Origin of the sequence: Peribacillus simplex, assembly GCF_030123325.1 — a bacterium.
Taxonomy (GTDB): domain Bacteria; phylum Bacillota; class Bacilli; order Bacillales; family DSM-1321; genus Peribacillus; species Peribacillus simplex_D.
In genome coordinates, this window is sequence record NZ_CP126106.1 from 2101465 (window position 1) to 2159135 (window position 57671).

At 36.7% G+C, this 57671-nt stretch carries 57 protein-coding genes, 3 pseudogenes and 2 riboswitches (1 of these 62 running past the window's edge); of the genes and pseudogenes, 38 read left to right on the forward strand and 22 right to left on the reverse strand.

Annotation, left to right across the window (positions count from 1 at the left end):
- The 3 genes from QNH43_RS10055 to QNH43_RS10065 all read left to right on the forward strand — a co-directional run.
- Positions 1–1294, forward strand: the 3' portion of a protein-coding gene (locus QNH43_RS10055; RefSeq protein WP_283915929.1) for a sucrose-6-phosphate hydrolase. Its footprint begins 179 nt before the window's first position; 1294 of the gene's 1473 nt are visible here — the last part of the coding sequence; the start codon falls outside the window, past its left edge; the stop codon is at positions 1292–1294.
- A gap of 16 nt (positions 1295–1310) precedes the next feature.
- Positions 1311–2285, forward strand: a complete 975-nt coding sequence (locus tag QNH43_RS10060; protein ID WP_057277268.1) for a carbohydrate kinase family protein — start codon at positions 1311–1313, stop codon at positions 2283–2285.
- A gap of 218 nt (positions 2286–2503) precedes the next feature.
- Complete coding sequence (locus tag QNH43_RS10065; protein ID WP_251437939.1) at positions 2504–3001, forward strand: PTS sugar transporter subunit IIA; 498 nt, start codon at positions 2504–2506, stop codon at positions 2999–3001.
- Between the two features lie 282 nt (positions 3002–3283).
- Here QNH43_RS10065 and QNH43_RS10070 read toward each other — a convergent pair whose 3' ends face one another.
- On the reverse strand, positions 3284–4405 hold the full coding sequence (locus QNH43_RS10070; protein ID WP_283917707.1) for an NADH-dependent flavin oxidoreductase: 1122 nt from the start codon (positions 4403–4405) through the stop codon (positions 3284–3286).
- Positions 4406–4645: 240 nt separating this feature from the next.
- Between QNH43_RS10070 and QNH43_RS10075 the strand changes: the two genes are divergently transcribed.
- The 4 genes and pseudogenes from QNH43_RS10075 (at position 4646) to QNH43_RS10090 (ending at position 8883) form a co-directional block, all read left to right on the forward strand.
- Complete coding sequence (locus tag QNH43_RS10075) at positions 4646–5068, forward strand: MerR family transcriptional regulator (protein ID WP_283917708.1); 423 nt, start codon at positions 4646–4648, stop codon at positions 5066–5068.
- Between the two features lie 191 nt (positions 5069–5259).
- Positions 5260–6535, forward strand: a pseudogene (locus QNH43_RS10080) (IS110 family transposase).
- Positions 6536–7093: 558 nt separating this feature from the next.
- Positions 7094–7996, forward strand: coding sequence for a DMT family transporter (locus tag QNH43_RS10085; RefSeq protein ID WP_283917709.1), 903 nt, complete (start codon positions 7094–7096; stop codon positions 7994–7996).
- Between the two features lie 275 nt (positions 7997–8271).
- Positions 8272–8883 (forward strand): hypothetical protein, encoded by a 612-nt coding sequence (locus QNH43_RS10090; RefSeq protein WP_283917710.1) that lies wholly within the window; start codon positions 8272–8274, stop codon positions 8881–8883.
- A gap of 140 nt (positions 8884–9023) precedes the next feature.
- Here the strand turns inward: QNH43_RS10090 and QNH43_RS10095 are convergent, their stop codons facing one another.
- Entirely contained in the window at positions 9024–10247 is a 1224-nt protein-coding gene (locus QNH43_RS10095; RefSeq protein WP_283917711.1) for an IS110 family RNA-guided transposase, read from the reverse strand.
- 410 nt (positions 10248–10657) lie between these two features.
- Between QNH43_RS10095 and QNH43_RS10100 the strand changes: the two genes are divergently transcribed.
- Positions 10658–11278 carry a class I SAM-dependent methyltransferase gene (locus QNH43_RS10100; protein ID WP_283917712.1) on the forward strand — a complete coding sequence of 207 codons (621 nt, stop codon included), beginning with the start codon at positions 10658–10660 and terminating at the stop codon, positions 11276–11278.
- A gap of 261 nt (positions 11279–11539) precedes the next feature.
- The gene (locus QNH43_RS10105) at positions 11540–11959 is read left to right on the forward strand and encodes a hypothetical protein (RefSeq protein WP_283917713.1); all 420 of its coding nucleotides are present in this window, start codon (positions 11540–11542) and stop codon (positions 11957–11959) included.
- Positions 11960–12214: 255 nt separating this feature from the next.
- On the opposite strand, the gene QNH43_RS10110 is transcribed toward QNH43_RS10105, so the two are convergent.
- Complete coding sequence (locus QNH43_RS10110) at positions 12215–13081, reverse strand: PhzF family phenazine biosynthesis protein (protein WP_283917714.1); 867 nt, start codon at positions 13079–13081, stop codon at positions 12215–12217.
- Positions 13082–13256: 175 nt separating this feature from the next.
- On the opposite strand from QNH43_RS10110, the gene QNH43_RS10115 reads away from it, so the two are divergent.
- Positions 13257–14534: an IS110 family RNA-guided transposase gene (locus QNH43_RS10115; protein WP_283917715.1), complete on the forward strand. Its 1278-nt coding sequence runs from the start codon at positions 13257–13259 to the stop codon at positions 14532–14534.
- A gap of 484 nt (positions 14535–15018) precedes the next feature.
- On the opposite strand, the gene QNH43_RS10120 is transcribed toward QNH43_RS10115, so the two are convergent.
- The 3 genes from QNH43_RS10120 to QNH43_RS10130 are packed head-to-tail and all read right to left on the reverse strand — an operon-like array spanning position 15019 to position 16162.
- Entirely contained in the window at positions 15019–15495 is a 477-nt protein-coding gene (locus QNH43_RS10120) for a small multi-drug export protein (RefSeq protein WP_096341184.1), read from the reverse strand.
- Between the two features lie 19 nt (positions 15496–15514).
- Complete coding sequence (locus tag QNH43_RS10125; protein WP_283917716.1) at positions 15515–15952, reverse strand: hypothetical protein; 438 nt, start codon at positions 15950–15952, stop codon at positions 15515–15517.
- A gap of 15 nt (positions 15953–15967) precedes the next feature.
- On the reverse strand, positions 15968–16162 hold the full coding sequence (locus tag QNH43_RS10130) for a helix-turn-helix transcriptional regulator (protein ID WP_096341182.1): 195 nt from the start codon (positions 16160–16162) through the stop codon (positions 15968–15970).
- Between the two features lie 390 nt (positions 16163–16552).
- Here QNH43_RS10130 and QNH43_RS10135 point away from each other — a divergent pair, with 390 nt between their 5' ends.
- The 7 genes from QNH43_RS10135 (at position 16553) to QNH43_RS10165 (ending at position 20226) form a co-directional block, all read left to right on the forward strand.
- On the forward strand, positions 16553–17218 hold the full coding sequence (locus tag QNH43_RS10135) for a TetR/AcrR family transcriptional regulator (RefSeq protein ID WP_283917717.1): 666 nt from the start codon (positions 16553–16555) through the stop codon (positions 17216–17218).
- On the forward strand, positions 17211–17954 hold the full coding sequence (locus QNH43_RS10140; protein ID WP_283917718.1) for an ABC transporter ATP-binding protein: 744 nt from the start codon (positions 17211–17213) through the stop codon (positions 17952–17954). Before QNH43_RS10135 ends, QNH43_RS10140 begins: the two co-directional genes overlap by 8 nt.
- Complete coding sequence (locus QNH43_RS10145) at positions 17938–18648, forward strand: ABC transporter permease (protein WP_283917719.1); 711 nt, start codon at positions 17938–17940, stop codon at positions 18646–18648. The genes QNH43_RS10140 and QNH43_RS10145 overlap by 17 nt, the downstream gene beginning before the upstream one ends.
- Positions 18649–18870, forward strand: coding sequence for a hypothetical protein (locus tag QNH43_RS10150; protein ID WP_283917720.1), 222 nt, complete (start codon positions 18649–18651; stop codon positions 18868–18870). It abuts the gene before it with no gap.
- Positions 18871–18892: 22 nt separating this feature from the next.
- Positions 18893–19018 carry a hypothetical protein gene (locus QNH43_RS10155; protein WP_283917721.1) on the forward strand — a complete coding sequence of 42 codons (126 nt, stop codon included), beginning with the start codon at positions 18893–18895 and terminating at the stop codon, positions 19016–19018.
- A 519-nt stretch (positions 19019–19537) separates the two neighbouring features.
- Positions 19538–19723: a hypothetical protein gene (locus QNH43_RS10160; protein ID WP_063236568.1), complete on the forward strand. Its 186-nt coding sequence runs from the start codon at positions 19538–19540 to the stop codon at positions 19721–19723.
- Positions 19720–20226 (forward strand): hypothetical protein, encoded by a 507-nt coding sequence (locus QNH43_RS10165; RefSeq protein ID WP_283917722.1) that lies wholly within the window; start codon positions 19720–19722, stop codon positions 20224–20226. The genes QNH43_RS10160 and QNH43_RS10165 overlap by 4 nt, the downstream gene beginning before the upstream one ends.
- A 299-nt stretch (positions 20227–20525) precedes the next feature.
- On the opposite strand, the gene QNH43_RS10170 is transcribed toward QNH43_RS10165, so the two are convergent.
- Positions 20526–21758: an IS110 family RNA-guided transposase gene (locus QNH43_RS10170; RefSeq protein ID WP_283917723.1), complete on the reverse strand. Its 1233-nt coding sequence runs from the start codon at positions 21756–21758 to the stop codon at positions 20526–20528.
- A 637-nt stretch (positions 21759–22395) separates the two neighbouring features.
- Between QNH43_RS10170 and QNH43_RS10175 the strand changes: the two genes are divergently transcribed.
- From QNH43_RS10175 to QNH43_RS10185, 3 genes are all read left to right on the forward strand, one after another.
- Entirely contained in the window at positions 22396–22905 is a 510-nt protein-coding gene (locus QNH43_RS10175) for a DinB family protein (protein WP_283917724.1), read from the forward strand.
- A gap of 513 nt (positions 22906–23418) precedes the next feature.
- Positions 23419–23580, forward strand: coding sequence for a hypothetical protein (locus tag QNH43_RS10180; RefSeq protein ID WP_275730236.1), 162 nt, complete (start codon positions 23419–23421; stop codon positions 23578–23580).
- 486 nt (positions 23581–24066) lie between these two features.
- The gene (locus QNH43_RS10185; RefSeq protein ID WP_283917725.1) at positions 24067–24237 is read left to right on the forward strand and encodes a hypothetical protein; all 171 of its coding nucleotides are present in this window, start codon (positions 24067–24069) and stop codon (positions 24235–24237) included.
- A 491-nt stretch (positions 24238–24728) separates the two neighbouring features.
- Here the strand turns inward: QNH43_RS10185 and QNH43_RS10190 are convergent, their stop codons facing one another.
- The 3 genes from QNH43_RS10190 to QNH43_RS10200 all read right to left on the reverse strand — a co-directional run bounded on the left by QNH43_RS10190 (position 24729) and on the right by QNH43_RS10200 (position 27734).
- Complete coding sequence (locus QNH43_RS10190; protein WP_283915879.1) at positions 24729–26003, reverse strand: IS110 family RNA-guided transposase; 1275 nt, start codon at positions 26001–26003, stop codon at positions 24729–24731.
- A 265-nt stretch (positions 26004–26268) separates the two neighbouring features.
- Positions 26269–27306, reverse strand: coding sequence for a beta-carotene 15,15'-monooxygenase (locus QNH43_RS10195; protein ID WP_283917726.1), 1038 nt, complete (start codon positions 27304–27306; stop codon positions 26269–26271).
- A complete protein-coding gene (locus tag QNH43_RS10200) occupies positions 27306–27734 on the reverse strand; it encodes a MarR family winged helix-turn-helix transcriptional regulator (RefSeq protein WP_283917727.1) in 429 nt (142 codons plus the stop codon). Before QNH43_RS10200 ends, QNH43_RS10195 begins: the two co-directional genes overlap by 1 nt.
- 496 nt (positions 27735–28230) lie before the next feature.
- Between QNH43_RS10200 and QNH43_RS10205 the strand changes: the two genes are divergently transcribed.
- On the forward strand, positions 28231–28368 hold the full coding sequence (locus QNH43_RS10205; RefSeq protein ID WP_187049253.1) for a hypothetical protein: 138 nt from the start codon (positions 28231–28233) through the stop codon (positions 28366–28368).
- A gap of 171 nt (positions 28369–28539) precedes the next feature.
- On the opposite strand, the gene QNH43_RS10210 is transcribed toward QNH43_RS10205, so the two are convergent.
- Positions 28540–29775 (reverse strand): IS110 family RNA-guided transposase, encoded by a 1236-nt coding sequence (locus QNH43_RS10210; protein ID WP_283917728.1) that lies wholly within the window; start codon positions 29773–29775, stop codon positions 28540–28542.
- 351 nt (positions 29776–30126) lie between these two features.
- Here QNH43_RS10210 and QNH43_RS10215 point away from each other — a divergent pair, with 351 nt between their 5' ends.
- Both QNH43_RS10215 and QNH43_RS10220 read left to right on the forward strand, forming a co-directional pair.
- A complete protein-coding gene (locus tag QNH43_RS10215) occupies positions 30127–30468 on the forward strand; it encodes a PadR family transcriptional regulator (protein ID WP_061466360.1) in 342 nt (113 codons plus the stop codon).
- Positions 30465–31238: a permease prefix domain 1-containing protein gene (locus QNH43_RS10220; protein WP_283917729.1), complete on the forward strand. Its 774-nt coding sequence runs from the start codon at positions 30465–30467 to the stop codon at positions 31236–31238. Before QNH43_RS10215 ends, QNH43_RS10220 begins: the two co-directional genes overlap by 4 nt.
- 418 nt (positions 31239–31656) lie before the next feature.
- Here QNH43_RS10220 and QNH43_RS10225 read toward each other — a convergent pair whose 3' ends face one another.
- The 3 genes from QNH43_RS10225 to QNH43_RS10235 form a co-directional block, all read right to left on the reverse strand.
- Positions 31657–32931 (reverse strand): IS110 family RNA-guided transposase, encoded by a 1275-nt coding sequence (locus QNH43_RS10225; RefSeq protein WP_283915879.1) that lies wholly within the window; start codon positions 32929–32931, stop codon positions 31657–31659.
- Positions 32932–33188: 257 nt separating this feature from the next.
- Positions 33189–33467, reverse strand: a complete 279-nt coding sequence (locus tag QNH43_RS10230; protein ID WP_283917730.1) for a hypothetical protein — start codon at positions 33465–33467, stop codon at positions 33189–33191.
- 5 nt (positions 33468–33472) lie between these two features.
- Positions 33473–34420, reverse strand: a complete 948-nt coding sequence (locus QNH43_RS10235) for an IS110 family RNA-guided transposase (RefSeq protein ID WP_283917731.1) — start codon at positions 34418–34420, stop codon at positions 33473–33475.
- 607 nt (positions 34421–35027) lie between these two features.
- Between QNH43_RS10235 and QNH43_RS10240 the strand changes: the two genes are divergently transcribed.
- The 5 genes from QNH43_RS10240 to QNH43_RS10260 all read left to right on the forward strand — a co-directional run bounded on the left by QNH43_RS10240 (position 35028) and on the right by QNH43_RS10260 (position 39258).
- Positions 35028–35657: a YesK family protein gene (locus QNH43_RS10240; protein ID WP_283918331.1), complete on the forward strand. Its 630-nt coding sequence runs from the start codon at positions 35028–35030 to the stop codon at positions 35655–35657.
- Positions 35658–35976: 319 nt separating this feature from the next.
- A complete protein-coding gene (locus QNH43_RS10245; protein ID WP_283917732.1) occupies positions 35977–36204 on the forward strand; it encodes a hypothetical protein in 228 nt (75 codons plus the stop codon).
- A gap of 87 nt (positions 36205–36291) precedes the next feature.
- The gene (locus QNH43_RS10250; protein ID WP_283917733.1) at positions 36292–37536 is read left to right on the forward strand and encodes a serine hydrolase domain-containing protein; all 1245 of its coding nucleotides are present in this window, start codon (positions 36292–36294) and stop codon (positions 37534–37536) included.
- A gap of 705 nt (positions 37537–38241) precedes the next feature.
- Positions 38242–38703, forward strand: a complete 462-nt coding sequence (locus QNH43_RS10255) for a GNAT family N-acetyltransferase (protein WP_283917734.1) — start codon at positions 38242–38244, stop codon at positions 38701–38703.
- A gap of 96 nt (positions 38704–38799) precedes the next feature.
- Positions 38800–39258 carry a GNAT family N-acetyltransferase gene (locus QNH43_RS10260; protein ID WP_283917735.1) on the forward strand — a complete coding sequence of 153 codons (459 nt, stop codon included), beginning with the start codon at positions 38800–38802 and terminating at the stop codon, positions 39256–39258.
- A 152-nt stretch (positions 39259–39410) separates the two neighbouring features.
- Here the strand turns inward: QNH43_RS10260 and QNH43_RS10265 are convergent, their stop codons facing one another.
- Positions 39411–39533, reverse strand: coding sequence for a bacitracin ABC transporter ATP-binding protein (locus QNH43_RS10265; RefSeq protein ID WP_283917736.1), 123 nt, complete (start codon positions 39531–39533; stop codon positions 39411–39413).
- Between the two features lie 147 nt (positions 39534–39680).
- A riboswitch (cyclic di-AMP (ydaO/yuaA leader) is annotated at positions 39681–39823 on the forward strand.
- A 160-nt stretch (positions 39824–39983) separates the two neighbouring features.
- Here QNH43_RS10265 and QNH43_RS10270 point away from each other — a divergent pair.
- Together QNH43_RS10270 and QNH43_RS10275 are read left to right on the forward strand one after the other, a co-directional pair.
- Positions 39984–41810, forward strand: coding sequence for an APC family permease (locus QNH43_RS10270; protein ID WP_283917737.1), 1827 nt, complete (start codon positions 39984–39986; stop codon positions 41808–41810).
- A 340-nt stretch (positions 41811–42150) separates the two neighbouring features.
- Positions 42151–42501: a DoxX family protein gene (locus tag QNH43_RS10275; RefSeq protein ID WP_283917738.1), complete on the forward strand. Its 351-nt coding sequence runs from the start codon at positions 42151–42153 to the stop codon at positions 42499–42501.
- A gap of 264 nt (positions 42502–42765) precedes the next feature.
- On the opposite strand, the gene QNH43_RS10280 is transcribed toward QNH43_RS10275, so the two are convergent.
- From QNH43_RS10280 to QNH43_RS10290, 3 genes are all read right to left on the reverse strand, one after another.
- Positions 42766–42969 carry an alpha/beta-type small acid-soluble spore protein gene (locus QNH43_RS10280; RefSeq protein WP_230163494.1) on the reverse strand — a complete coding sequence of 68 codons (204 nt, stop codon included), beginning with the start codon at positions 42967–42969 and terminating at the stop codon, positions 42766–42768.
- 269 nt (positions 42970–43238) lie between these two features.
- On the reverse strand, positions 43239–43430 hold the full coding sequence (locus tag QNH43_RS10285) for a hypothetical protein (RefSeq protein WP_283917739.1): 192 nt from the start codon (positions 43428–43430) through the stop codon (positions 43239–43241).
- A 92-nt stretch (positions 43431–43522) separates the two neighbouring features.
- Positions 43523–44470, reverse strand: a complete 948-nt coding sequence (locus QNH43_RS10290; RefSeq protein ID WP_283917740.1) for an IS110 family RNA-guided transposase — start codon at positions 44468–44470, stop codon at positions 43523–43525.
- 589 nt (positions 44471–45059) lie between these two features.
- Between QNH43_RS10290 and QNH43_RS10295 the strand changes: the two genes are divergently transcribed.
- The 3 genes from QNH43_RS10295 (at position 45060) to QNH43_RS10305 (ending at position 46493) form a co-directional block, all read left to right on the forward strand.
- A complete protein-coding gene (locus QNH43_RS10295) occupies positions 45060–45515 on the forward strand; it encodes a hypothetical protein (RefSeq protein ID WP_260288960.1) in 456 nt (151 codons plus the stop codon).
- 121 nt (positions 45516–45636) lie between these two features.
- Positions 45637–45972 (forward strand): ribonuclease E inhibitor RraB, encoded by a 336-nt coding sequence (locus QNH43_RS10300; protein ID WP_283917741.1) that lies wholly within the window; start codon positions 45637–45639, stop codon positions 45970–45972.
- 68 nt (positions 45973–46040) lie between these two features.
- On the forward strand, positions 46041–46493 hold the full coding sequence (locus QNH43_RS10305) for a tetratricopeptide repeat protein (RefSeq protein ID WP_283917742.1): 453 nt from the start codon (positions 46041–46043) through the stop codon (positions 46491–46493).
- Between the two features lie 202 nt (positions 46494–46695).
- Here the strand turns inward: QNH43_RS10305 and QNH43_RS10310 are convergent, their stop codons facing one another.
- Together QNH43_RS10310 and QNH43_RS10315 are read right to left on the reverse strand one after the other, a co-directional pair.
- On the reverse strand, positions 46696–47931 hold the full coding sequence (locus tag QNH43_RS10310; RefSeq protein ID WP_283917728.1) for an IS110 family RNA-guided transposase: 1236 nt from the start codon (positions 47929–47931) through the stop codon (positions 46696–46698).
- A 418-nt stretch (positions 47932–48349) separates the two neighbouring features.
- Positions 48350–49267, reverse strand: a complete 918-nt coding sequence (locus tag QNH43_RS10315; protein ID WP_283917743.1) for a class I SAM-dependent methyltransferase — start codon at positions 49265–49267, stop codon at positions 48350–48352.
- Positions 49268–49920: 653 nt separating this feature from the next.
- On the opposite strand from QNH43_RS10315, the gene QNH43_RS10320 reads away from it, so the two are divergent.
- Complete coding sequence (locus tag QNH43_RS10320) at positions 49921–50445, forward strand: TetR/AcrR family transcriptional regulator (protein WP_283917744.1); 525 nt, start codon at positions 49921–49923, stop codon at positions 50443–50445.
- 91 nt (positions 50446–50536) lie between these two features.
- Positions 50537–50959, forward strand: a complete 423-nt coding sequence (locus tag QNH43_RS10325; RefSeq protein ID WP_283917745.1) for a DUF3995 domain-containing protein — start codon at positions 50537–50539, stop codon at positions 50957–50959.
- A gap of 84 nt (positions 50960–51043) precedes the next feature.
- Here QNH43_RS10325 and QNH43_RS10330 read toward each other — a convergent pair.
- Both QNH43_RS10330 and QNH43_RS10335 read right to left on the reverse strand, forming a co-directional pair.
- A pseudogene (locus QNH43_RS10330) lies at positions 51044–52006 on the reverse strand (IS4 family transposase); the annotation flags it as partial.
- Between the two features lie 652 nt (positions 52007–52658).
- Positions 52659–52910, reverse strand: a complete 252-nt coding sequence (locus QNH43_RS10335) for a DUF2533 family protein (RefSeq protein ID WP_283917746.1) — start codon at positions 52908–52910, stop codon at positions 52659–52661.
- A gap of 428 nt (positions 52911–53338) precedes the next feature.
- On the opposite strand from QNH43_RS10335, the pseudogene QNH43_RS10340 reads away from it, so the two are divergent.
- The 3 genes and pseudogenes from QNH43_RS10340 (at position 53339) to QNH43_RS10350 (ending at position 57309) form a co-directional block, all read left to right on the forward strand.
- A pseudogene (locus tag QNH43_RS10340) lies at positions 53339–54634 on the forward strand (IS110 family transposase).
- 471 nt (positions 54635–55105) lie between these two features.
- Positions 55106–55264 (forward strand): VOC family protein, encoded by a 159-nt coding sequence (locus QNH43_RS10345; RefSeq protein ID WP_434060166.1) that lies wholly within the window; start codon positions 55106–55108, stop codon positions 55262–55264.
- A gap of 165 nt (positions 55265–55429) precedes the next feature.
- A riboswitch (cyclic di-AMP (ydaO/yuaA leader) is annotated at positions 55430–55572 on the forward strand.
- 303 nt (positions 55573–55875) lie between these two features.
- Complete coding sequence (locus QNH43_RS10350; protein ID WP_283917747.1) at positions 55876–57309, forward strand: alanine/glycine:cation symporter family protein; 1434 nt, start codon at positions 55876–55878, stop codon at positions 57307–57309.
- The last annotated feature ends 362 nt before the right edge of the window (positions 57310–57671 follow it).

Here is a 57671-nt window from a genome sequence, read left to right on the forward strand (position 1 = left end):
ATTCTACCAATGGTTTCCACTTGGTCCTGTACATGGGTTGAAGTATTGGTATCATACGAAATCAAAAGATCTTGTTTCTTGGGAAAATGCCGGCATCGGGATCGCACCGGATGATTATTATGACAGCCATGGAGCCTATTCGGGAAGTGCTATTGAATATGAAGGAAAACTATATTTATTTTATACCGGCAACACCCGTGATGAGAATTGGCAAAGACATCCCTATCAATGTATCGCCATCATGGAGAAAACGGGACAAATTGAAAAATTGACCCATCCATTCATTCGGGACGTACCAGAAGGATATACTAATCATTTCCGCGACCCGAAAGTTTGGAGAGAAAATGATACCTTTTATGCAGTAATCGGTGCACAGCGGAAAGACAAAACAGGATGTGTCGTCCTTTATCGTTCCTCCAATCTAGTAAACTGGACATTTGAAGGAGAGTTACAAACTGACCTTGGAACTTTTGGATATATGTGGGAATGTCCAGATTATTTTGAACTGCAAAACTATGGTGTACTGATGTTTTCTCCACAAGGTTTGGAGCCCAAGGGAGACCTTTACCACAATATTTATCAATCCGGTTATGTTATTGGCAGCAAGCTAGATACAATAACCCACTCACTATCACATGGCTCTTTTCAGGAGCTTGACAGAGGCTTTGATTTTTATGCGCCGCAAACAATGGTTAATCCTGACGGAAGGCGTATCCTTGTCGGATGGATGGGCTTGCCTGAAATCGACCTACCCACAGACAAAAATGGCTGGGCGCATTGTTTAACACTGCCTAGAGAATTATCTGTTCGAAACGGCAAACTGATTCAGCGGCCAGTGCAGGAACTTCAAGCGCTACGCAGGCAGGAAACTGAAGTAAAAGGTGTTTTGAAGAACACCAAGAACATGTATGAAGATTTCAAAGGAGTATCCTATGAAATGGTATGTGAATTTGAAAACAACGATGCCGTTGAATTTGGTATTGAATTCAGGGCCGGTGATGATGAAAAAACGGTCATTAAATATGATACTGTAGAGAAAAAAGTCATTCTTGACCGCTCTTCTTCAGGTGAGACCGTTGGAGAAGCTTATGGAACAATCCGAAAATGCTTTGTGAATACCAAAAAAATTAAGTTTCATTTATTTGTAGATACCTCTTCTGTTGAGATTTTCATCAATGACGGTGAAGAAGTATTCACGAGCCGGATCTTCCCTCGTGAAAACAGAAATGAAATTCGTTTCTTTGCATTATCTGGAAGCACCACTTTTCAAGCAAAAAAATGGAGTTATGTATGAAAGCGAGAGGTAAGGTATGAGAAATTTATATGCAATCGGTGAAGTATTAATTGATTTTATCCCCCTTCAAAAAGGAATCGCACTAAAAGATGTAATGGAATTCGAGCGTGCTCCAGGAGGCGCTCCAGCGAATGTTGCTGTATCAGTTGCCAGAAATGGCGGCAATGCATCGATAATTACTAAGCTCGGAATGGATTCATTTGGGGACTTTCTTTTAGAACAATTGCAGCAAGCCGGCGTGAAAATAGATAAAATTACGAGAACGAATGAAGCCAACACAGGCCTTGCTTTTGTATCTTTGCTTGAAAATGGTGAACGTGATTTCTCTTTCTACCGCAATCCTTCTGCAGATTTGCTGCTTCATGAGACTGAAATTAACGATAGCTGGTTTGCAAACGGCGACCTCCTCCACTTCTGTTCAGTCGATTTAGTGGAAAGTCCTATGAAGCATGCACATGTGAAAGCCATTACTTCTGTAAAAGCAAAAGGCGGAATCATCAGCTTTGACCCAAATGTCCGCCTTCCGCTTTGGACTGATCCTGAAGAATGCCGGAAAACGATTTTAGAGTTTGTTCCAATGGTTCATATTGTGAAAATTTCTGATGAAGAGCTTGAGTTTATTACCGGGATTACTGACAAAGAAAAAGCAGTTTCTTCGTTATTTACTGGTGCTGTTAAAGCAGTAATTTATACAAAAGGAGCTCAAGGTGCTGAATTATATGTAAGAGGTAAAAAATACGAATCAACCGGGTATCGCGTAGGCGTACAGGATACAACAGGGGCTGGGGATGCATTTATCGGAGGCTTGCTGTATCAGTTATTAGAAAAAGACGTTCGGCAAGGAAATCTGGAAGAAGTTCTTGAACTTCATCACCAAGAAATCCTAAGCTTTGCAAACGCTAGTGGCGCTCTTACTACGACTGGAAAAGGAGCAATCTCTTCCATTCCAGCCAAAGAAGCGATTTATCAACTGCAGCAAATCGATCAATAATGGCGCCTGCCCTAAACGAAAAAGTACCGACCGATTGCTTGCTAAGTTGATAAGGACCGATTAAAAGGCCTTGGAGCTGCTGGCGTTTTGGAGGTAGGAATAACATCTAGGCAATTTTCGGACCGAAATCAGGCCAGCTAAAAGAACAAATCAAAAAAGTGATTGCTTAAGAAATTTGCTATTCAGCCAGAATATTAAAAATAATTGGAGGTATTACCTTGTTAAAAAACTTATTTGGAAAAAAAACAAAAATTTCGGAAATAAAATTAGTATCTCCAATTGAAGGAGAAATTTTAAAGCTTGAAGATGTACCGGATCCAGTTTTTTCACAGAAAATGATGGGAGATGGTATTGCTTTCTTTCCTATCGAAGGGAAGGTAGTGGCGCCGGCTGATGCAAAAGTCATCAATGTCTTCCCGACGAAGCATGCCATTGCATTGGAAACGGCAGAAGGGCTGGAAATATTGATTCATATTGGATTGGACACGGTTAACATGAAAGGAGAAGGGTTTTCCGTTTGTGTGGCAGAAGGTGACCAGGTTAAAGCAGGAGACATATTGGTCACCTACAGCCTTGAACTGGTAAAGGAAAAAGCATCAAGTACTATTACACCGATGATCATTACCAATGGAGACATAGTGACACATTTAGAGTATCACTATGGTGGACAATCTGTAGCCGGTAAAACGACCGTTCTGGTAGTTACCTTAAAATAGAGGAATGAGTAAAATAGAAGAAACTCGTTAAAAAACTAAATAACATATGACCAAGAGATGTCACCCCAGAAATGGGGTGTTTTTATTTTACCTAATTTGGTTTAATAACTTAACGGAATTGTGTTACTTTAGGTGATAATTTGCACTTATTTTAAGTGCTATTTTGCACGTATATTATTACTGCAGTTTTCCGGGGCTGCCATTTGGTGACCTTTTTGCTTAATGAACTATAGGGCAGGTTAGTGCAATATGAATAAAAAAGTAGCCCGTAGGGCTACTTTTTTATTTACTAATATTAAACCAACCTGGCGATGCTTGAATTACATTCCATAGTTTTTCTGGAATATTAAGCTGGTCAAGTTTCGATACGTCCAACTCAGAAGCGACCTCGTCTTCAAGTCCATTTGCGACCTTTTCAACCCAATCAGGATTCATAATTAACGCATGCCCAATAGCTACAAACGGTAATCCTAAATCCATAGCTTTAAGTGCATCATCTGGTGTTATCATGGAACCAGCAGCCAACACCGGTACCTTACCGTTTGCTCTTTCAAGAATCAATTCAAGCCGTGTTTTTTCATCTTGACTATCAACTGGCTTTGAAGACACATTATCTAATGAAGCATGTATATAATCTAAATTTTGTTCAATAAGGAAATCAATTAATTTATATGTGTCTTTCATACGTAATCCGTCCACTTTGGAGGATTCTTCAGGGGAAAATCGGAATCCTAAAATGAATGGTTTTGTAGCATGTTTTTCAATGACATTTTTGATTTCTTCAATAATTGCCAATGGAAAACGTAAGCGATTTTCAAGTGATCCTCCCCATTGGTCAGTCCGTTGATTTGTCGCTGGCGACCAGAAATTCTGAATTAAAAATCCATGAGCCCCATGAATTTCGATGCCATCAAATCCGGCTTCAATCGCTCTTCTCGTTGTGTCTCCAAAAGCACGTATAATCGACAGGATTTCCTCATGTGATAGTTCTCTTGTTTCTGCAGTTGTGCCCAAAGCAGTAGCCTCAGGTTGCAATCTACTCGCACTAACTACATCCAATCCAGGTAATGCTTTATTGCCTGCATGAAAAATCTGTAGTATCGCAGGAGAGCCTCCACTTTTCGCTGCCTCAGCTAATTTTCGTAAACTTGGAATAAATTCATCATTGTCCCCAGCGAATTCATTCGTAAAACCCTGTCCATTCGGTGTAACATGAGTACACCCTGTAATGACGAGTCCTACTCCATTTACTCTTTGTTTGTAATATTTTACCTCTTCATCCGAAATGGTAAGGTCGTCATTACTTGACCATGTTGTCATAGGTGCCATAACGACTCTATTCTTGATTGTTATTCCACTTCTGAATGTGAAGGATTCAAATAACTTACTGTATTTTTGATTCATCTCATTAACCTCTCTATCCTAAATTCTTCTAATGATGAAAGTTTATCTTACTGCATTATTGTTACCATGATGAGCCATCACAACTCTCCCTATTGGAAGTTCTACTTTAGTATAATTAGTTGTCGTTAGGGTAAGTCAAGCATAAATATTCACATGGTTAAACCAAGATTTTTGGATTTTCAGAATCCTTTATGATATTATTTTAGTTACAGTAACTGTAGCTAAAGGTGGGGCAGGTAAATGTTGTATTCAATGAAATATGTAGTGGAGAACTTAAATATAACGGCAAAGACACTTAGATTTTATGAAGAGCAAGGGATACTGCCAAATGTATCTCGTGATGAGAATGGTCGAAGAGTTTATTCCGAACAACATTTAGATTGGATTTCTTTTATTCGTTGTCTCAAAGAGACAGGAATGTCTCTTGCTAAGATAAAAGAATATAAGGATCTTTTTGGAGTAGGAAATGCTACCTTCTTGCAAAGACAAGAAATGTTGGTGAAGCATAAATTGGAAGTGCAGAAGAAAATTGAAGAAGACTTAAGGCACTTGGAGGAGATAAACTATAAGATAGCCATGTATGAACTTCAGAAAGAAGAGGTTAGGAAAAATCCTAATCATAACTTTAAATGTCACGGTCTGGAGATTAAGAATGTGAAGTAATGTACTTACGCTAAAGGGTGCGTTAGCTGAAGATCGGAGTTGTCTTGAAGGCAGCTCTTTCTTTATGCAACTAACGGGGCAGGTTAGCATTCCTGTAGTTCGTTATTTTTCAGCTTTGAAAAAAATAGGGCTCCTCAGTAAGATATGAGTAAGAAACCACTCTAACTCAAAACCTTAGGAGGAACCCTAATATGAAGTTTAAAATGCAAGATAAACAAAATCAACTAATAGAAAGAATTTCCGATAATCACCTTGTTGTTGGAGTGGATATTGCCCAACAATTACATGTGGCTAGAGCAGTGAATTTCCGTGGAATTGTAGTCGGAGATCCACTTGCATTTGAAAATAATGAAGATGGATTTGCTAGTATTAAAATGGATGGATAAGCTTCAAAGATTAAATAAACTGGAGGCAGCCATCGTGGGAATGGAACCTACAGGCCATTACTGGATTAATCTTTCAAAATGGCTATTTAAACAAGGAATTGAGGTAGTAACAGTAAACCCTCACTTAGTAAAAAGGAATAAAGAAAACCGTGATAATACTCAGTCCAAAAGTGATAAGAAAGATGCCCTGGTCATCGCTGATATGGTGAAGAACGGTTACTACGCCTTTGTCAGGAACACTTCAGAATCATTTGAAATACTTAGGGTCCTTATGTCTAACCGTGATGTGGTAGTTAAACGACTCGTTAGCACTATTAATCAATTAAACCGTTGGGTGGATATTGTCTTTCCCGAACTCAGGCAAGTATTTAAAGACATTACTGGTAAAGGGGCGATCGCCACACTTCGTTTATTTCCATCTCCAATGGAACTGCGTTCCCTGAAACCTCATGATGTTGTTTCAGGCTGGAAATCAATAATGAAGAGGCAGCCTGGATTAAAGAAAGCTCAATTACTTCTTCAGTTAGGTAGGAAATCTGTCGGCACAAGACAAGCACTTGAAGCGTATAAATTTCATTTGGAACAATTATTAGAGGAGTATGATCTCGCAGTCTTACAACTCGAAAGAGTGGAACAAGAGGTTAAGGATGTATTAAAACAAATACCTTTTGCCAAGAAGCTTCTTGCCATTAAGGGAATTAGTGAAATTTCTTTAGCCGGAATATTAGGTGAAGCAGGAGATCTAAGTGGTTTTTCACACGGTAATTCTTTACTTCGGCACGCTGGGTTGCATCTGGCTGAAGCAAGCTCTGGAAAGTGGAAAGGCCAAATTGTCATTTCTAAGCGAGGGCGATCCAGGCTAAGGCGTTTCCTTTACTTAGCCACCATGAGCCTTGTGATGAATAACACGGAATTTCGAGCCATTCACACCCATAATGTTAAGGTGAAAAAAATGAAGAAAATGAAATCGAATATGAAATTGGTAGGTAAGCTAGCCAGGATATTTGTTGGATTAGCACGCAGAAACGAGTCTTATTGTGCAGATAAAGTTCAAACTATAAAAACTGAACTGGTTGCGTAGTTTTAAAGGGGGATTTTTAATAGGGTTCTCGAAGGGAACCTTCAAAAACTAATTTTCATAGACTTTTTCTTTTTACGAATGTTGGCTTATTCGTAGGATTTCAAATATGTACGGAGTACCAGATTTCTTGAACAAAAGGGCACCGACCCATCAGGTTAGCATAACTGGCCTCCACCCCTTGGATAGGCATGACGAAGGAATGATAGGGCAATTGACCCGTTGAGACATGGGAGGGAAAGCCTCCAGGGGCGGCGTGGAGAATGTGCATTATATGGTAAAATGTGGAGTGTTGTACAACTCCTTTATTTCACTATGTCTTCACGAAATCTTCATGTCCTGAAATCACTCCATATAACCGTGAACTTAAATTCAAGGGTGATGAAATCCTGCGATTAAGCGAGTATTTGTGAGAAAATCGTATTAAACTGAGGGAGTTCTATAAGAAAATTATTCAACTCTTGGTCAATTGGCTCATTAAAACTAGAACATAAAGTGGTGAGTTTTGTTACAATTACTTACATTAACATAATAAGTTAAACAGCAGGAAGAGGGAATACAATGACAAATTTCATGTACATATTTTGCTTAATAGTATGGGGTCTTAATTTTATTGCGGTGAAAATTCAAGGAACACCAGTCAGTTTGGAATTATCATTAACATATCGTTTAGTTATGACAGCTTTTTTATTTTTAGTTCTTGTTTGGTTCCTTAAACCAAAGGGGAGACCACGAAGAAAGGATATCCCATTTATAACAGTGTTTGGTGTATGTAACTTTGCATTAAGTTATCTGTGCCTTTATTACGCGACTAATTTGAGCTCTGCGGCAATTGTAACATTGATCTTTTCTTTAAAAGTGATACTGACTCCGATTGCTCTCCGTGTTTTTTTAAAAGAGAAATTACATTCTCGCGTTTTACTTGGGGGAATATTAGGGGTATTTGGCGTATGTGTCATCATCTATCCGACCTTAAATAATTTTCAAGGGCTTACTGATTTAAAAGGAGTTATGATTGCTTTGTTAGGTACGATTCTTACAGCTATTGGTGATGCCAGTTCAGCAAGAAATGCTAAACTTAAGGTTGACCCTATCTATGCTAATGCTATTGGTTTTACAGTGGGCAGTGTTTTAATGGGGACAATTGTACTGTTTCAAGGACAAAAAATTATACTCCCAACAACAGTTACATATTTATCTGCTTTGCTATATTTAACTTTGATTGCTTCTTTTATGGCTTGGCTATTTTATTTAAAACTTGTAGAAAAAATTGGAGGAGCAAAAAGTGGGTATATGGTAGCGTTATTTCCAGCGATTGGAGGGGTCGCTTCTGTTTTAATTGGTGAATCAACTCTATCAGTTTTTTTGGTAGTAGGTTGCCTATCTAGCTGTATTGGAGCTGCAATTGCTTTAGGGTTTGGAATTCGTGGTCAGAATGGTAAGCTTCCTGTAAATGTTAATTAAGAATGGACTTCTTTAATAAAGCTTTTTAGCTAACAGGTTTACTTCAAAATCAGGAGCTGATCAGCAGCTCCTTTTTGAATGGAACTATCGGGGCAGGTTAGTGGATTTGCATACTAAAAGTGTAACTATTTAAACAAGAATTTGTTCTAAACCATATTGACACGTTTTGTGTATTATAGGTATAGTACATCTATAATGTGTATGAACTACTTAGTACATACACCGGAAATCAGAGGAACAATAGGAGTTGGTTGGATGAATAGGGAGGTGCTTTTTTGAAGGAGAACCAAGAATATAGAGTGCATTGGAAGTTTGTTACCTTTACATTAATAGTTGGTTTAATTGTTGCAATTTTTTCAGTTATTTCTGATAATTTAACATTTTTAGGTGACGGTATAACAGTTCTTGAATTCGTCATTTCGTATTTAGCGGTAATGATTAATTCTTTACCAATGTGGTTTATTGTAGCAATGCTTGTTGGCTATTTATTTGCGAGGAACATTAAGAAGGCTGCATTACTTGGGGCCATTTATACAATCACTGCAATTACGTTTTATTTCGTGATTAGATATTTTTATATAGATGTACCAGTAACAGTAACGATATCATTTAAAGAACTGGCGATCTCATATGTGAACTGGTATGGGGCGTCAATCATTGGTGGTATCTCTGGTGGAATTGTAGGGTTTTTAATAAAAAAAACACCTTATGTACTACTGATTTTACCTGGAGGGTTAATCTTGCAGTTGTTTGTATATGGTACAAGTAGCTGGAGTGACATCGTTGGTATTGCACAAAATGTTACCTTTTGTCTAATGATTGTAAGTATTTTTATTTATTTAGTGATTGTGAAGAGAAATGATAGAAGTCAATATTTTGGAATGTGAAGTGATGTAGTTAAACTACCATGAAAATAGACTTCTGGAATTTTGGGGAAAAGGCAATACTTAAAAAGACGCAGCTCATTGTTTTTTAAAAAAGGGGAGAGCGCCTAATTTACTGATTTATTGTAGGTAAGTGGACTGGATTAAGATGCTTCAGGTTCTTGTAATGTAACTGTGTATCCTAAACTTTCAAGTCTTCTTAGTGAATGCCGAAAAATTGATTGTTGTCTCTGCTTATCAAAGTAGTCTTCGCCTAAGTCTACATACATTTCTTTTCGAGTTAAGAGATAATAGGAGATACGTAACATGGCATGAGCGACTACTATTCCTGCTCGTTTCTTACCTTTTCGTGATGCTGTACGCCTATACAGTGCTCCGTGATAGTTTTTAGATCCTCTTACAGAATGAGCTGCTTCTGTTAATGCTGATCTCAAGTACTTGTTTCCTTTTTTTGTTTTAGCCGATTTTCTTTTTCCCGCACTTTCGTTATGCCCAGGAACTAGTCCTGCCCAAGAACACATATGAGCTGCACTTGGGAACTGTTTCTTAATATCAGTCCCAATTTCAGATAAAATTTGCTCAGCCATTCTTGTAGCTATACCAGGAATAGAGTCTAATCGTTCCACATCTTCTTGATAGGAGATTACTCTTTCCTCGACCTCTTGGTCGAGCATCTCGATTTGCTCTGTTAAAAAATCAATATGCTTTAAAATGGTTTTTAACATGAGGCGTTGATGCGAATTGATATAACCTTTAAGGGCTAGTTCTAGTTCATCTTTCTTCTTTTTCATTGTGCGTCGAGCAAAGTTTGCTAGTTTTTCAGGATTTTCTTCACCTTCGGCAATTGCGTTAAGCATGTCTCGAGCCGAAACACCCATAACGTCTGACACCACAGAACCTAGCTTAATATTTGCGCCCTCTAACACTTTTTGGATGCGATTATGTTGTCTAGCACGTTCTTCAATGATACTTCTACGGTACTGAACTAGTTCACGTAGTTCCCGTTGATTTCGATCTGGAATGTAACTAGCTTTTAGGAGTCCATGACGAAGAAGTTTGGCAATCCATTCTGCATCTTTAACATCTGTTTTACGCCCTGGCACTGCTTTCATATGTTGAGCATTCACAACTAAAAACTCAATCTCTTCAGCTTCTAATAAATTAACAATAGGTTTCCAATATACACTGGTACTCTCCATGGCAACATGTGTACAGTTATTCTGTTTAATCCAATCCACTAACTGTATTAGAAAAACAGTTTTTGTTGAAAACGTTTGAATCTCCTTTCCTTCTGGTGTCATAATACATGCAGTAATATTGTCCTTATGGACATCCATACCACACGCTCTTTCAATGACTACTTCCATTGAAAACATCCTTTCTACGGCTCTCAATATAATTGGAGGCTGGTGCAAAAACCAGAATAGGATTAATCTACCATGTGTGCTTCCCGTAAGGGAGCGACAGTCAGTGGTGCACCTTGGTCGTTGGAGTCAGACTAACGGATGGGCTCTAACGCACCATAGTTCATCGACCTTCCTCTCCCAGCCGTAGAATCAGTATTGACCGTTCTGAACCATTTTCATTCTCTGTGGTGAAGCGCTGATTTTTGCGCTTCATGGATGGCTAACGGGTGCTTTACTTTAATAAGGAAGGATGCTAAGGAAGCCTTTTTCTTATAGCACTAACGGGGCAGGTTAGTTCCATTAGAGGAATCAAATAATTAGAATAGAAATAGTAAATAAACGCAATAAGAAACCTTCAGGGGAGGAAAATAGTGAATAATTCTTGGAATAGAGTAGTATATAGAATCTGGTCTCCATTTTATGATAGAATTTTTAATTCCGGTGTTTTCTTAAAAGCTCGAAGACAAATATTTCAGGAGATACCTTTTAATAGTGGTCAAAAAGTTTTATTTGTTGGTGTAGGAACAGGTGCCGATTTGGAGTTAATTAATTCATCGGATTTGAATATAATTGCAATTGATTTTTCACCTGATATGCTAAATCGGGCAAGGGGAAAATTTAAGAACTCCTCTATTAAGTTCTTAGAAATGGATGCTCAAAACATGGAGTTTAAAAATGAAACATTTGATTATGTAGTTGCCAGTCTAATTCTTTCCGTTGTACCTGATGCAGATAAGTGCATCACAGAAATATCGAGGGTGTTAAAAAAAGAAGGGAAAATACTCATATTTGATAAATTCGTATCTAAAGATAAATTATCTTTTCCAAAAAAACTTCTTAGGCCACTAATTAAAGCATTAGGAACAGACATTGGATTGAATTTTGAAAAGCTGTTCAGTAATAATAATACACATTTAACGATAGATGAAGATAAATCTGTAATGATGAATGGAATGTATAGAAAAATAATACTTAGTAAAAAAAATAGTTAATTGTGTTTCTTCAACTAACGGGTGCTTTACTTCAATAAGGGAGGTTGCTTAGGCAGCCTTTTTCTTATGGAACTAACGGGGCAGTTTAGTTGAAGAAGATAACGGTTCAGGAATCCCAATAAATGGTGTATTATGTTAGCATTAGGAAGCAAAAATGGCTATAGAGAAGGTGGGGAATATAAGGATAGATTGATTATAAAAGAAGTATTTTCAGGATGTATGAGCTTCGTTTCGAAGTTTTCTTTATTTGGAGGTAATTAAATGAGGAAAAGTCCCGTTTTATTAGTACTTATAATTTTTTCACTTTTAATAGGATGCAAAGAAACCGTAAGTATTAACCACAATTATAAGTTTTACGGTGAAGGAACACATTGGAAGGTAACTTTAAATTTTATAGGTAGAGGAAGTACATCTTCCCATTATGATGAACACCAAAAAGATTTTGTACTTGAATATAAAGGGGAATATTCGGAAATCTCCAATTCAATTGTAAACTATTCCTATAAGTCAAGTGGTGGGCAGGAAGGTGGGTCTGAAAGCCCTCCTGGTACAAAGTATATTCGAACGAATGAAGAAGGTAGTGGTGGTGATATACAAAGAAAAGAGGAAGTAATTAAGGTAATTGTTAAGTGGAATGGTAAAGAAGAAATTATACCTATGAAAATACAAAATGATAAATAATAAGAGTGTTCCATATTGAACTACAGGTGCGTTAACTGAAGATCAGAGCTGTCTTTAAGGCAGCTCTTTCTTTATGCAACTGAAGGGGCAGGATAGTTTACTAAGGCATAACTATTGAGTTTAGCTAAAGGATAAGGAGTAAACAGAAATATGAGGTGAACCTTGTTGGCTCATAATCCAATGGTTCATTACGTTCGGAAGAGACTTGAATAAAATATTAATCTAAAAAAAAGCCCAAATTTGGACTTTCTTATGTTAATACCATTCTCCTTTTGCTATTAAAAATACTTTACCCCCTACAAGGATTTGAATGGAATTTTGGGAATTTTCAGCTTGTATATTTAAAATAGATGGTCTTCCCATTTGAAATCCTTGTTCAACTCTGTACACTATATTTTCACTTTCAAAAAAGTTATGTGCGATAAGGTATCCAGCAAGATTTCCGTTTGCACTTCCAGTCGCAGGATCTTCAGGGAATCCTGTGTCATCTAAAAATACTCTTACATTTAAATCACTTTCTTTTAGTTTGGTTTCAGGAGTAAAGACAAGGATATTTGCTTTTATAACGTTATCAATGAAATTTTGATAATTATTATGATTGATCTTGCAACGATTTACAGCATCCAATGAACAAAGAGGAACAATTACTGCTGGTAATCCAGTTGATACAATTTGAATTGGATAACGGGAATCAATATCTTCATTTGGTATCTGTAATATTTCGGTGAAAATATCTTGATCAGGAATAATCATTCCTAATTCGGGTGGGTTTTGCTTCATTATTAATTGTTCACCTTCAATATTTACAGGTATTTGTCCTACTTTAAGGTTTAGAGTTATTTGTTTACTTTCATTGTTTTCTAAAACTTTCTGAATGATAAATGCTGTTCCTAATGTTGGATGACCAGCAAAAGGAACCTCTACATCAGGAGTAAATATTCGAACATCGTACCCTCCGTTGTCTTGTTTGCCAGATAAAATAAATGTTGTTTCATTAAAGTTTATCTCTCTTGCAATCTTTTGCATTTCTTCAGTAGATATTGTTCTCGAGGGAATAAGTACAGCTAATTGGTTACCTTGATATTTTTCTTCTGCGAATACATCAACAATATAAAAATCCATAAATATTACAACTCCTAATTTTTATTTTTAGAATATTATATCATTTCTTATGGAACTAACGGGGCAGCATTCCTGTTAGAAGGATGTTCGAGGTCTTGAAAGAAAAAGAGCCCTCTTGTATGATGCATGAGTGTCAACGACCATTGACCCAGCATCAAACAAGGAGGACTTCTCTATGCAGTTTAAATGGAATGAAAAAATTAATCAAGTTATTGAAAATACACTCGTTGTTGGTATGGATATTGCCAAGCGTGTTCATTACGCTTGTTTTGTTGATGAACGAGGGCGCGTGATAGAAAAAGCCTTCGCAGTACATCAATCAAAAGAGGGCTTTGAACACCTGTATGAAAAGATTCGTCAAACGATGAAGGAAGCTAAGAAAACAGAAGTAATTGTTGGAATTGAGCCAACAGGCCACTACTGGATGAACTTAGCTAATTTCTTAGATCATTACGGCATACCACTAGTCATGGTGAATCCAATGCATGTCAAACGATCGAAGGAACTGGAAGATAATTTACCGACAAAGAACGATAAAAAAGATGCATTAGTCATCGCTCGTTTATTGAAAGATGGGCGTTTTAGCTATCCACGTTTATTAAAAGAAGTAGAAGCAGAACTTCGTATCGGATCTACTCTTCGTTCAAAGTTAACGGAAGATTTAGCGAGTATTAAAAACCGGATCATTCGTTGGCTTGATCGTTATTTTCCCGAGTTTACTCAAGTCTTTCCGGCTTTCGGAAAGATGGCTCTAGCTACATTGGAAATGACTCCGTTGCCACAGGATATCGATGGAAAAAGTGCTGAGGAGCTTGTCTTTCTTTACCGTAAGGTAAAGGGAATGAGAGCCCCACAGCTACCAAAAGAAAAGCTACTCATTGAAGCAGCGACGAACTCAATTGGACTGACAGAAGGGACACAGATGGCCCGACATGAAATTGCCACGCTCCTGCGTCAGTATCGCTTACTAGAAAACGAAATTGAATCTGTGAATAGTCAATTATCCGAAATGGCCCAAACAACTATGGAATATGAGCTGCTGGCTTCAGTTCCTGGATTAGGAGATGCGACCATTGTTGATTTGCTTTCAGAAGTTGGAAGCTTTTCACTTTATGAAAATCCACGCCAATTTATTAAACTAGCGGGATTAACATTACGGGAAAACTCATCTGGTCAACATAAGGGACAAAAACATATCTCCAAACGAGGAAGAAAGCGACTTAGATATATTCTTTTCAAAGTAATAGTACCACTCATTCGTCACAACGAGGGGTTTAAACAGCTTCATGAATATTACACAACACGCCAACAAAATCCCTTACGCGGAAAGCAATCGATGGTGGTACTCTGTGGTAAATTGTTGAAAGTATTGCATGGTATTTGTAAAAAGAAAGTCCATTTTAATGAGCAGAATATGATGAAGGATCTCTACTGCCTCTCAGAGGCAGCGTAAGCATTTCTAACTATCGATTTATAACAAGAAGGATGACACGGAGAAGCCAGCAACATTACTAAACTAAGACCAAGAGTCCCCGGGGCAGCTTAGCAGGCCTCTGCCTTATGAATAGACCGAACGAAGGAATGTAAGCGCAAATGACGCTAAGAGACATGGGAGGGTACGTCATCATAAGTTTCGCAGAGATCTATAGTGCATCACATAGTGGAGAAAATAGCTAATGATTTCCATTAGTTTTAGCGAAGCGTACGCTCGATTTAGTAATAAAAACCAGAATTTCAATACTCTGTTTAAAAGTAGAATGAAAAAATAATTCCCCTAATATACCGAGTGGTGCAAACCGTTGATACATCAATATTTATAGAGGGAGTTTAGTTTAATAAGCCAATATAAATAATAAAATCGTATTGTATACGTTATATATGGAAAAGGGACTGGCGAGATTAACAGTCCCTTTTTCTTTTATTAAACGGTAAAGTTATTAGTTTAAGTTTAGGAAACTATACCCGTAGGCTGCACCAATAGCAAATACCAAAGTCCAAAACGCAAGGCTAACAGTCATCCATCCAATAACCCGTTTTCTAGAAGCACCAAAAATTAACGCAAAAATAGCTGCAATATCAGTCCCTACAAAAATAGGAGCAATAATAGCTAAACCAGGAATCCCGTATTTTTCCCAAATGGCTCTGGTTCTGGTTTCCTTTTTAGTTGCTCCGTTAATCCCTTTTTTCTTTCTTCTTTCAATTCTCCATTTATTTATCTGCTTAAAAAAGATTCCTAGCAACAGGATTAATAAGAAATTACCTATAAAAGCAGTTATACCAACTGCTGTTGGTGGCAACCCCCATAAGACACCTAAAGGAACAATAAACGATACATCCATCCAGGGAGCTACTCCCAGTAAAAACAATATAATTAACTGCCACATTATATTTGCTTGTTCTGCCCATTCAAACATAGGTAGTTTCCTCCAATGGTTAAAATTGTTTAAATTTCCTTATCGACAACCAATAAATGATATATTGACCTATCCCTAAAACACCCAGCAATAATAGAGTCATAAACTTAATATTCGATAGGGCAAAGCAAAGTCCGACAATTAATGGCAGAGCATATGAGTAATAGATATAAACGCTACGGCAAGCCTTATAGGTAACCCATTGCTGCCCTTCGTCCATTTCCCGAAATTCTGGAGGTATTGCCCCCAAGTATTTAATCTTACTTTCGGGATATTTACGATTATTTAATTGGATTAAGGAAACCCAGACCAAAGTGAAAGCCATTAAAATTAAGAGACAAACTCGTACTAGAGATTGATTATTTTCGGAACCAATCATCGATATAAACAAAAACCCTAAAATCAATAGATATGAGAACATTGGAATAAAAGGTGAACGCAATATTTTTGGTAGCATTATTATCATCCCTTCCTATTTCAAATAAAAGACTTCTTCAACCTGAACCTCAAATGCTTTGGCGATTTTTAAAGCCAATGCAACGGAGGGTGCATAATCTCCTTTTTCAATTAAGCCGATGGTTTGTCGTGTTACCCCAATCTTCTTAGCCAAATCATCCTGTGTCCATCTAAATCGCGCACGTAATTCACGAACTCTATTTTCAAGCATTTGATTATCCCTTTCCAAAAGTTGGTTATTTATAATGTAATATTTTATTGTCGAAATGTAAAGGATTGTTTGCATTTAGTAACAAATAATTGCGAAAAATATAGGTACTCGTTGTTGATTTGAAATAAAGTCGTATCGTTTGTAAAAAAGATGTACCGTTTAAAATAAAGTTATACCGTTTATAAAAAAGTTGCACCGTTTTACCCCTTTAGATGAAATTATCTATAGGGGTTTTTTATGTCTAAAAGATGAAGAACATTTGAAGCTAATAAAGGAATAAAGAAGATCCAGTACAGAAATTAGTTCGGCAATATTGACAAATTTCAAAAAAATGGATACACTTTAGTAAAAACCGGACGTTCGGTATTTTTTATTAGGAGGCGAATAAGTATGGCGAAAAAATATAATTCACAGGCAACAATTGAGACCATTTTGTCTGTATCCGCAAAACTTTTCCTGGAAAAAGGATTTGATAAAACGAGTATAAAGGATATTGCTGAAACTGCAGTAATATCAAAAGGGGCTATTTACCATCATTTTCAATCGAAGGATGAAATCATAAATGCAGTTACGGAAATGCAGGCACAAAGCGTAGAAAATATGATAAAGGGTTGGTTATCTGAAATGGGGTCTTGTACTGGAAAAGAAAAGCTAATTACTCTTTTGCATAAGAGCTTTTCCAGCCAAGAGTCGCACTATTTGGACGATGTGATGGCTTCACGCATAAAAAGTCCAGAATTTGTAGTGTCATATATGCAGGACTGCGTAAACAAAGACTCTGCACTCATTGCTGAAATCATAAATGAAGGAATAGTAGACGGCTCACTTATTACTGATTTTCCCGAAGAGTGTGCTGAGGTTTTTTTACTATTGATGAATATTTGGTGTGACCCTGTTGTATTTAAGTGTAACCATGCCAAATTAGGAATGCGTTTGAAATTTTTGCAACACATGATGAAATCAATCGGAATGGATATATTGAATGATGATTTGCTTGTCAAGATAAAAGAATTATTGCAAAGGTTATATCCTGAGGAGAACAAAACGAATGAATAATATTTATGTTGTAAAAGTCGAGAACCTTACAAAAACCTTTGATGGAAATGAAGTAATAAAAAATTGCAATATAAATGTGCAAAAAGGTACTATTTATGGTTTTTTAGGTGCAAATGGAGCTGGAAAAACAACGATATTTAAAATGCTGTCTGGCTTGCTGACACCGACAATGGGGAAAGCACAAGTTTTAGAAATGGATGTTATGTCTCAAAGAAGTGAAATTTTAAGAAATATAGGAACGATCATTGAAACTCCAATATTTTATGAACATTTATCAGCGACTGAAAATTTAGAGATACACCTTGCCTATATGGAAGCCGATGACACGGATATAGACTCTGTTTTAACTAAAGTCGGATTAAACAACACAGGTAAACAGCCTGTCTCAAAATTCTCACTTGGTATGCGTCAACGATTAGCCATTTCAAGGGCTATCATTCATAAACCTAAATTGTTGATTTTAGATGAGCCCATTAACGGACTAGATCCAATTGGAATTAGAGAAATGAGAGAATTTTTCCTTGATCTTGTTAAAAATCAAGATATGACCATATTGATTTCCAGTCATATTTTATCGGAAATTGAGCATATTGCCGATACCATTGGAGTGATTGTAAACGGCACTGTTATACGAGAGGTTTCTTTGGCAGAAGTGAAGGCACAATCCCCGAATGGTCTTGAAGATTATTTTATGGATATAATGACCAGGAGGATAAGCAATGGTAAACCTTATTAAATTGGAATTAAGAAGAAACAACATCCGTACCTATGTAATTGCCAGCATTATTATTGCCATAGTCATGTTAGGTTTCCTCTATCTTTTTGCCTATGCGCCAAAGCTAGAGCCAAACGATAAAGATTTAGAGATTTTTTTAGGATATAACAATCTGATCCCTTTGTTTGGGGTATTAAATATGGCGGCTTTTTGCGTCCTATCGGCTGTTATGTATTCTAAATTTATAGTTGAGGATTATTCCGGAAAGAGACCCATTTTACTTTTTTCATACCCGATTAGCAGAAAAAAGATCTTATTTTCAAAATTAAGTGTTGTTTGCATATTTACAATTTTTTCTATGATTACTAGCAATCTCATTATTTTTTTGATATTTAGTACAACAGAGAAAACTATGAATCTTGTAAGTGGAGACTTTACGGCTGCTATTATGCTACAGGCTATAAAAATTACAGTTGTCATGGCCATTATAGCCGCAAGTATAGGAATTATAGCAACGGGCATTGGATTTATTAAGAAATCAGTTCCTACTACCATTGTTTCGGCTGTTCTATTGGCTTCGTTGATGTGCAATATTGTGGCAAACACCACTTCAAGTATGACGTTCATGTATTTATTCAGTTTGATTATGATATTTGTCGGAATCCTCTTTTCAATAAATCTGATACACAAAGTAAATCTTATGGAGGTAGAGTAAATGGAACAAAGAATTGAAAAGTCCATTGATCATATACTTGAAAGTGCTTCATCACAGCTTTATATTTTTAGTGTTGGTCTTGGAATAGTGCTGGTCATATTAGGAATTTCTCTAATTCTTGCTGGAAAGCGTTCAAAAGGAAAAATGGGTAAAACAAATACTGGTTTGATTTGTACGGTAATTGGTATTATCGCTATTGTGAGTGGAACTGTCCAAATGTAGATAAAGAAAAGGGGATAGTCAAATGAAACCTATTTTAATAGAAAAAACCCCTAAAAATATAACTGTTACATTAGATTCAAATCCTTTTACTCCTTCTGAAGATATTCGAGAGAAACATGACCTATTTTGGGAGGAACAAAAATTGTAAAATCCTTCTCTGAGGAACGGAGACGTATTTACGATTATTGAATTAAATAAATCGACTGAAGAACTTTGTGTGGTCGTGGCAAAGATAGACTACAAACACTACTTATATACTCTCCATCATTTGGATTGTGAGTATCCTTGTAAAGTGATTTACTCATGTGCTACTGTAATTACTAACGATAATTAAGGTGTATTTGGTCGAAAGAATAAAAGTATAATTGAAATGGGCTCGATAATGGACAAGATAAGTAGAAAATAATTAAACTTTTTTATAAAACCGAAATTTAAATCCGCTGTATTAGATTCCATTTTGATCAATCTTTTTTCAAAATGGAATCTAATATTTTGACGTAATATGAGGATTTGAGAGAGATTTTTGATCAAACTTATTTTCAAAGCTACACAGGCGGCTATTTCTAACAAACATTAAAGAACCGTCAATAGGCCTGTTTTTTGTACGAAAGAAGGATAGCCACCAAGTTTCGACGAATATATCAATATACTTTTTGGAGGTGTTGATATGGCGATTTGTTGTGGAGAGTGTCACGTTGAATTAAAGAGTGATGATTATGTCACATTAGATGAATTTAGCACGATGAGGCACACATATTGCGGTTATGATCTTATTGCCGATCTGATCAAAGACATTGGGACTTATCGAAATATCAAAACAAAGTATTGGTTTTCCCGTGAGCGTACTAAATGAAAATCGGGGAAATCTTGGAGTTAATTAAAACTGATACACCAGCGAATATAGCCAAAAAGGCTGATGTTCATCTTTCAGAAAAATTACTAAGAAAAGCATTGAAAAAAGCTGGTTATGAGTATAGAAATTCAGGCGAAAAAGGCTGGTATTTCGTTGGTGAAGGTGACGAAGAAACGGTACAAGAGCAGCTTATTTATGACTTTGCAACAGCAGGAAAATCAAAGGCGAACGTTTCAACTAATGTAAATAAAGAACCTATTAACGATACCAACCAAAGTTCTAACGTTGGCATAAAACGTGGTAAAGAACAGGTTAAACAAGCGAACGAACAATCAGCACCAACCATAGAACGAACCAACGTTATAAGAAAACGTTCTTCATTCGATATGGATGTTGAACTTATGAAGGAACTAAAAATACAAGCAATCATTCATGATAGGACGGTATATGAACTAGTTGAAAGTGCCGTAAGGCACTATTTAGCTGAATTAAAGGGAAAATGATGTGGCTTTGAAATAAAGTCACGATGTTTTTAATAAGGTTACACCGTTTTACCCCTTTGGATACTATCCTCTAAAGGGGTGTTTTTATGTCCAAAAGATAAAGTACATCTGAAATTTAAAAATGGATCAAGGGGATTTTTGAGTGGTAATAGAGTTGTTCCGTTAAAGGGCGCGATTCATTAATAAGAATTACTTTTTGTATGAAAACACATTAGTAAAAAAGCCATGCTAAAATAAACCCTCCATATTGTCATTTTTTTTTGATGGGGGTAAATGTACTATGTCGTTATTTTAACTGGTTATGCAGTTTGTTGTTCAGATGGAGCGATTGTATAGCCTTTCTTTTTTAGGTATTCGATCATTTTTAATTCTTTGTTATTTTGTTTTTCTTCAAGGTAATTTGAGCCTAGTTCATCATAAGGTTCTCCTGTTTTTAAGATGTTGTAAGCAATCGTCAATAGTAAATGAGCAGAAGCAATTCGTCCTTTCATTTTTCCCTGCCTTTTGGTAATCCTTTTTCGATGTGAAGCAATTCGATTATTTTGCCTTGATGTCGCTAATACACACTCTACGGCCATCGTTTTCAGAGCTTTGTTACCTTGTGTGGTTTTACTCGTTTTTTTTTTACCAGCACTTTCGTAATTTCCAGGACTCACACCAGCCCAAGAGGCAAGATGTTTAGCTGACTTAAATACGGACATATCAACCCCCATCTCCGCAATAAAAGTAGCTGCGGCAGCTTTGTTCACACCAGGTATACCATCCAATAATTCTACTTCCTTACGATAAGGGGACAGGAGTTGATCAATTTGCTTTTCCAATTCTTCTATGGTTTCTTCTAAATAACTCATATGCTCCCAATGGTAACGCAACATATCACGATGATGACGGCGAATACGACCATTAATTGCATGGGCAATGTCAGTAATACTTGCTTTTGTTCGCCAATCCACCATTTTTCGAAGACCATCGGTCTCTATTTTTTCACCGTTTAGAATCGCTTCAAGGATACGGCGTCCCGATACACCAAAAATGTCTGATAGAACGGATGTTAGCTTGATATTAGCATCTTGAAGAATTTTGTGAATGCGATTCTGCTCTGAGGTGCGATGATGAATCAATTTTTTTCGATAACGAGTAAGATCACGTAAATCACGAATATCCTCTGGTGGTACAAAATTGCTTTCAATAAGTCCGCATCTTAGAAGCTTGGCAAGCCATTCGGCATCTTTTACATCAGTTTTACGGCCTGGAACATTTTTGACATGCCTGGCATTGGCAAGAACAAGGTGAAAAGATCCTTCGAGTATATTCCATATTGGTTTCCAGTAGACTCCGGTACTTTCCATCACAACATCGGATACCTGAAGGGTAGCTAGCCAATCACTTAAAGCCAAGAGCCCCTTTGTTGTAGTTGAAAAAGTTTCAATAGAGGTTTTTGGCTTTTTATCTAATGGGCCAAATAATACACAGGCTACTACTGTTTCTTGGTGTACATCTAGGCCAGCACACCGTTCAATCATTGCTTCCATAGGGGAATCACCTCAAAAAAAGATTAACAATACATATGACAGGAGATTTGTTACAAAAATTTTTGTATACGTACTTGTAGTACACTAAATGGTTCTTCCATACTGTCACAACCAGTATCTTATACAGGGTATCTTCCTTAAGATCCACCAAAAAAAGTTCAGCCTGGTTGTATTGTTATCATCCATTATTGTCAAGGGGTTAATGGGTTAGACTCTATTTTTGAGTTTAGATTTTCGTAGTAGATGGTGGCGGCGAGGAGCGCCGCCATAGGAGTTTCTTATGGAACTAACGGGGCAGGATAGTTCCATAAGGAATACTGTTAAGTGACATTAAATTTAAAACATAATAAAGTTGTTTAAAAACGTCAGTCATGTTATTCCATTAAAGGGCCATTATATTGAATAACTTATTGTGGAAATTATGAAAAATTGAGATGATTATTATTAAGTTAAAGGGCAGTTTAGCGTGGCCACCGACCAACTAAGTGGTTACTTACACTCAATTATTGGAAGGAAAGTTTTATCCTTTCGCGAATTCATTATACATGCCGAAATTACGAAATTCGCAAAAAAATCGCGGTAGAGCATTGGAAAGAGCATTTTAATTTTCTATAACTCCATAGAGAGGTGATTACGCATGAATCAAAGACCGTCAGAAGAAGAATATGCCGGGGACTTCGGAGAGTATATCCGGTTGGTGCCGGATGGCAACATCATCGACATTCTGCTCGCCCAGGAAAAGCAAATGACCGAGCTGCTGGCATCGTTGACCGAAAGCCATGGCGCGTATCGGTATGCGGAAGGAAAATGGACGCTGAAAGAAGTCGTGGGCCACATCGCAGACGGAGAACGCGTCATGACCTACCGCCTGCTACTGTTCGCAAGAGGGGACCAGACGCCTCTGTCCGGTTTCGACCAGGAATTGTTCATGCCTCCTTTCGGAAGCTGGACAACCGCGCAATTGGCCGAAGACTACCGGGCCGTACGGCAATCGACGATCACACTGCTGCGCGGGTTACCGGCGGAGGCGTGGTCCCGCAAAGGCACAGCCAACAACGCAAGCATTACGGCGCGTGCCCTCGCGTACGGCATCGCAGGACACGAGATTCATCACATGGGGGTCATCCGAAATCGGTATTTGAGTTAGTTGTCCGGAAGATCGGGACGGAAGCTGCGCGGAAAACGCGGCTTCCGTTCTTTCTTTATGGCAGCCTTCCCGCCCCGTTCATAGACTGATATGAAGAGAGGACAAGACGGGTTGAAAAAAGCAGCAGCGATTGGTTGCAGACTGGATTTTGTCTAAAAATGAAAAGCAAATAATAATCTCAAACAAGAAAAAATCAAGGCCTCTTCGTTAAGCTAACGAAGAACGAGAGCTCAATACATCATACGAATGACAATAAGGATTGGTGGTTATTCCGCAAAAGGGCGCGATTCTTTAATAAGAATCGCTTTTCTTAATGAACTAACGGGTGCGTTAGTTCTATAAGAAGGATCCCCTTTTCTTTTTGCAGCTAAAAGGGCAGATTTATTCAACTAGGTTTATGATAGACTATAGATATCAATTGGATTTTTTTTCAAGGGGAGAATATATGAAATTTTGCGTAAATATCTCTATATAAATTGGCTATATTATCAGCTTATAGTAGGAGGTTCAAAAGTGGAATTATTATTTGGTATAACTATTGCAAATATTTTAATTGGATTTGTTCTGGCTTATATAACAAGAAATATGGAAAGTAAAAAAAGTACCAAAATTCAATCTTCAGTTTGGGGGATAATGTGTATAATTCTTATATTATGGTGGATATTTACTAAATGAATAAATGGGATATAGGAGTAGCATAAGAGAAAGTTGCCACCACTTTTTTTATTATTTAACTAAAGGGTGTGTTAGCTGAAGATCAGAGCTGTCTTTAAGGCGGCTTTTTCTTATGGCACTAACGGGGCAGGATAGTTCCATAAGGAATACTGTTAAGTGACATTAAATTTAAAACATAATAAAGTTGTTTAAAAACGTCAGTCATGTTATTCCATTAAAGGGCCATATTGTTGAACAACACCTAGATGTCTAGGTTAAAGTTTAGGAGAGATTGTGAAACTTTGTACTTAAAGTAACGGAGCAGGTTACTAAAAAAAGGATAACTGTAGTATAGTGTGGAAGTTAGAAGATGGAACATATCTAATAATAGCATGGGAGTTACGACTAAAGTCTTATATTTTATAAGTCTATAACTGTATTTACGGCTTAGTAAATCTTTGATACGCTTTTGATGGAAATAATTTCTTGTCTAAAGGAGATATCAATGTGAAGAAAATATTATTTGCAGTAGCATCATTCGTAATTATAGTAAGTATAGTCCTTAAATTTGGAATATCAGATGAATCAGAATATAAAATGTGTTTAGGGGCACAGGGAATTTCGAACACAATTGCCAAAGTATTTGGTGACGAAACAACTAATGCTTGTAATGAATAAAAATTGGTTATTTTTTCAAGTCGATTAACAGAAAAAATAAAAATTCTTTGTTCAACAAACGGGCGCGATTCTTTAATAAGAATCGCTTTTCTTAATGAACTCCCTCAGTTTAATAGATAATGCTCACGAATACTCGCTTATTCGCAGGATTTCAAACCACATGGTATAGGTTGCTTTAGATGAACGAAAGAGATAGGACCGTTTTGATAAGATGAGGGCAGATTGAAATAGGGGATCTGTTAAAAATCCCATATTATTACATATACTGCACGTATTCTCCACGCTGCCCCTGGAGGCTTTCCCTCCCATGTCTCAACGGGTCATAATCCTATGCCCTTTCATTCCTTCGTCATGCCTATCCAAGGGGTGAAGGCCGGTTTTGCTAACAGAACGGGTCATTGCCCTTTTGTTCATTACATCCAGTACTTCGTGCTTTCTTTGAAATCCTACGGATAAGCCAACTTTCGTTATATAACAATGTGAATGTAAATTTACGCTGCTAGTTGTTCAATTGAGAAGATCATTTCCGGTTTATAGGCAGAGCCATTACGAGCTATCCCTACTAGGACACGGGCGAGTTTTCCACAAAGTTTCATGATGGATTTCATTTTCTTAATCTTCTTCACTTTAACATTATTCGAGTGTAGGGCTTTAAACTCAGGGTTATTCATCACCAGACTCATGGTCGCAAGGAAGATGTAACGCCGCAGGCGTGATCTTCCACGTTTGGAAAGAACAATTTGGCCTTTCCACTTCCCAGAGCTTGCTTCAGCGAGATGCAATCCTGCATGACGAAGGAGCGCATTCCCGTGAGCGAACCCACTCAAATCTCCAGCTTCTCCTAAGATTCCCGCTAGTGAAATCTCGCTGATTCCTTTAATGGCAAGTATTTGCTTAACGAATGGAATCTGTTCCAAGACGTTTGTGACTTCTTGCGTCACTCTTTCGAGTTGGGATGAAGCGAGATCATATTCCTCTAATAACTGTCCCAAATGAAGTTTATACGCATCAAGGGCTTGTTTCGTACCAATTGAACGCTTGGCCAATACAAGCAGGGAACGGGCTTTTTTATGCCCGGAATGTCGCTTCATACATGATTTCCATCCGGTTACGATATCTTGAGGCTGTAAGGAACATAATTCAGCTGGGGTAGGAAAGAGGCGTAGGGTTGCGATTGCCCCTTTACATGATACGTCTTTAAACACTTGCCGGAGCTCGGGAAAGACAACATCCACCCAGCGATTAATTTGGTTGATGGAGCTAACAAGACGCTTAACGATCACATCTCGGTTAGCCATAAGGACACGAAGTTTTTCAAATGATTCTGAAGTGGAACGAACGAAGGCATAGTAGCCATTCTTCACCATATCAGCGATGACAAGGGCATCTTTTTTATCACTTTTGGATTGCGTATTATCACGATTTTCTTTGTTTCTTTTGACATGGTGAGGATTGACGGTGACGACATCCATGTTTTGTTTGACTAGCCACTTTGAAAGGTTTATCCAATAATGGCCGGTAGGTTCCATTCCGACTATCGTTGTGTCTAGATTTTTCATTTGTTTTAGTTCCTGGATCCAGTTTAGTAAGCTAGTAAAACCCTCCTCGTTATTTTCAAAAGAAAGGGGTTTCCCGACCACAATGCCCCGAAAGTTTACAGCACGGGCCACGTGTACGTGTTGGGCAATATCCACACCAACAACTAGATGTTGATCCGTAATTCTCTCAATTAGTTGATTTTGTTTGTTTTGCATTTTAAAATTCATAGTAGGGCTTCCTCCTTAAGATTTTGAGTTAGATTGGTCTCTATACTCGTATCTTACTGAGGGGCTCTATTTTTTTCAAACCTGATATTTAACGATCTACAGGAATGCTAACGGGTGCGTTAGTTCATTAAGGATCAAAAAAATGATCTTTTTTATAAAAGAATAATCCAATTAAATAGTATAAGGGCATGTATTGATTAATCTTTTTTCAAAACATGCCCTTTCTATTTATGCTGAAGAAACACCCTGTACTTACAGCAACAAACTATTTATTCTTACGTATACCTTCTAAAATGACATGTTTAAGTTCCGATGGGGAATCAGATCGAATCGCAATTTTTGAATATTCTTTTTGAATTCCCATGAACAGAGTAACTTTCACTGGTTTTTTTATGTATAAAATCATGTCCGGATAGACCTTAGCGAAATCGTGTACGATAAAATCTATTGTATCTTTCGGTATTTTCTTCTCTAGGATTTCAGGGTCCTCAATAATCAATTCAATGTTTTCAAATTGAATTTCGGCACGTTTTAACAATCCTAAAGAAATAAACATGGTCTGGTCATTCATATAAAGTGGATTTAATCGAGTTGTTTGAATATCTGCTAGGAAATAAACGACAGAGTAAATATTAAGAACCAACAATATTAGTGAGAGGATCGTCGATTTTTCATGAAGCCACAAGTGAATTCCTAACGTTTCAATCACAATCGCATGAATCATCATAATTTGAAAAGCAATGTAACTAGAATTTTTATAAAGAGTCATGCCAGGAGGTGGCGTCTTTTTCCAGCTGAAAAATGCATAATAAAGCATTAAAGCTTCTGAGCAAATCATATGAATAATTGGATTTTTCTTCACATACAAATTAACAGCTTGTGGAAAAGAAAAAATGACAGGCAAATTGCTAGATGAAACTTTCCCCACGATTTTTGGTAAATAACGTACAAACGTAACGATCAGTAAAACTTCAAAAACGATTAAAGCTGCTTCAATCGCAATTCCTGCCCAAGTAACTGCGGCGAAAGGTTCCAGGAGGTCATTAGGGATCAGAAATCTCGCTAAAAAACATCCCGTTGCTGAAAGAAGTATCCCCATTTTAATTGTAAATTTTCGCTTATATAACATAAAAAGTATAGGTAACAGAATCACTAAATCTAATAGCGAGCCTAAAACGATTCCATTAGTTTCTGCTGGTAATATACCATTGCCCACATTTGTGTTATATATAGCGAAGTTACTACATAGGATCAATCCAATCATTAATAACCAAACGCTTTTACCTTTTTTTATCAGAACCATTAGCTGTTCTCCTTCACAATAACGTGTAGTTTTTCTAGTATGTTCGTAAACTGTTTCAAATCTTCTAGAGACAACTGTCCATAAACCTCTTTATTAATTTCATCTTCCAAAGAGGCTAAATCGTTGAAATATTGATTGGCTTTATCAGCTAGATTCAAGACAATTTCACGACGGTTCTTCGGATTAATAAACCGTTCAACATAACCTTTATTTTCCAATTTATTTAGTATTTGACTTACTGCACTTGTTGAAACATTTAACTTATCTGCTAAATTTTTTGTTGAGGTAACACCTATTTTTATTAATTCCAGTAACAATACTTGCTTTGCTGTTAGTTGATTATCAATCTTGTTCTCAAATTTTTTTGCTAGTTGGATATTTAATTTGTTTTGTAAAACGTTAATTTGATTAATATAATTATTTTTCATTTTAAATAATAACACCTCACTTAATAATTAAGATGACTTAACTATAAAGTCCGTTTAATAAAATGTAAATAAAAAAATGAGTATCCTTTTTACTGAGAATGACGTTTTTTAAAACTGAATGATTAGTAAAAATAGATTAAAACAAACGTTTTTTGGAAATTATTTTTTAAATATAAAAATCTGCATAAACGAGAAAAACGGAAAGTGAACGAGCCCTTGTGTACAAAGGGCCTGTTTTTTGTAGGTTCCTTAAAGTCACATTATGGTAACTAAGTTTTTACATATCTGTTTGGTCATTAAAGAGTAGTTTTAAAATAAAGTCGTACCATTTTGAATAAAGTTTAATCGTTTATAATAATGATAAACCGAAATCAATACTTGATTTTGGTTTTCCTTAATGAACTAAAGGGGCAGGATAGTTGCATAACGGGTCTGGAAAATATAGGTTAGTAAAGTTATATTCTTAAACATAAACTGAATTCACCGGAGGGGAAATATGGAATTGTTTATTGGAATAGCTCTTATACTTATTGTATTTTTTTCATCAAGTATTATTGAAAAAAGATTAAAGAATATAGAAAAACAAAACAATCGTGTAATAGAAATTTTAGAAGAAATTAGAGATAAGAAATAAACGTTCTTTAACTAACAGGTTTCTCTTATGGAACTAAACCAGCTAATAGTTTGTCAATATTTTTCATTAAAAACTAAAAATCCTTCATGCTATACTAAAAAAGGGTATACCTAATAACCCTCCATTTTCTTATAATTGGAAGGTTTTGTGTTATTTAGTTAGATATAGGTTTTATGCTATATCTCGGAAAGTCGTTTTGCTTTTTAACAGGGCAAAAATCCAATGTAAGAGCTTGTTAACACATGCGATTACAGCTACTTTAAAAGGCTTTCCTTCTTCACGCTTCTTGTCGTAAAACTCACGCATTCTTTTGTTGCGAGGGATGACTTCATTAGTCGTTTTCTTCTTGCGACAATCACGGATAGCACAACGAACTGCCATATATAAGGCATGGCGAAGTCTGCTAGATCCTCGTTTTGTGATCCGATTCTTGGTGGCAGTAAACTTACCAGATTCGAATACACTAGGATCAATTCCAGCGAAAGCTACAAGCTTCTTAGGATTGTTAAATCGATCTATCTCACCAATTTCAGAAATAATCGTTGCCGCGATCTTTTCTCCGATACCTGGGATAGATTTGATGATATTATATTCTTCAACTTCTTTTGCGAGAGCATCTATCTCTGTCTCTAACTTGGATAGGTGCTCTTTGTATTGAAGAATGATGTTTATAAATATACTAAGACTCAAAATATGACTCTGATACAAAGTCTTTTCAAACGGATTTCGGTTTGCTGCAGCTTTGAGTTCAATAGATTTTTCATTAGCCCATCTGTATGAGCGACTTTTACATAATTGAGCGATTTTGTCAGCTATTGTTTCTAAACTTGCCTCTAATATGTCTTCAGATGAGGGAAACTCTGAAAGAGTTAAGAGTGATACTACTGAATATAAGTCACCGAAAACCCCTCTATATTCGGGGAAGACTTGGTCCAAAATGGCTTGAAATTGTAGCTTTGTTTGGATCAATACGCCAGTTATATTCTCGTGCTGTCTTGTAAGATTCCGAAGGTTTAATAGTTGAACTCCACGTTTTTTATATGGCTCTAGGTCTTCTTTATAAAACAGCTCGCAGAGATGGTAAGCATCAACCGCATCTGTCTTTACTTTCCTAAGACTTGAACTTTTAGCCTTATAAGAAATCAGTGGATTAATGATGATCAATAAATACCCACGGTCCTCCAAGTATTGAACAACAGAGGAATGATAATGTCCTGTTGCTTCAAGGATGAGAGGTGGTTTCTTACCTGTTTCTCTCTTTACTTCATCCAGAAATTTTTCAAGTAAACCAAGACCCTCAACAGTATGAGAAACTTTAAAACTCTTACGATATGGTTTGCCTTTATCTAAAAATGCCTGAACTTGACTTTCCCCTTTTGAAACATCCAGACCAATGACTGGATTCATTCAAACTCCTCCTCCTAAACTAATAATTTGCCAGTACCCCTAATTCCTCCATGCAGTGTCACAGCTTCGCTTGTTATACGAGATCTAAGTCCCAACCAGCCTCAATCATGTTTCTACAAGTAGGGGGGCGAACGGTTTAGTTGACGGGGTCAAAGCCCCATGGGCAGTTACGTTCTACCCTGGCTACTGTTATAGTAAAACCAAATAAAAAATGGTCAACCAGAAATATCTGGCTGACCTTATAATACGAACGGGGCAGTTTAGTTGAATAAGGATTCGTATTATTTTTTTAAATGAATACCTTGTATTATAAAGTAATATAGATTATATTAATACCAGGAGGTGGAAAAAATGGAAGTAAATAAGGAAGTGTTAAAAGGTCATATAGACACACTGATCCTTTCACTTTTACATAACAGAGATATGTATGGTTATGAATTAGCCAAAATCGTTCGAGAAAAAAGTGATGACCAATTTGAATTAAAAGAAGGTACGCTTTATCTGTCTTTAAAGAGATTAGAAAAGAATAAATGGATTTCTTCATACTGGGGGGATGAGCAAGGACCAGGAGGAAGAAGAAAATATTACAAACTTACATCAATGGGGGAAGAAGGATTTGAAGAAAAGCGTTTGGAATGGGAATTTGTTAGAGATGTGATTGATTCGTTTTTAGATGGGGGGAGAAAAAGATGAAACAAATTGAAGTATTCGTTGATGAGGTTTATCAAGGGGTAGGTGGTAACGAAAAAGAAATCAAAGATTTAAAAACAGAAATGAAAAATCATTTACTAGAAGCTGTCTATGAATTGAAAAAAGAAGGAAAATCGGAGCAAGAAGCTATTGAAATTGCAATTGATCGATTTGGTGGAGAAAAAGAAATTCGTTCTGTTGTCGGTCAATTGTTTCAGGCACAAAAAATATTTGCTAAAAGAGTGCTTTATATAGCTTTTACATTTCTTTTACTTGGAATAATAAGTTTCTTTTCTTTAGGTTTATTTGAATATCAACACTACCAAAACGTTGAAAAGGTAGGTAATGAAATTCTGGGTAGTTTAGGTACTCTAACAACTATATCTAATGATACAAAAGAAATTATGGTAACAAGTGTAGAGGATAATACGTTAATTTATGGAATAAAAGTAAACTCCGATAACTCCAATTCAGATTTTGAATTTTCTGAGGACAGACAGGAAACGAATCCATTTATGAAACATTTCAATACTGGATTTAGTAATAAAGATTGGTCTGTTGAAATGGAAATTTCAAACTTTGATGATTTAACTTATGGTTCATTATTCATTGGATTAGTGGTTTATTGGGTGTTATTTACTATTTGGGCAACGATCAATGCTTATCATCATAGAGGATTAAATACTGGTTGGATTATTGCATTTGCTTTATTAAATGTTGTAGGGTATCTGTTTTTCCGTGTTGGAAAGGGGATAAGAAATGAAACAAATTGAATAATAAAACGGAATTTCTTAATGAACTCCCTCAGTTTAATAGATAATGCTCACGAATACTCGCTTATTCGCAGGATTTCAAACCACATGGTATAGGTTGCTTCAGATGAACGAAAGAGATAGGACCGTTTTGATAAGATGAGGGCAGATTGAAATAGGGGATCTGTTAAAAATCCCATATTATTACATATACTGCACGTATTCTCCACGCTGCCCCTGGAGGCTTTCCCTCCCATGTCTCAACGGGTCATAATCCTATGCCCTTTCATTCCTTCGTCATGCCTATCCAAGGGGTGAAGGCCGGTTTTGCTAACAGAACGGGTCATTGCCCTTTTGTTCATTACATCCAGTACTTCGTGCTTTCTTTGAAATCCTACGGATAAGCCAACTTTCGTTATATAACAATGTGAATGTAAATTTACGCTGCTAGTTGTTCAATTGAGAAGATCATTTCCGGTTTATAGGCAGAGCCATTACGAGCTATCCCTACTAGGACACGGGCGAGTTTTCCACAAAGTTTCATGATGGATTTCATTTTCTTAATCTTCTTCACTTTAACATTATTCGAGTGTAGGGCTTTAAACTCAGGGTTATTCATCACCAGACTCATGGTCGCAAGGAAGATGTAACGCCGCAGGCGTGATCTTCCACGTTTGGAAAGAACAATTTGGCCTTTCCACTTCCCAGAGCTTGCTTCAGCGAGATGCAATCCTGCATGACGAAGGAGCGCATTCCCGTGAGCGAACCCACTCAAATCTCCAGCTTCTCCTAAGATTCCCGCTAGTGAAATCTCGCTGATTCCTTTAATGGCAAGTATTTGCTTAACGAATGGAATCTGTTCCAAGACGTTTGTGACTTCTTGCGTCACTCTTTCGAGTTGGGATGAAGCGAGATCATATTCCTCTAATAACTGTCCCAAATGAAGTTTATACGCATCAAGGGCTTGTTTCGTACCAATTGAACGCTTGGCCAATACAAGCAGGGAACGGGCTTTTTTATGCCCGGAATGTCGCTTCATACATGATTTCCATCCGGTTACGATATCTTGAGGCTGTAAGGAACATAATTCAGCTGGGGTAGGAAAGAGGCGTAGGGTTGCGATTGCCCCTTTACATGATACGTCTTTAAACACTTGCCGGAGCTCGGGAAAGACAACATCCACCCAGCGATTAATTTGGTTGATGGAGCTAACAAGACGCTTAACGATCACATCTCGGTTAGCCATAAGGACACGAAGTTTTTCAAATGATTCTGAAGTGGAACGAACGAAGGCATAGTAGCCATTCTTCACCATATCAGCGATGACAAGGGCATCTTTTTTATCACTTTTGGATTGCGTATTATCACGATTTTCTTTGTTTCTTTTGACATGGTGAGGATTGACGGTGACGACATCCATGTTTTGTTTGACTAGCCACTTTGAAAGGTTTATCCAATAATGGCCGGTAGGTTCCATTCCGACTATCGTTGTGTCTAGATTTTTCATTTGTTTTAGTTCCTGGATCCAGTTTAGTAAGCTAGTAAAACCCTCCTCGTTATTTTCAAAAGAAAGGGGTTTCCCGACCACAATGCCCCGAAAGTTTACAGCACGGGCCACGTGTACGTGTTGGGCAATATCCACACCAACAACTAGATGTTGATCCGTAATTCTCTCAATTAGTTGATTTTGTTTGTTTTGCATTTTAAAATTCATAGTAGGGCTTCCTCCTTAAGATTTTGAGTTAGATTGGTCTCTATACTCGTATCTTACTGAGGGGCTCTATTTTTTTCAAACCTGATATTTAACGATCTACAGGAATGCTAACAGGTGCGTTAGCTGAAGATCGGAGCTGTCTTTAAGACAGCTTTTTTTGTATGAAAACACAATAGTAAAAAAGCCATGCTAAAATAAACCCTCCATATTCTCATTTTTTTGATGGGCGTTAATGTACTATGTCGTTATTTAACTGGTTATGCAGGTTGTTGTTCAGATGGAGCGATTGTATAGCCTTTCTTTTTTAGGTATTCGATCATTTTTAATTCTTTGTTATTTTGTTTTTCTTCAAGGTAATTTGAGCCTAGTTCATGATAAGGTTCTCCTGTTTTTAAGATGTTGTAAGCAATCGTTACTAGTAAATGGGCAGAAGCGATTCGTCCCTTCATTTTTCCTTGCCGTTTGGTAATCCTTTTTCGATGTGAAGCAATTCGATTATTTTGCCTTGATGTCGCTAATACACATTCTACGGCCATCGTTTTTAAAGCTTTATTTCCTTGTGTGGTTTTACTCGTTTTTTTTTACCAGCACTTTCGTAATTTCCAGGACTCACACCAGCCCAAGAGGCAAGATGTTTAGCTGACTTAAATACGGACATATCAACCCCCATCTCCGCAATAAAAGTAGCTGCGGCAGCTTTGTTCACACCAGGTATACCATCCAATAATTCTACTTCCTTACGATAAGGGGACAGGAGTTGATCAATTTGCTTTTCCAATTCTTCTATGGTTTCTTCTAAATAACTCATATGCTCCCAATGGTAACGCAACATATCACGATGATGACGGCGAATACGACCATTAATTGCATGGGCAATGTCAGTAATACTTGCTTTTGTTCGCCAATCCACCATTTTTCGAAGACCATCGGTCTCTATTTTTTCACCGTTTAGAATCGCTTCAAGGATACGGCGTCCCGATACACCAAAAATGTCTGATAGAACGGAAGTTAGCTTGATATTAGCATCTTGAAGAATTTTGTGAATGCGATTCTGCTCTGAGGTGCGATGATGAATCAATTTTTTTCGATAACGAGTAAGATCTCGTAAATCACGAATGTCCTCCGGTGGAACAAAATTGCTTTCAATAAGTCCGCATCTTAGAAGCTTGGCAAGCCATTCGGCATCTTTCACATCAGTTTTACGCCCTGGAACATTTTTAACATGTCTGGCATTGGCCAGAACAAGGTGAAAAGAACCTTCAAGTATATTCCATATTGGTTTCCAGTAGACTCCGGTACTCTCCATCACAACATCGGATACCTGAAGGGTAGAGAGCCAATCACTTAAAGCCAAGAGTCCCGTTGTTGTAGTCGAAAACGTTTCAATAGAGGCTTTTGGCTTTTTATCTAATGGACCAAATAATACACAGGCTACTACTGTTTCTTGGTGTACATCTAGGCCAGCACACCGTTCAATCATTGCTTCCATAGGAGAATCACCTCAAAAATAGATTAACAATACATATGACAGGAGATTTGTTACAAAAATTTTTGTATACGTACTAGCAGTACACTAAATGGTTCTTCCATACTGTCCCAACCAGTTTCTTATACAGGGTATCTTCCTTAAGATCCACCAAAAAAAGTTCAGCCTGGTTGTATTGTTATCATCCATTATCGTCAAGGGGTTTATGGGTTAGACTCTATTTTTGAGTTTAGATTTTCGTAGTAGATGGTGGCGGCGAGGAGCGCCGCCATAGGAGTTTCTTATGGAACTATCGGGGGCAGGTTAGTTCATTAAGGAAATGTGATTTTATGTTAAAATATGTAAGGGGATTGTGGTGGTTATTTAGGACAACGATTTTCAATTAATACGATGATTAAAAAGAAGAAAGCAAAATACTCATTTTCTTGCTAGATATACAAGCAAAAAAACAAATCGTGTGATTGCTAATTCGCGTCTCTCCCGCACAAAACATTTCTTAAAAATTTAACCGGAATTCCTTAACAACCATTTATACAAACATATCCTTATATAAATAACAAACAAGGGAGAGATAAGTATTTTTTTATACGTTTATGAAGCAGGAATTATACTGGGAATTATTATGTATGGACTCACCTATTTATTTTTGAGAAAGATAGAGGACAGAACTCAACTTTTACTTCTATTCTCGCTAGGCATATTGATTTTAGTGTTTTCAATTTTTGTGATTGGTGGGTTCGAGGGGATGCCGTATGGTGTATTGAGCCTTGGTGTATTGACACTGGCGGTTCTATACTTTTTCTTAATGAGGTATTCCTTAGGAAGGAAAATTCTCTTTATTGGGGTTCCATTAATCATTGCTCTTCATATATTATTCGTATTTATCAATCAAGTTGACTACCGGGTAGTGGATAAAGAGAGACTGACGACGGATGATGAAATTGAGAATTATATTGGAATAATTGAGAAAGATACATCGATTGTCGGTTACAAAAAGTTTAAAGGAGGAGAAGGGGAGGACTTTTTATTGATAACAATGGGTGGTGAAAGAAAGGGAAATACCATTGAAGTGTTGGAAGTGAAAGAAGATAGTGAAAAGACTATCATCCGCATTCGGACATCTTATAATAAAAACCCTGAGCCAAATCCGTATATAGCTGTAGCACTTACTCGTATAAAATCAAAGATAGTCATTTTGGATACTGATGGAACAAATTATGGAGATGGTATATTCGATTAAACCTTTATATTTTTTTTTCATACTTGGATAGTTCCTAGATATGAATTGATGTATGAGTTGACGTTCGGTGTAATCTTTTAGACCAGTTTTACTCCTGCCTTTGATCCTTTTCTGCTTGCATTTTACACAAGAAAAAGTATCAAACACTCTTTATGAAATAAATCCTTTTGTTCGACTAACAGGTGCGTTAGCTGAAGATCAGAGCTGTCTTTAAGGCAGCTTTTTCTTTATGGAACTATCGGGGCAGGATAGTTGAAGAAGGAATTTGTATTTACTTCTAGAATATACATAATTAGGTAATTGGAAGGTGGGAACTTAAATGGATAAGGGCAGTATTTTCGCCCTGCTCGGCTCCAATGGGGCGGGCAAGACAACGGTTGTCAAAGAAGATTACTTACGGAATAATGGTGACTTTGAATTTGATAAAACCGAGAATAAACGTCCGATGAACATATGGCTCTATGCTAAGTGCTGGACATTTCTCGATTCTGATCACCCAGAACAGGATGTGAGTCATCTTTTGATTGCCAATATTCAGTCTCTTTGATGCATCGAACACGCTTTCAAGCATTGATAACAAAAGAGAATTTGTAGAACAATAGGGCTGATAAAAAAGTAAAGAGAGGGAAACCAAATGAAAAAGATTACAACGGGACAAAGCAACACTGGCTTATCCGAAACAGGGCTACGCAGAATGCGCGACGTGCTGGCACGGCATGTCGAGTCCGGGAAGATTCCAGGGCTCGTCGCCCTGGTCAGCCGGTACGGTGAGACGCACGTCGAAGCGATCGGCACGATGCGCCATGACGGTGGCGCGCCGATGCGCCGGGACACGATCTTCCGGTTGGCGTCCACTTCCAAGCCGCTCGCGGTCGCGTCGGTGATGATCCTGCTCGACGAGTGCAAGCTGCATCTGGACGACCCAGTAGATACCTGGCTGCCCGAACTCGCCGACCGGCAGGTGCTGAAACGGGCCGACGGCCCGCTGGACGACACCGTGCCGGCACGGCGGCCAATCACCGTACGGGACTTGTTGACCTCCACGTTCGGGCTCGGAGTGGATATTACGTTGATGGGCTCCCCGATCCAGAACGCGATCTTCGAGAGTGGGATATACGACACGCCAGGGGCGGAGTTGCCCGAGCCGGATGAGTGGATGCGTCGCCTGGGCACACTCCCGCTGAGCTACCAGCCCGGAGAGCGGTGGCAATACCACGTCAGCAACGAAGTACTCGGCGTGCTCGTCGCCAGAGTCACGGGTCAGACGTTCGAGACGTTCCTGCGCGAACGTATCCTCGATCCGCTGGGGATGAAGGACACTGGTTTCTACGTGCCCGCCAACAAGATTGACCGGCTGCCGCCCGCCTTCAACCCCGATCCGCAGACCGGAGAGTTCATCGTGTGGGACGAGGCCGCAGGCGGACGCTACAGCCGACCTCCAGCGTTCCAAGCAGGCGGCGGTGGGCTGCTCTCAACCGTCGACGACTATCACGCGTATTTACGGATGCTGCTGAACCAAGGGATGCACGGGACCGAACGGATCCTGTCCCGGCCCGCCGTCCAGCTGATGACCACCAACCGCCTCACGCCCGAGCAACAAGCCGCCCGAGACGCCCTGGCCAAAAACAACGTCCATTTGTCGCACGGCCAAGGGCAGCACGGCGGCTGGGGCTTCGGGATGGCGGTGCGCACCTACCGTGGTGACTACGCGTCCATCGGCCAGTTCGGCTGGGACGGTGGAACCGGCACCACGACGTACGCCGACCCGGACAAACAGCTCACCGGAATCCTGCTCACCCAGGTCGGGATGTCCACCCCGGATTCAGCGCGGCTTATCCACGACTTCTGGACCATGGTCTACCAGGCAATCGAAGACTGACACCGAGCCCGCGCCTGGTACGCCCGCCCTCAACCCACGACACCCAACGGTCAGCCCCCTGGCGGCCGATTGGAAGCAAAAGTTGCCTTTAAAACATGCTCTTTCTATTTATTCATTTATCAAGGTTTCTTGGATTAATTTGATCAAACTTTGTTTCAAATCTACATTAGTTAAGAAGGTTAGACCTAAATTTTGATTTACCTTTATAAAACAAAAAAGCCCCTCTCGATTATGAGAAGGGCCTTTTAAGTTGGAATAGTGGAGTAGCTGGGTAATATTATTGTCTTCCAACCAAATACATTTTATACCAATTTAATAAATAAAACCTCTCTATAAAGAGGGCTTACCACTAAACCCCATTTCTTTGTAAATTGTTTGCATCCATTTTGGAATAATAAAAGGAAAATTAGCTTATGTTGGAGGGTTCTGGTTGCTACTGGAACCATCATGCTGTGGCTCTGAAATAAAGTCATGATGTTTGTAAAAAAGATGGGATGTTTAAAATAAAGTCGCGACGTTTATAAAGACAATTTTCTGAAAAAACAGGTGCGTTAGCTTAAGATAAAAACTGTCCTTTAAGGCAGTTTTTTCTTTATGGAACTAACGGGGCAGGATAGTTCCATAAGACAAATATTAAAATTTCCCTTAAATTACATAAAAAGGTACAATTATTTAAAATAGTGAAAGATAGATGAGGGATTTGTTTTGATAATTAGTCAAACCAGGAATTTTAAATCGGTCGCTAAATTAAATAAATATGTACACGATTTACATTCAAATTTATACCCTAAATACTTTAAGGAATATAACTATGAGAATGTGAAGGAAGTTTTCAAAAGTCTGATTAATAACGAAAGTTTCATTTTCCTTTTGTTAGAAGATAACGAAGAAGCACTTGGCTATGCTTGGATAGAGATAAGAGAATATCCGGAAAATGCTTTTAAAAAAGGATATAAGTCTTTTTATGTACACCAGATTAGCATAGTGGATACAAAGAGGAATAAGGGTTATGGTTCAAGTCTTATGGAATGTATATATGAAATTGCGAACGATCGAGGAATAGATTTAATAGAATTAGATTATTGGTTTGAGAACAGTGTTGCAAAGGACTTTTATAAAAAGCAAAATTTTATAAAGTACATAGAGTTTGTTTATAAACAGTTGTAGTTTCTTGTTTTAACTACGGGGCAGTTCAATTGAACAAAAAATATAATATTAAATAGTAATTATCATAAAAATTTAAATAAAGGGTGTGCATCTCAGATGGAAATTACCATCAAAAGAACACGTTTAACTGAAGTAGATATGTTGTTGACTATTCAGAAAAAGGCTTTTGCAGAAGACTATAAGTTATACCAAGATCACGATACAACTCCTGTAAATGAGACACCTGAGAAATTAATCGAAAATATAGAACACGCTATTCATTACACAATATGGTTAAATAACAACATTATCGGTGGAATAGATCTCCGTAAAAAAGAAAATATAATGTTATTAGACAAACTATTCATAGCAAACGAATATCAAAATAAAGGTCTTGGAACAAAGATAATGAAATTAATTGAGGCTGAATTTCCATTGATAAAAATTTGGCGTTTATATACTCCATATTTAAACAAAAGAAATCAATATTTTTATGAGAAATTTGGCTATGAAAAAATAGGAGAAGTTCAGCTAACTGAAATGCTTTTGTTATTTAAGTATGAAAAATGTATTTAATTAAAGGAGAATTTAAAGTACATAAAAGGGACATAAGATGAGTTTCTTGTTGAACTAACGGGTGCGGCAGTTTAATGAAAAAGTGAGGAAAATAAAAAAAGCACACAATGGTATGAGTTCAATATCTAAAGGTACTTTTTTGGACTTATATTCTAATCATTGTTTATGGGTTCCGCAATTTGTTCTTTTGTGGGACCCTCATATTGCTGGTTAATGTCTTTAGCTAACTCATCTAAAAATTCATCAGATAAAAAGGGACTATTATCTTTGAACATGTAAATCCTCCTTTCGTGTTAGAAATCAAAAATACTAAAGCATGAACTAATATGTACTACTAACATTTCCGTTTTCCTCGGTTTTAATCTTTACATAAAATTTATTTACATTTTCTGAACACAGGAGTATTATAATCAAGGTTTCAAATTTCTAAATCGCTGAAATCATTAGGTACGGGGGAACCATTTTTGTGGGTTGTTACTAACCCAAGGGGTGAATCCTTTCAAGGTAGGGCTACTCAAAGGTCCGAATCCGACAGCTAACCTCGTAAGCGTTAAATTGAGAAGGAAGGTGGAACTTGTGACACACGAAAAGTGATATGCCTACAGGTCTATTAAATATGACTTGTAGGCACTTTTTTATGCATGTAAAATTATTTATTTTTTTGAGTAATTACTATTGATAGGGGTAAAAATTAACCAATAGATATATTAGGCGGTGCGTGATTAATGATTCCATTCATAAAAAGGCTTTTAATTGGACGACCTTTGAAATCCTATGAATTAGGAGAACAAAAACTTAACAAAACGAAAGCATTAGCAATCCTTTCTTCTGATGCTCTATCATCAGTGGCATATGGTCCTGAACAAATTTTGATAGTATTGATTACGGTAGGTGCAGCAGCATTTTGGTATTCAATTCCTATCGCAGTTGGTGTATTAATTCTTTTAACAGCTCTCATATTGTCTTATAGGCAAATCATCTTTGCTTATCCTCATGGCGGTGGAGCGTATGTGGTTTCAAAGAGCAATTTAGGTGTAAATCCAGGCTTAATAGCTGGAGGATCCCTATTGGTAGACTACATACTAACTGTTGCTGTAAGTGTGTCTGCTGGGACCGATGCTTTAACATCTGCCTTTCCCACTTTACATAACTATAATGTGGAAATTGCCATTGTATTTGTAATTCTTATTACAATTTTGAATTTAAGAGGAGTAACGGAGTCTGCTTCAATATTAGCCTACCCCGTTTACTTATTCGTTTTAGCGTTGTTTATATTAATTGGTGTGGGTATTTATAATATTCTAACTGGAGGAGCTTCTCCTGAATTACACACCCCAATAGGTACACCTGTGGCGGGAATCAGTTTGTTTATTCTTTTAAGGGCATTTGCTTCAGGAAGTTCCGCTTTAACAGGGGTTGAAGCTATATCGAATGCTATTCCTAACTTTAAAGACCCAGCTCCAAATAATGCTGCTAAAACATTAATGGCAATGGGAACCTTGCTTGCCATACTGTTTTCAGGAATCGTATTTTTAGCCTATTATTATGGCATTTCTCCAAGTGGAGAGGTAACCGTTGTTTCCCAAATTGCCGAAGAAACTTTCGGGCGGAATTTCATGTATTTCTTTATTCAAGGAACTACAGCATTGATATTAATCCTTGCTGCGAACACTGGTTATTCGGCTTTCCCGTTGTTGGCAGTGAATCTTGCAAAGGATAAGTTTATTCCAAGGATGTTTCTAGTTAGAGGAGACCGATTAGGATATTCAAATGGCATCATCATCCTTGGTATTGCTTCAATAATTTTAATTGTTGCTTTTCAGGCAGAAACAGAGCATCTAATCCCGCTTTATGCAGTTGGAGTTTTTATTCCATTTACATTGTCCCAAACAGGAATGATGGCTAAATGGATTCGTGAGAAGCCTCAGGGGTGGCTTCCAAAACTAATGGTTAATACGATTGGTGCTGTTATTAGTTTCACGGTCACAATGATGTTCTTTTTAACAAAATTCTCACAGGTTTGGTCAATCCTAATTTTTCTACCTATCATTGTCCTTCTCTTCCATCGAATTAAAAAGCATTATGAAGCTGTTGGAGACCAACTTAGGCTTACAACTTGTGAACCATCTGTGACCATTGACGGTAATGTTATGATAGTGCCTGTTGCTGGCATGACTCATGTTGTAGAGAATACCTTAAATTATGCTAAATCTCTTTCTCCTGAACAAATTATTGCTGTGTATGTTGCATTTGAAAGAGAAGACGAGAAGAAGTTTGAAGAACAATGGAAGAAATGGCAACCTGATGTAAGACTGGTGACACTGCACTCTCATTACAGAAGTATCATCAACCCACTTACCAAATTTGTTGATACTGTAGAGCATAAAGCAAGGGAAGGGAATTATCGGGTAACGGTTGTCATTCCACAATTTATTCCCAAAAAAGGCTGGCAAAATATTCTTCACAATCAATCAAGTTTTCTTATTAAAGCCTTCTTACTGTATCGGAGAAACGTGGTAGTAACAACTGTACCTTATCATTTGAAAAAATAAAAAAGGAGGACTTCAATTTATGTACTTCTTAATAAATTAAGTATTAAACGGAGCTATTACGCTTCTTCTACTCGAACTAACGGGTGCGTTTGCTGAAGATCGGAGCTGCCTTTAAGGCAGCCTTTTTTTATGCAACTATCGGGGCAGTTTAGTTAAATAAGAAAGCAAATTTAATCCTTTCCTTCTTCTCTTGATACTAATTATGTCAACTAGTATGTATAGCCAATATGTAACTTTAACTAATGATTCTAATAATGATAGAATCATTATATACATATATATCCATACAATCGTTAAAAGAGAATACCCTTAAATATGTCTTTAAAAGGAGTGAGGTTAGATGATTGCTATTGTTATGCAAGTAATTTTAGCAGTTTGTATTTTAGTCGGAGGTTTCATAAAACTTTTACGTATCCCGTTTCAGGTTGAACATTGGCAACATTATCAATATCCATTATGGTTCATGTCTGTAATTGGATTTATTGAACTTATTGGAGCAATAGGAATGATTGGGGGTATCTGGAATAGATACTTGGCTGTTGGATCAGGTGTATTGTTTGTACTTATCATGATAGGAGCCCTACATGCTCATATTTTTCGAGCGCATCAATCTATTGTAATGATTATTCCTGCAATGATCTGTTTAATATTATCTATCATGGTGATTATCAAGAACTTAAAGTTCGCTTAAATTTGCTCACAATTTTGGAGAGTTTAATAAAACTTATAATTTTACTTCCTCTATTTATGTTAATCCCCTACTGAATCAGTCTTTGAGGGGCTTTGCGAATGTTCTTGTTGAACTAACGGGGCAGGTTAGTTGAATAAGGGTAAGTATTCGTACTGCGACATAGCAAAATAACAGCTACTGTTGTTTCTGTTTCTTTTTTGAAATTTGTAGAATTATAAATAGGGATAGTCGAATCACTATCCCTAACATTACATATGATTTCGATTAACGAGTTCTTCCGCCTAATTGTTGTTCAGCCATTTGCACTAAACGTTTTGTAATTTCTCCACCAACAGATCCGTTTGCACGGGATGTTGTATCAGCACCAAGTGTAACACCGAATTCACTAGCGATTTCGTATTTCATTTGTTCTAGAGCTTGCTCTGCACCATTAACTACTAATTCATTACTGTTATTATTTCTAGCCATGTTGTCAGCTCCTATGAATGTAATGTGTTGCTAGTCATAGGTTTTGATATTGTTAAGAGTTATATACATAGAATTTAAAATAAATTAAGGCAGTGATTGGCTTTCTCCTCCTATTGCACAGTTTGTGTCAACTATACAATAAGGCAGGTCGCTGAGGCTGCCTTTTTTGTATGAAAACACATTAGTAAAAAAGCCATGCTAAAATAAACCCTCCATATTGTCATTTTTTTTTGATGGGGGTAAATGTACTATGTCGTTATTTTAACTGGTTATGCAGTTTGTTGTTCAGATGGAGCGATTGTATAGCCTTTCTTTTTTAGGTATTCGATCATTTTTAATTCTTTGTTATTTTGTTTTTCTTCAAGGTAATTTGAGCCTAGTTCATCATAAGGTTCTCCTGTTTTTAAGATGTTGTAAGCAATCGTCAATAGTAAATGAGCAGAAGCAATTCGTCCTTTCATTTTTCCCTGCCTTTTGGTAATCCTTTTTCGATGTGAAGCAATTCGATTATTTTGCCTTGATGTCGCTAATACACACTCTACGGCCATCGTTTTCAGAGCTTTGTTACCTTGTGTGGTTTTACTCGTTTTTTTTTACCAGCACTTTCGTAATTTCCGGGACTTACACCAGCCCAAGAGGCAAGATGTTTAGCCGACTTAAATACGGACATATCCACGCCCATCTCTGCAATAAAAGTAGCTGCGGCAGCTTTGTTCACACCAGGTATACCATCCAATAATTCTACTTCTTTATGATATGGGGACAGGAGTTGATCAATTTGTTTTTCCAATTCTTCTATGGCTTTTTCTAAATAACTCATATGCTCCCAATGGTAACGCAACATATCACGATGATGACGGCGAATACGACCATTAATTGCATGGGCAATGTCAGTAATACTTGCTTTTGTTCGCCAATCCACCATTTTTCGAAGACCATCGGTCTCTATTTTTTCACCGTTTAGAATCGCTTCAAGGATACGGCGTCCCGATACACCAAAAATGTCTGATAGAACGGATGTTAGCTTGATATTAGCATCTTGAAGAATTTTGTGAATGCGATTCTGCTCTGAGGTGCGATGATGAATCAATTTTTTTCGATAACGAGTAAGATCACGTAAATCACGAATATCCTCTGGTGGTACAAAATTGCTTTCAATAAGTCCGCATCTTAGAAGCTTGGCAAGCCATTCGGCATCTTTTACATCAGTTTTACGGCCTGGAACATTTTTGACATGCCTGGCATTGGCAAGAACAAGGTGAAAAGATCCTTCGAGTATATTCCATATTGGTTTCCAGTAGACTCCGGTACTTTCCATCACAACATCGGATACCTGAAGGGTAGCTAGCCAATCACTTAAAGCCAAGAGCCCCTTTGTTGTAGTTGAAAAAGTTTCAATAGAGGTTTTTGGCTTTTTATCTAATGGGCCAAATAATACACAGGCTACTACTGTTTCTTGGTGTACATCTAGGCCAGCACACCGTTCAATCATTGCTTCCATAGGGGAATCACCTCAAAAAAAGATTAACAATACATATGACAGGAGATTTGTTACAAAAATTTTTGTATACGTACTTGTAGTACACTAAATGGTTCTTCCATACTGTCACAACCAGTATCTTATACAGGGTATCTTCCTTAAGATCCACCAAAAAAAGTTCAGCCTGGTTGTATTGTTATCATCCATTATTGTCAAGGGGTTAATGGGTTAGACTCTATTTTTGAGTTTAGATTTTCGTAGTAGATGGTGGCGGCGAGGAGCGCCGCCATAGGAGTTTCTTATGGAACTACCATGAAAATAAGTTTCTTTAAAAATGAAAAATGACAATACTTAAGAAGACCCTGCTCAATCGTTTAAAAAAAGAGGAGAGCGTTAATAAATTAGCCTATAGATTAGGGGTGACTGGATTAAGGTCAGTATCAGTATTGACACTTCCTAACCATTTTCATTCTTTGTGGTGAATCGCCGATTTTTGCGATTCATGGATGGCTAACGGGGCAGTTTAGTTCCATAAGAGAAGGAACGCTTGATCTATTTATTGAACATATTGGTATGGCTTATATATTTTTTATAGTGGAGGTGTTGTGTTATGAAAAAGTATGAAAAAATGTTAATTGCGATTAAGGATGCGGATTTTAATTGTTTTGCTAATAAGGGAGATTGGCTTTATATTGCGAATAATAAGGATACAAAAAAGGGGCTTTTTAGATTACCTAACTATATATATTACTTTGTGTCTATAAATGATGAGCGTATGCCTTCTGAAATTGGAGTAGTAAAAAAAATTAATGGTCATATCACTGCAAAAGAACTTGCTGAACTTGATTATAAAAGTAGAAAAAAAGATATTTCGCTTCTGACTGATGAAACTGTGAAAGAATATGAATGGTTTTTAGAAAAAGTTAATGCTCAGCCAGAACATACTCCTATGGCTGTAACTTGGTTTGAAAAAGTCTTACCTAAAAAAGAAAAAGAATTAAGAGTACATAAAAAGTTCTTCACGGGTTTATCAAAAGAAGAGAAAAAAGAATTGTTTGAAATCTAACACTGAACAATTAACTAAGGGTGGCGTTAGCTTAAGTTCGAAGCTGACTATAAGGCAGGTTAGTTGAAGTAAAATCGAGAAGAACTAATTCACTACTCAAGAATGAAGGAGACGATAAATAATGAAATTATTCCCTAAAAAAGTCCCTAACGATGAAGATGGACAAGTGCTAAAAATGCTATATAAACAAGGTGTGGATTTTAAAGAATCACAAGATGTAGATTTTTTTGTTGCAGTTCCAGATAAAAAGCGTGGTGAATCTGTATTAAATGCATTAAGAGATGCTGGCCTTAATTGTGAATTAGAAAAAGATGATGAAACAGAAGATTGGACTTGTTATTGTTTTATAAAAATGTTTTTAAATTACGAAGACATTATTGATATACAAAAACGAATTGATAAATTAAGTAAACCTTACGATGGATACACAGATGGATGGGGAGTTATGGTTGATTGATTTAATAGCTGTTCTTGTTATAAAATCACCACAATAGAACGGCCAACCATCTTAGGGGGACAAAATACTTGATAGCATTACTATTACTTCTAACTTATATCGTATTTAGAATTTATAAATCAAAAAGACCTTTAACAAAGTTTGGACATTTCTATGACAAAGCTTTTTATCTTGAAGAAAAAAAGGAATATGAAAAAGCTCTTGATCTAAGAAAACAAGCATTAGAATTAGATACACTTACTAATCTGGAACGTGCTGAATTAAATTTAGCTAATGCCAGAATGTATTTAAAGTTAGAACAATATAAAAAGGCTACTGATTACTTTGATATATCATTTGAACTAGCAAAAGAAGAAAAGTTTCCGTACTCTAAAGGGTTTGACGAGGTAGTTGAAGCTTATTTGCAGGCAAATCGCAAAAAAGATGCCATTGAATTAGTAAACAAGATGTTAGAAAGACAAAGCTACGATAAGAAATTTAAAAAATTACAATCCATAAAAGAAAAACTAAAATCAGTTTAAAAGAATACCATATTCATTCCTAATTTAATTAGGGAGGAGCTAAGGCAGCCTTTTTATTATGGAACTAAACCAGCTAATAGTTTGTCAATATTTTTCATTAAAAACTAAAAATCCTTCATGCTATACTAAAAAAGGGTATACCTAATAACCCTCCATTTTCTTATAATTGGAAGGTTTTGTGTTATTTAGTTAGATATAGGTTTTATGCTATATCTCGGAAAGTCGTTTTGCTTTTTAACAGGGCAAAAATCCAATGTAAGAGCTTGTTAACACATGCGATTACAGCTACTTTAAAAGGCTTTCCTTCTTCACGCTTCTTGTCGTAAAACTCACGCATTCTTTTGTTGCGAGGGATGACTTCATTAGTCGTTTTCTTCTTGCGACAATCACGGATAGCACAACGAACTGCCATATATAAGGCATGGCGAAGTCTGCTAGATCCTCGTTTTGTGATCCGATTCTTGGTGGCAGTAAACTTACCAGATTCGAATACACTAGGATCAATTCCAGCGAAAGCTACAAGCTTCTTAGGATTGTTAAATCGATCTATCTCACCAATTTCAGAAATAATCGTTGCCGCGATCTTTTCTCCGATACCTGGGATAGATTTGATGATATTATATTCTTCAACTTCTTTTGCGAGAGCATCTATCTCTGTCTCTAACTTGGATAGGTGCTCTTTGTATTGAAGAATGATGTTTATAAATATACTAAGACTCAAAATATGACTCTGATACAAAGTCTTTTCAAACGGATTTCGGTTTGCTGCAGCTTTGAGTTCAATAGATTTTTCATTAGCCCATCTGTATGAGCGACTTTTACATAATTGAGCGATTTTGTCAGCTATTGTTTCTAAACTTGCCTCTAATATGTCTTCAGATGAGGGAAACTCTGAAAGAGTTAAGAGTGATACTACTGAATATAAGTCACCGAAAACCCCTCTATATTCGGGGAAGACTTGGTCCAAAATGGCTTGAAATTGTAGCTTTGTTTGGATCAATACGCCAGTTATATTCTCGTGCTGTCTTGTAAGATTCCGAAGGTTTAATAGTTGAACTCCACGTTTTTTATATGGCTCTAGGTCTTCTTTATAAAACAGCTCGCAGAGATGGTAAGCATCAACCGCATCTGTCTTTACTTTCCTAAGACTTGAACTTTTAGCCTTATAAGAAATCAGTGGATTAATGATGATCAATAAATACCCACGGTCCTCCAAGTATTGAACAACAGAGGAATGATAATGTCCTGTTGCTTCAAGGATGAGAGGTGGTTTCTTACCTGTTTCTCTCTTTACTTCATCCAGAAATTTTTCAAGTAAACCAAGACCCTCAACAGTATGAGAAACTTTAAAACTCTTACGATATGGTTTGCCTTTATCTAAAAATGCCTGAACTTGACTTTCCCCTTTTGAAACATCCAGACCAATGACTGGATTCATTCAAACTCCTCCTCCTAAACTAATAATTTGCCAGTACCCCTAATTCCTCCATGCAGTGTCACAGCTTCGCTTGTTATACGAGATCTAAGTCCCAACCAGCCTCAATCATGTTTCTACAAGTAGGGGGGCGAACGGTTTAGTTGACGGGGTCAAAGCCCCATGGGCAGTTACGTTCTACCCTGGCTACTGTTATAGTAAAACCAAATAAAAAATGGTCAACCAGAAATATCTGGCTGACCTTATAATACGAAAGGGGCAGTTTAGTTCAAGAGTGCTGTTTGATCTTTGTTCAACAATTGGGCCAGATTTTTGAATAACTTGCAGTAGAAAATTAGAATATATAAATTTTTAGATAAAAATGAATACAACCTCCCAATCATAGGGAAATTGGGAGGTAAGTCTGTTATTAACCGAAATATTATTTTTTTACAGCATGGATGTAATGAATCGTTTCGAATGCAGACAAATAGTCTGTACGACTACGAAAGAATTCATTATTAATAGTAACAGGTGATAGATGTTCATAAATGAGTAAACCTGAGTTTTCTAACACTTTCTCCATTTCATCATAAGTAAAACATGATTTCATTGGCTCACCACTAGCTGAAGCCATTTGAACCATATTTTGAACTCGATTAGACATTCCTTTTTCTTCAAAAAGTTTGTCGTCTGCATAATCAAAAACGATAGAACTTCCTGATGGAACTTTGGTAAATAATTTATTAATCAAGTTGGCATTTTCCTCTTTTGTTAAATAATAAGAAACACCTAAAAGACTAAACAAAGTTTTTTTGTTAGACATAAAACCTTCTTCAACAAGATTTTGAACAGTAAATTCTTTGGTGAAATCCATTGAAACAAAATGAAGATTATCCGGAATTTGATAATTAGCATTTGCTAACCTTATCTTTTTAAAGTCTTGTGTGGCTGGATAATCAACTTCAAATATTTCTATGCTGTCGTTTAATTCTGGGTGTCGGAAACAAAAGGTATCTAATCCAGCTCCTAGAATGACATACTGATTAACGCCTAGCAACATTTCATGAAATAATACATTTTCGCAATAGGCAGCACGTGCTAAAGGAGTTGGAGAAAGTTGAACTTGTGTAATCCATTTTAAAATTTCATCTGGATGATCTTGAAACTTCTTTGCAATTTTACTATTAAAGAATTGAATTCCATTAATCATGTTCTCACGAATATCTGCAAATTCTTTTTGGGTAATTAAATCTTTTGCAATAAAATCATCAAAAATTTTGGGTGTGTCATATTTACTGTGGTATGCTCGACCAAAGGCTGATATTAAGGAAGTTAAACTTGTTTCATTTTTCTTCATACATTAATCCTCCCATATAACAAAAATAAGATTCCCCTGGCCAGGAGAATCTTATTATACACACAAAAATTTTAACTGTAAATTATAGCATAAATAAAAATTTTTGTAAAGATTTTTTTGTTTTATAATAATTAATAAATTACTTTGTAGTAAATTAAGATATATTTCTATATATTATGTAGAAATTCTATTTTAAGTAATAAAGGATATTGTTCAACAATCGGGCGCGATTCTTTAATAAGAATCGCTTTTCTTAATCAACTAACGGGTGCGTTAGTTGCGTAAGGAACACAAAAATAATCAATCTTTTTTATAAGAATAATCCAATTAATTAGTATAAAGGCATGTTTTGATCAATCTTTTTTCAAAACATGCCCTTTTTATTTATTCATTTATCAAGGTTTCTTGTATTAATTTGATCAAACTTTGTTTCAAAACTACAATGGCATTTTAACCTTGGATAACTTAAACTCAACTTGTGTCAATAATTTTAGTATGTGCTTGTATTTTACCAAGGGTGGTGACGATCAGTATTACGATCAACAACAACATTAAAGTTCATAAAAATAATCAGAATGAATAATTGACAAAAAATGAGAATAGTAGTAATCTAACGTAAAACATACGCTACCGTATTTTACTGGAGAGATGACATGCAATTAACGAGGGAAGATTGGATAAAAGCAGGATTACAACAATTAGCTGATGAAGGAATACATAAAGTTCGCATTGAAGCACTTGCTCGATTGCTAAAAATAAGCAAAGGGAGCTTCTATCACTATTTTCGTGACCATCAAGAGCTTTTAGATTCTATGCTCGACTATTGGGAAATACATGCAACAAAACTGATTGTTCAAAGTATGGAGCAACAGAATGCCTCATTAGAAAAGCTATTACAGATTAGTTTTAATCGAGATAAAAAAATGGAGATTGGCATTTATACTTGGGCTAAATATGATCCTGTTGTGGCAGCACGTTTAGTAGATATGGAAGAACAAAGAATTTCTTGTGTTGCAAAATTGTATCAAAAAATCGGTATAGACGAAAATGAATCAATTGATCGAGCGAGACTTGCCTATTTAACGTATGTAGGTTGGATGACAAGGTTTGAAGCAAATCCTAATTTTGATATTGATAAAATGGTTGATCTTTTAATAAACGATAATAAATGTCCCTAATATGGTTATAAAACCTGAAGGGACAAAATTTTTAACTATAACATACGGTGGTGTATGTTTTGTTTGAAGTTACGACATTGGGGGCGAATAAATGAAATTACTATTAATATTAGTAGCTGTAGGGCTTCTTTGGTTTATCAGTTTTTTGCATATTTATTGGGCTTTTGGAGGTCGATGGGGTTCTGCCGCTGTTCTCCCAGTAAAAGAGGGAGAGCATAAACCTGCTTTTACTCCGAGAATATGGGGAACATTATTCGTAGCCATTCTTATTCTAATGGCTAGTCTCATTATTGTTGTTCAAGGAGGTTATTTGCAGGGGTTCCAAGCAAATAGTTTTTCTAAAATCGGAAGTATTGTTTGTGCTTTAGTTTTCATTATTAGGGCAATTGGTGATTTTAAGTTTGTTGGATTTTTAAAAAAAATTAAACATTCTCAGTTTGCTAGATACGATACTTGGTTCTATAGTCCATTATGTTTATTCTTTTGCTTTGTCTATATCATTCTATTGTTTTAATATGAGTTATAGTTGTCGAGAATAAACTCTGATACCTTGAAAGTGATTGAACTTTTTTATAAAGACCAAACTGGGGTAGCATCACATGCCCATCAAGTGCTTACTTTTATCTTTCATGACAATGCCTTTCTTCTTTTCTCGTAGTGCTTGGTTTTTTAGGCGTGTTTGCGTTTGATCGTCGGTTAGTCGATGGATTATAACACGTGCTGGGAGCTTCTGATTTTTTCCAATGTATGCCTTTGATATTTCCAGCGTTTCACCAGGGGTTAGACTAGACATCATTTGTGTCATATCAACCTGGATGTATTCGGTTTGTTTTTTTACCGTTCCATTGTTGAAGAATTCTGGGTCGGAATTCTTGATATAAATACGTGTATTTAGCTTCAACCGAGAGATAAAATAAGCCTCTTTATCATGAATGGCTTGTAAGTCTCCTAAATCAAAGTAACCAAGGTCACGTAAACATAAATCGCCTTTCTCAACAGTTTCAAGGCAGATGGTGCCGTATGTTTTATCATCGTTCTTTCCAGGTCCCAGTTGTACGTTTAAAAATTGGCCACTTAATAAATCGTATTCCAATTGGATTTTCACTCCTGCAGTATTACTACTGCCTCCAGAGCCTTGATAATTTGTGGCGAAGGAATCAGGTAGCTGAAATACAGTCGCATCTAAAATCCGAATACGTTTGAAAGCAGAAATCATGCCTGAAGAAAGTGATTGATTGAAACAGAGTTTTTGTGTTAGGAGTGAAGTAAAGACTTCTCGGAGGAATGCGACAGCTGCTGGATTAAAGCGTTGATTCAGGCCTTCTGGGCTTATTAGTACCCCCGTCGAAGCCTCTAAACGACTACATAAGTGCGTGAGTGATGTACTAGCGACTTCTTGGCAGAGCCAAACGCAAAGGGCGATAAGTCCATTTGCTTGATACTTACTAGATCGCTGTACAAATCCCACCTGTTTGGCAGTTTCTTGTAGGACTATTGGGGATAGAAAACGTTGTAATTCTTGTGCAAAAAGTGTCAGTTCACTGAAGGTGATAGGATTCATAAAAAAACACCATCCTTTCTCGTAAACTATTTACGATAAGCATAGCGTTTTTTTATTTTAGAAGGTATTGTTTTAACTTAGGTTGATGGGCATGGGGTAGCATCAGGAAAATGCGTATTTACAACGATAAGCATTCTGATACAAGTCATATGGACATTATGAACTCTATTTTGTAGGTGATTGGATTGTGTCTAAAAAGGCTCTACACTATTGAGATTGTGAAAGAATGTACTTAAACTAAAGGGGCAGGTTAGCTTAATAAGTATTGTTGGTGAAAGGGTTAATTTTCCTATATCCGTAGATACAACTATTCAATTAATATAATAATGAGCTTTTACTTGTATTGGAGGGAAATCCCTTTAAATGATGAACTTCAAAATGCCAAAGGGGTACATATTAAGGTTTTTGTCTTTTATTCAATATTTATCGCACTTATTTTCTTCTACGACACCATAGAAAAATACCACAGCCTCTAACGAAAGGAAAAAATTAAAATTGTCTACTATAATTAATATATTAGGTTTCGTGGGTATTTTTGGAGATTTGAGCATAAAAAAACACTCATCTATAAAATGAGTGTCAGGAGGTCGAGGGTTAACACCGATATTCGGTGCTTTTTCTTACGACTAAGAGATCAGTAAATTATTTTACTTTAAAGACTCCACATTGAATGAACCATTTCTGGGGTAACTAATTTACGAGTAGGTATTAGCCTTTGGTTTGCAAGAACATTGATTTGCATAGTGATTTGATTAATATGGTCTGTTGTAAAATCCTTTTCAGCCTTACATAATTCTATAGCTCCTTGAATATAATCTTCACGTTGTTGGTCTAATAGGGAAAATTCAGTAAAAAGTTGATTTTGTTTTTGAGCATGTAACGTAAGGGCTTTATGTACACTCATTGTCCTTCACTCCTATAATTTTTTCTAATTGCTACTTCTATATTAACATCATCATTTTTTTAGCAATAGCAAAAACTATAAAAGATAAATCCAAAAGGTAGTTGTTTCACGCATCGGATGTGATTATGAAAGAGGTCTGGAATACCAGGCCTTTTTTTGTTGCGTTTGTTATACATAAGGATCGGGATATAAAAAGTCCCCAGGGTGTGGTTTTAAAAGAAAGTTGTACTGTTTATAAAAAAGTCGTACCGTTTTGAAAAAAGTTTAACCGAAATGAGATCATTTCGGTTTTTCTTAATGAACTATAGGGGCAGCATTCCTGTAATAACTGAAAATGAGGTTTGAACGAAAAAAGACCTCTTGATAAGATGAATGTGTCCTGAGCTGGCCAGCTAAAAAGGACAAAAACATCTATCGGAGGCCTCACAATGAATTATAACCAAAATCATAAAATCACTCAAATTACTTCTGAAACCTTAATTGTCGGAGTTGACATCGCCAAGCACGATCATGTCGCGAGAGCACAGGATTTTAGAGGATTGGAACTGGGCAAAACGTGTTTCTTGAAAATACGAATGCAGGATTTCATTCGTTTCTAGATTGGATTAACGAACTTGTTAAAGAGTGTAAGTTAAATCAAGTGATTGTAGGCATGGAGCCAACCGGTCAATACTGGTTATATCTAGCTCATCTTCTAAAAGAGAATAATATTAAGTTCGTATCTGTCAATCCACTACATGTTAAACGAAGTAAAGAATTAGACGATAATTCACCTACAAAGAATGACGTGAAAGATGCAAAAGTCATCGCACAATTAGTCAAAGACGGAAGATACGCCGAACCAACAATTCCACAAGGAATTTATGCAGAACTCCGAGTGGCCAAAAAACTTCGCGATCTTCTCAACGTTGACTTACAGGTCGTTCAGGGACAAGTTCATAACTGGCTTGATCGTTACTTTCCCGAATTTTTGACAGTGTTCAAAAGTTGGGAAGGCAAGGCAGCTATTCATTTTCTAAAGCTAGAAGCCTTGCCACATGAACTAGTAAATCATACGGATGAAGAGCTCTTACTTTCCTTAAGACAGATGGTAAAACGCAGTATAGGCTTAAAGAAGATACGAGCACTCAAAGAAGCAGCCAATCGTTCGATTGGTATTCGTCAAGGGGCAGCTATGGCGAAATTAGAGTTGAGAGCTTTACTAGAGAAGTATGATTTTTATTCAAGAGAAATTCGAAGAATTAGATCATCAATTAGATCAGTTATTAGACCATATCCCAGGTGTCACACAGATGTTAGAGGTGTCAGGAATCGGTCGAGATACAGTAGCAGGGTTTTTCGTAGAGGTCGGCGACCTCAGAGACTATCAACATCCTCGCCAAATCGTAAAATTAGCAGGTTTAAGTTTAAAAGAAAACACATCCGGAAAGCACAAAGGTCAGACTAAGATTACCAAACGGGGACGAAAGAAATTGAGGGCTCTTTTATTCCGAGCAGCCATGATACTGGTGGCAAAGAACAAGGCTTTTAAAGCTCTCCATATATATTACACAACACGTGCTCAGAATCCATTAAAAAAAATGCAATCTCTGATAGCCTTGTGTAACAAGCTTATTCGAATTCTGTTTTCAATCGGTAAAAAACAATTTACTTTTCAAGAAGACAAGATGTTAATGGATATCCCTCATATGGCAACATTTATGGTACATCAAACAGTCGCATAGTTCATCGAATTTAAGGTCACACGGTCATTTAATTAACACTCATTTAAAAGTGAAGCACGGATTAGTCGGCAAAGCAACTAACGTGAGGGCTTAGATCCTGTGGGGCAGCATGACCGACATCCACCTCATGGAAAGGTTGAACGAAGGAATGTAAGAGCATCGACTCTGTGAGACATGGGAGGGTTGACCTCCATGAGACATGTGGATATCCAAAAGTGCGATCATAACCTTGCTTAAACCAATTTTTTCCTATAATTGGCTAGTTTAGCATACACTTTTTTCGATAAATCCCTATCCTTGAGGAGTATTGCCGAGCTTACATAGATAACGGTTAATGATATGACTATGAAATCCTAAGAATTCTAGAGCGATCGTGAGATTGTGTTTAGTTTATTGAGGGAGATTAGTTGTATAAAACATGTGTTTATCTATAATTAGTAATATTTTAATAATTATAGAGGGGTTGAAAACTTGATAGAATTTGAAGCACATTTGCCTGTAAAAAATTTAGATGTTTCATTGGAGTTTTATAAAAAGCTGGGTTTGGAACTTACATGGCGTGATGAAGACACTGCTTTTTTGGGGATTGAAAAAGGAAAAAGTTGGTTAAGTTTGTGGTTCTTTCATTAGGAATTCAAATTAAAAATAAAATGTAAGCGGTAACAAACAGGGTGTTGACAAAGTTATAGAAAAATAGTAAATTATAAAACATGTTGTACAAAGTTAAGTAATAGTAAAGAAGTTGTTTAGTTTACTTATTACATATCCAAGTATGGGTTGTTTTGCTTAACATAATTAAATAATAAGCTTAATCGATTAGAGCGGGGGAATCATTTTTGGCAAATGCTATTTGTCTTGGGGTGAATCTTTTTTATAAGGTAGGGAACTCTCAATCCCGAATCCGACAGTTAACCTCGTTTGCTTTATTGAGAGAAAGAACCATAATAGTTTACATAGACTGTTCTTTCTTATAAAGAATAGTCTTTTTTTATTTTCAGAAATTTTAAATAGTACCGCTCACATTTTTACTGGGGTGATTTTAGGAGTTTTGGTGCAAAAATAAAAGGATAAAAAGAGGAGCTATATGTTTTTGAGATAATGTTATTAAGCTATTAACCCAAATAATTGAGGACTAAATAATACCTACTTTAGGCAGAATTCATCGGATGAAGTTGATCTTTTTTTACAGTGTATAAACTGTGTGTTTTTTAAGCTAGTAAATTTTAATAAGAGGTGATAGAATGCAACAATTATTACATGATGTTGTTGGCGTAACAAATGAATTCCTTTGGTCAAAATTATTAGTTATTATGCTTGTTTCTTGTGGGATGTATTTCACATTTAAATTGAAATTTGTACAGGTTCGAATGCTAAAGGAAATGGTCCGTGTTTTAATGGAAGGAAGAAAGGGTTCTAAAGACAGCGTTTCCCCCTTTCAAGCTTTCTGTATTGGTATGGCCGCTCGCGTTGGAACAGGTAATATCACAGGAATTGCGATTGCGATTGCATTAGGCGGTCCTGGAGCAATATTCTGGATGTGGATTATTGCTATTATTAGCTCAGCAACCAGCTTTATTGAAAGTACGTTAGCGCAAGTATATAAAGTAAAAGATAAGACTGGTTTCCGAGGCGGTCCATCCTATTATATGGAAAAAGGATTAAACAAACGTTGGATGGGAGTATTATTCTCCATTTTAATTACGCTTTCTTTCGGTCTTGTATTCAATTCTGTACAATCAAATACCGTTACAATTGCTTTTGAGAACTCATTTGGTACAGATCGTTTAACTGTAGGGATTCTCATGACACTTGCTTTCGCTGCGATTATCTTTGGCGGTGTAAAGCGTATTGCAAAAATTGCTGAATACAAGGTTATGATTCTAGGTGTGTTATACCTTGGAATGGCATTATTTGTCGTAGCGATGAATATAACCAAAATGCCGGAAATTCTTTCTCTTATTATTAATAACGCGTTTGGCTTTGAACAAATAGCAGGCGGTTCAATAGGCGCTGCGTTCATGAATGGAGTAAAACGTGGTTTATTCTCGAATGAAGCTGGTATGGGGAGTGCGCCAAACGTTGCCGCAACGGCAAAAACAAGTCATCCGGTGAAACAAGGACTTATTCAAGCATTTGGCGTATTAACGGATACACTGATCATCTGTACAAGCACAGCATTTATCATTTTACTTTCGGATGCTTATAAACAACCAGGGCTAACTGGCATTGCACTTACACAAACTTCATTAAGTGAACACATCGGTTCCTGGGCATCAGGTTGTCTTGCTATCTTTGTTTTCCTATTTGCATTCGGTTCGTTAATCGGTAATTATTATTATGGGGAAACTAATATTCGATTTTTACACTCAAGTAAAGTATGGTTGATTCTATATCGAATAGGCGCGTTCGCCATGATTGTATTCGGTTCGATTGCAAAGGTAGAGCTTGTATGGGATTTAGCAGATTTATTTATGGGCTTGATGGTTATCGTAAACTTAATTGCTGTTTTCTTATTATCAAAAGTAGCTTTTGCGGCATTAAGTGATTATATGAAACAGAAAAAAGCTGGTCAAGATCCTGTTTTTTATAAAGACAGCATTAAAGGTCTTGAAAATCTTGAATGTTGGGAGCACTCTCAAGATGCTTCCACTTTAAAAAAGAAAAACGCCATGTAATAAAAAAAGATGTTCAGACATATTATGGTCTGAACATCTTTTTGTTTGGTAAAAAATATTTTTAAACCAGAACCGAAAACCGATCTTTATTAGACTTTTATTCAGCCTCTAAGGATTATCCATTATTTTTCTAATCTCACATATTCATTTAACAGTCATTCGCATAAAATTACGTTCGTAAAAGTAAACTTTTACGAACGTTTTTTAAAGAATAAGACGAAAAAATAAGAAAGGAGTAAAAAAATAGATGTTTGAATGATCACACACTAAAATAACAAATTTAAAATAAAATTAGTATAAACAATAATGACTAATGTTATAATAGTAATAACAATTATAACTTTTTTGAAGGAGGAACGATT

Coding starts and splice junctions, on each gene's coding strand:
- QNH43_RS10235 (WP_283917731.1), bottom strand. CDS start 34,420: ATGGAAGCAATGATTGAACGGTGTGCTGGCCTAGATGTACACCAAGAA.
- QNH43_RS10155 (WP_283917721.1), top strand. CDS start 18,893: ATGAAACCTATTTTAATAGAAAAAACCCCTAAAAATATAACTGTTACA.
- QNH43_RS10125 (WP_283917716.1), bottom strand. CDS start 15,952: ATGCTACCAAAAATATTGCGTTCACCTTTTATTCCAATGTTCTCATAT.
- QNH43_RS10160 (WP_063236568.1), top strand. CDS start 19,538: ATGGCGATTTGTTGTGGAGAGTGTCACGTTGAATTAAAGAGTGATGAT.
- QNH43_RS10280 (WP_230163494.1), bottom strand. CDS start 42,969: ATGGCTAGAAATAATAACAGTAATGAATTAGTAGTTAATGGTGCAGAG.
- QNH43_RS10245 (WP_283917732.1), top strand. CDS start 35,977: ATGGATAAGGGCAGTATTTTCGCCCTGCTCGGCTCCAATGGGGCGGGC.
- QNH43_RS10335 (WP_283917746.1), bottom strand. CDS start 52,910: ATGAGTGTACATAAAGCCCTTACGTTACATGCTCAAAAACAAAATCAA.
- QNH43_RS10265 (WP_283917736.1), bottom strand. CDS start 39,533: ATGTTCAAAGATAATAGTCCCTTTTTATCTGATGAATTTTTAGATGAG.
- QNH43_RS10300 (WP_283917741.1), top strand. CDS start 45,637: ATGAAATTATTCCCTAAAAAAGTCCCTAACGATGAAGATGGACAAGTG.
- QNH43_RS10140 (WP_283917718.1), top strand. CDS start 17,211: ATGAATAATATTTATGTTGTAAAAGTCGAGAACCTTACAAAAACCTTT.
- QNH43_RS10225 (WP_283915879.1), bottom strand. CDS start 32,931: ATGAATTTTAAAATGCAAAACAAACAAAATCAACTAATTGAGAGAATT.
- QNH43_RS10070 (WP_283917707.1), bottom strand. CDS start 4,405: ATGAATCAAAAATACAGTAAGTTATTTGAATCCTTCACATTCAGAAGT.
- QNH43_RS10135 (WP_283917717.1), top strand. CDS start 16,553: ATGGCGAAAAAATATAATTCACAGGCAACAATTGAGACCATTTTGTCT.
- QNH43_RS10120 (WP_096341184.1), bottom strand. CDS start 15,495: ATGTTTGAATGGGCAGAACAAGCAAATATAATGTGGCAGTTAATTATA.
- QNH43_RS10205 (WP_187049253.1), top strand. CDS start 28,231: ATGGAATTGTTTATTGGAATAGCTCTTATACTTATTGTATTTTTTTCA.
- QNH43_RS10195 (WP_283917726.1), bottom strand. CDS start 27,306: ATGGTTCTGATAAAAAAAGGTAAAAGCGTTTGGTTATTAATGATTGGA.
- QNH43_RS10290 (WP_283917740.1), bottom strand. CDS start 44,470: ATGGAAGCAATGATTGAACGGTGTGCTGGCCTAGATGTACACCAAGAA.
- QNH43_RS10315 (WP_283917743.1), bottom strand. CDS start 49,267: ATGAAGAAAAATGAAACAAGTTTAACTTCCTTAATATCAGCCTTTGGT.
- QNH43_RS10085 (WP_283917709.1), top strand. CDS start 7,094: ATGACAAATTTCATGTACATATTTTGCTTAATAGTATGGGGTCTTAAT.
- QNH43_RS10075 (WP_283917708.1), top strand. CDS start 4,646: ATGTTGTATTCAATGAAATATGTAGTGGAGAACTTAAATATAACGGCA.
- QNH43_RS10350 (WP_283917747.1), top strand. CDS start 55,876: ATGCAACAATTATTACATGATGTTGTTGGCGTAACAAATGAATTCCTT.
- QNH43_RS10095 (WP_283917711.1), bottom strand. CDS start 10,247: ATGGAAGTAGTCATTGAAAGAGCGTGTGGTATGGATGTCCATAAGGAC.
- QNH43_RS10170 (WP_283917723.1), bottom strand. CDS start 21,758: ATGGAAGCAATGATTGAACGGTGTGCTGGCCTAGATGTACACCAAGAA.
- QNH43_RS10325 (WP_283917745.1), top strand. CDS start 50,537: ATGAAATTACTATTAATATTAGTAGCTGTAGGGCTTCTTTGGTTTATC.
- QNH43_RS10105 (WP_283917713.1), top strand. CDS start 11,540: ATGAGGAAAAGTCCCGTTTTATTAGTACTTATAATTTTTTCACTTTTA.
- QNH43_RS10215 (WP_061466360.1), top strand. CDS start 30,127: ATGGAAGTAAATAAGGAAGTGTTAAAAGGTCATATAGACACACTGATC.
- QNH43_RS10060 (WP_057277268.1), top strand. CDS start 1,311: ATGAGAAATTTATATGCAATCGGTGAAGTATTAATTGATTTTATCCCC.
- QNH43_RS10285 (WP_283917739.1), bottom strand. CDS start 43,430: ATGAAAGGACGAATTGCTTCTGCTCATTTACTATTGACGATTGCTTAC.
- QNH43_RS10230 (WP_283917730.1), bottom strand. CDS start 33,467: ATGGCCGTAGAATGTGTATTAGCGACATCAAGGCAAAATAATCGAATT.
- QNH43_RS10200 (WP_283917727.1), bottom strand. CDS start 27,734: ATGAAAAATAATTATATTAATCAAATTAACGTTTTACAAAACAAATTA.
- QNH43_RS10165 (WP_283917722.1), top strand. CDS start 19,720: ATGAAAATCGGGGAAATCTTGGAGTTAATTAAAACTGATACACCAGCG.
- QNH43_RS10210 (WP_283917728.1), bottom strand. CDS start 29,775: ATGAATCCAGTCATTGGTCTGGATGTTTCAAAAGGGGAAAGTCAAGTT.
- QNH43_RS10190 (WP_283915879.1), bottom strand. CDS start 26,003: ATGAATTTTAAAATGCAAAACAAACAAAATCAACTAATTGAGAGAATT.
- QNH43_RS10110 (WP_283917714.1), bottom strand. CDS start 13,081: ATGGATTTTTATATTGTTGATGTATTCGCAGAAGAAAAATATCAAGGT.
- QNH43_RS10260 (WP_283917735.1), top strand. CDS start 38,800: ATGGAAATTACCATCAAAAGAACACGTTTAACTGAAGTAGATATGTTG.
- QNH43_RS10130 (WP_096341182.1), bottom strand. CDS start 16,162: ATGCTTGAAAATAGAGTTCGTGAATTACGTGCGCGATTTAGATGGACA.
- QNH43_RS10175 (WP_283917724.1), top strand. CDS start 22,396: ATGAATCAAAGACCGTCAGAAGAAGAATATGCCGGGGACTTCGGAGAG.
- QNH43_RS10250 (WP_283917733.1), top strand. CDS start 36,292: ATGAAAAAGATTACAACGGGACAAAGCAACACTGGCTTATCCGAAACA.
- QNH43_RS10270 (WP_283917737.1), top strand. CDS start 39,984: ATGATTCCATTCATAAAAAGGCTTTTAATTGGACGACCTTTGAAATCC.
- QNH43_RS10275 (WP_283917738.1), top strand. CDS start 42,151: ATGATTGCTATTGTTATGCAAGTAATTTTAGCAGTTTGTATTTTAGTC.
- QNH43_RS10115 (WP_283917715.1), top strand. CDS start 13,257: ATGCAGTTTAAATGGAATGAAAAAATTAATCAAGTTATTGAAAATACA.
- QNH43_RS10295 (WP_260288960.1), top strand. CDS start 45,060: ATGAAAAAGTATGAAAAAATGTTAATTGCGATTAAGGATGCGGATTTT.
- QNH43_RS10310 (WP_283917728.1), bottom strand. CDS start 47,931: ATGAATCCAGTCATTGGTCTGGATGTTTCAAAAGGGGAAAGTCAAGTT.
- QNH43_RS10320 (WP_283917744.1), top strand. CDS start 49,921: ATGCAATTAACGAGGGAAGATTGGATAAAAGCAGGATTACAACAATTA.
- QNH43_RS10150 (WP_283917720.1), top strand. CDS start 18,649: ATGGAACAAAGAATTGAAAAGTCCATTGATCATATACTTGAAAGTGCT.
- QNH43_RS10145 (WP_283917719.1), top strand. CDS start 17,938: ATGGTAAACCTTATTAAATTGGAATTAAGAAGAAACAACATCCGTACC.
- QNH43_RS10220 (WP_283917729.1), top strand. CDS start 30,465: ATGAAACAAATTGAAGTATTCGTTGATGAGGTTTATCAAGGGGTAGGT.